Genomic DNA, 56135 nt, shown 5'->3' on the forward strand with positions numbered 1-56135 from the left:
AACAGCCGGATCGCGGCCCGGGAGATCTCCAGGCGCTGCAGGGTGCGGCGGCGGTCGCTCATCGGCCGCCGCCCGCGCCGGACCGCCGTCCCCTCCGTCACACCGCACCCCCGAGTGCTCGCCGGGCGGTCAGCCTAGTCGGCGCGCGTTGGCACGCACCCGGGTGCGGATCGGCTCCAGCGCACGCCCGAGGGTCGCCGGTCCCGGCGGCGAGGTGGCCAGGACGACGGCGGCCCGGGAGAACCCGTCGACCTTCTCCGCCCACATCCGGTGGAACTCCCGGACCTCGCGTGCCGGGCGCGGGAAGCCCGAGGTGAGCATCCGGGCGGTGCGGCGTGCGACGACCAGCGGCGCGAACACCGCGATCTCGGTGAGCGAACGGAGGGCACGAGTGGTGGCGGGCACGAGACGGACGGTAGCCCCCACCTCCGACACCGGCCCCCGCCTCCGACACCGAGAGTCCGCGCGCCGGTCACCGAGGGCTCGCCGCCGGTCACCGCCGGTTCGGTGGCGACACCCCCTCCCGCGTTAACGATGGAGTACGGGGCCACGACAGGTAACCGAACGCGACCCCGGGGAGGGCTCACACGCATGGCCGTCGAGACGTTCTGGGACGGGCTGGAACGGCGCATCGCCGCCGGCGAACCGCCGTACGGGGAGCACCCGGGCGTCGCGCCGGACGGGGTGACACCCGAGGCGCGGCGCCGCGTCCTGGACCTCGAGGCGCACCACCTGCGCCGCTCCGGCACCGCACCGGTCGCCCAACACCTGCTCGCCGGGGCCGTCCTGGCCGGGGAGGCCGCACTGGCCGGGGCGGCCCGGGCCCGGCTCGCCGCCCAGGGTGTCCCCGCGCTGACCACCCGCTGGCGCACCCGGCCGCCGTCGGCGGCACTGAGAGCGTGTTTGGAAATTCTAGTGGGTTGAGGGTGTCGTGTGTTTCTGCTGGCGGGTGGCGGGGTATCCACGGGCGATGCGGCGGGTGATGGTGTTGATCGCGGCCCAGCGGATCATGGCTTCGGATGTGGTGGGGTGGCGTTCGTAGTCTCGGGCCAGGCGTCGGTGTGCGGTGAGCCAGGCCAGGGTCCGTTCGACCACCCACCTTCGTGGGAGGACGGTGAATCCGCGCTGCTCGGGTGGCTTGCGGATGATCTCGATCGTTGTCTGCAGGATCGTGGCGGCCCAGTCGAGCAGTCGCCCGGCGAAGCCGGCGTCGGCGTAGACGAACCGCACCCTGGTGCGCAGGTAGAGGTTGAGCAGGATCGGCTTGGCGCCGTCGCGGTCCTGTACCGAGGCCGAGCACACCATCGTGGTCAGCAGCAGACCGAGGGTGTCGGTCACGATGAACCGTTTCCGTCCGCCTGTCTTCTTCCCGGCGTCGTAGCCGCGGGAGTCCTGGCCGACGGTGTCGGCGCCCTTGACCGACTGGGAATCGATGATCCCCGCACTCGGCTCCGGATCACGGCCCTCGGCGATACGTAACTGCCCCCGCACGACCGGGAGGATCTTCTCGGTGACCTTCTGCTGTTCCCACTGGTTGAAGTACCAGTAGACGGTCTGCCAGGGCGGGAAGTCCACCGGCAACGCCCGCCAGGCACACCCGGTCCGCACGACATACAAGATCGCGTCCAGCACGTCCCGACGAGCATGAGCAACAGGCCGCCCCCGCCGCGCGAGCGGCGGTAACAACGGCTCGATCACCACCCACTGGGCATCACTGGTGTCCGAGGGGTACCGGCGCGGTCGTTCCTGCATGCCGACCACGATGGAGCACCCCAGCCGTGTCGACCATCCCGACACACCCACCATTTCCAAACACGCTCTGAGCCGGGTCCTGGAGGGCCACGGCGACGCGGTCGTCGCGCTGCTCGCCGGGCCGGACGGCCTGCTGCTGTCGCTCGACGCCTCCGGCGAGAGCGGCGCCTGGGACACCGCGACCGGACACGCGGCCCCGGACCCGCTCGCCGGGCCCGACGGTCCGCGGCCGCCGACCTCCGCGGCCCGCGCCCGGACGGTCGCCCTGTCCCCCGACGGCGGTCTGCTCGCCCTCGCCGGGGACACCCCCGGCGTGCGGGTGCTGGCCACCGACGGCCCGGCCCGCGGCGCCGAGGTCACGGCCCTGGCCGGGCCGTCCGGCCCGGTGACCGCGCTCGCGGTGACCGGGGCCTCCCCGACCCGGGTGCTCGCGGGCGGCGCCGACGGCGCGGTGCGGGTGTGGGACGTGACCAGCGGCGCGGCCGTCTCGGTCGCCCACGGCCACGTCGGCCCGGTCACCGCGCTGACCGCGACCGGCCAGGGCACCGTCGTGTCCGGCGGGGTGGACGGCACGCTCCGGTCCTGGGACCCGGCCAGCGGGGCCCCGCTGGGGCTGCTGGAGGGCGGGCCCGCCGTGGTCGCCGTGGTCGTGCCGACGGCGGGACAGCTGCTCGCGGCCACCGCCGACGGCGCCCTGCACGTGTTCGCGCTGGTCGACGGGGTGCCGCGGGACGCGGTGCGGCTCGACGTCCCCGGCGACGAGGTCGCGGTCACCGCGGCCGCGCGCGCCGGCGAGGGCCGGGTCGTCGTCGGACGGGTGGACGGGACCGTGCAGCTCGTCCCGACCACCGGCTCCGGCCCGGTCACCGAGCTCGCCGGGCACGGTGCCGCGGTCCGCGCGGTCGTCGCCGACCCGGCGGGCACCGTCGTCGCGTCCGGGGACGACCACGGCCGCGTCCTGATCTGGGACCCCGCACGGGCCCGGCCGGGCACCGGCGGGCCCGCCGGGGTCTCCCCCGCGGTCGGCGCGGTCGCCGCGACCGGGAGCCTGGTCGTCTCGGCCGGCCGCCGCTCCGACGGGGTGCTCGCCCACGACCCGGCCACCGGCACGCGCCGCTGGAGCGTCCCGGCCGGCGCGGGCCCGCTGTGGTTCGACCCCTCCGGCACCCGGCTGTTCGCCGTCACCGGGGCCTCGACCGTCGAGGAGCGCTACGCGACGACCGGGGTGCGGGCCGGGGCGGTGTCGCTGCCCGGCCGTGTGCTGGCCGGGCGGGGCGCGCTGGTGGTGACCGGTGAGCCGGACGGCACGGTCGCCGTGCGCGACGCGCGCACCGGGCGTGCCTTCCGCACCACCCAACTGCCGTCGGCACCGCGGGTGGCCGCGCCGACCCCCGGCGGGGCGACCGTGCTGCTCGCCGCGGACGGTCTGCTGGTCTGCTGGCGGCCCGCCTCCGCGAAGGTGTCCATCGTGGCGCTGCCGGCCGGGCTGGTCACGGCCGTGGCCGTCGACGACGACGGCTGCCACGGCGTCGTCTGCGACGCCGACGGCCGGGTGCACGTCTGGCGGGCCGGGTCGGCCACGGTGACCACGGTGCGTGCCGACGCGGCGCACCTGACCGCGGCCGCCGGTGCGGGCCGGTGCCGCGCGGTGACCGCAGGCTCGGACGGCTCCGCGGTGCTGTGGGACCTGACCTCGGCGACCGCGCTCGGCCGGGTTCCGCTCGACGCGCCGCTGACCGCGGTCGCGGTCGGGGGCGGGACGGTGGTCGTCGGCGACGGGTGCGGCGAGGTGCACTGCCTCGACCTGCTCGCCGGGGCCACCGCGGCCGTCCCGGACGGAGTCATCCCCGAGCAGGGCGGCTCGGCCGTGGTCCCGGCGCCGCGCACCGGGACCACGGACCGCGAGACGGCCGGTCAGGTCAGCGAGTAGCCCTCGAACTTCTCGCGCAGTGTCTTCTTCGAGAACTTCCCGACGCTCGTCTTGGGCACCTCGTCGATGAACTCGACGGCGTCGGGGAGCCACCACTTGGCCACCCGGTCGGTGAGGAACGCGATGAGCTCGTCGGCGGTGAGGGTCTCGCCGGCCTTCACCACGACGCACGCCATCGGGCGCTCCACCCAGCGCTCGTGCGGGATCGCGATGACCGCGGCCTCGGCGACCTTCGGGTGCGCCATGATCTCGTTCTCCAGCTCCACCGAGCTGATCCACTCGCCACCGGACTTGACCAGGTCCTTGGTGCGGTCGACGAGCTTGACGTAGCCCAGGCCGTCGACGACGGCGACGTCACCGGTGCGCAGCCAGCCGTCGGCGGTGAACTGAGTGCCGCCACCCTCGCCGCGGTAGTACTCCGAGGCGATCCACGGGCCCGCCACCTGCACCTCACCGGTGCTGGTGCCGTCCCAGGGCTGCTCGGCGCCGGTCTCGGGGTCGGCGATCCGCAGGTCGACGAGCGGGACCGGGGCCCCTGCAGGGCGCGCACGGTGGCCTTCTCGTCGTCGGAGAGGTCGTCGTGCTGGGAGCGCAGCACACCCAGGGTCGCCACCGGCGAGGTCTCGGTCATCCCCCAGCCCTGCAGGACCGGCAATCCGATTGCGGCACGGAAGCCCTCGGACAGGGACTTCGGCACCGCCGAGCCGCCGCAGAGCAGGACCCGCAGCGACGAGCAGTCGTAGTCGCCGAGCTTGGGCAGCAGGCCCATCCAGATCGTCGGGACGCCCGCCGCGACGGTGACCCGGTGGTCCTGGATCAGTGACAGCAGCGCGTCCGGGGTCATCCCGGGGCCGGGCAGCACGAGCGAGGTACCGGCCAGCAGGCAGCCGTAGGGCAGGCCCCAGGCGTTGGCGTGGAACATCGGGACGACCGGCAGGACCACGTCGCGCTCGCGGAGCCCGACACCGTCGGCGAACAACGTCGCGAGCGAGTGCAGCAGCGTCGAGCGGTGCGAGTAGACGACGCCCTTGGGGTTGCCGGTGGTGCCCGAGGTGTAGCACATCGCGGCGGCGGTGTTCTCGTCGTCGACGACGAACCGGCCCGCGAAGGGCTCGGCCGCGGCCAGGAGCTCCTCGTAGAGCCGGATCCGCGGGTCGTCGGGGATCTCGGTCGGCGCGCCGTCGTCGATGACGACGACGTGGCGCACCGTGGTCATCCGGTCCACGTGCGGCCAGAACAGGCCGAGCAGGGAGCGCTCGACGAACACGACCTCGTCCTCGGCGTGGTCGGCCACGTAGACGAGCTGGTCGGGGAACAACCGCAGGTTGAGCGTGTGCAGGACCCGGCCGGTGCACGGCACCGCCAGGTACAGCTCCAGGTGCCGGTCGGTGTTCCAGCAGAACGTCCCGACCCGGCCGTCGGCGGAGACGCCGAGGGTGTCGAGCACGGTGGCCAGCCGCCGGGTCCGTACGGCCCACTCGGCGACCGTGGTGGTGCGGACCGTCCCCGCCGGGGTGGCGGTGACGATCTCCTTGTGCCCGAAGTACTGCTCGGCACGGTGGAACACGTGCGGCAGCGTCAGCGGACGGTCCTGCATCAGACCGAGCATCGTTGCTCCTGGAAAGCGGTCGGGTGGGGTCGGCGCGAGCCTACCGTAATCTCGTATATGGAATGGACTATCCGGTCACGGCATCCGGACGCAGTGAACGCGGCGTCCGGCGTAATCGGACACCCGCTGTCAGCACACGTGACGCACTGTCTTAACGTTCTCGCCGACGTCCGCGAACCGTCAGGTTCCGGGCGCACGCACGCAGGGTCAAGCAACCGGCCCGGCATCCCGGGTCTCCCCCGGGAACCGTTCCCGCGCAGACACCATCTGCCGGTCGCGCCGGGCCTGGCCTCCGGTGCCGCTCGCTGCGGCATCCGCCGAACCGTCGCGTTCCGGCGCGGCGGAGGTCGAGATGTTTTCCGGGTCCTCGGACGCGCTGATCCTGCGCGCCTGCTGCGACGATCCCGCGTTCCGTGCCACGCGCTCCCCCTACGCGATCCTCGACCGCGAGCTCACGATCGTGGGGGCGAACGGCGCCTTCTGCGCCGCGACCCTGCGCGCGCCCGACGAGCTGGCCAGCCGGCCGCTCGCGGAGGCGCTGCCGGACGACCCGCGACGGCCCGGCGCCGACGGCGTCGCGATGCTGACGGCGTCGTTGTCGCGGGTGCTGCGCCTCGGGCAGCGCGACCACCTGCCGGTCCGGCGCCACGACGTGCCCGCGGCGACCGGCACGCCCGGTTTCGTCGAACGGCTGTGGGTCACGGTGAACTCCCCGCTGGCGGCCCCGGACGGACGAGTGGTCGGGGTGCTGCACCACGTCGAGGACGTGACCGGCCTGCTCGGCCCCGGCCCCGACGGCCGCGACCTCGCCGCTGCGGCGCTGGCCCGCGCGCTGGACACCGAGAACACGCATCTGCGGGCCCGTTTCGCCCGGCACGTCAGCATCGAGCAGGCCAAGGGGGCACTCATGGCCCGGCGCGGCTGCTCCGCCGACGAGGCGTTCACGCTGCTGCGCCGGCTCTCGCACGAGACGAACCGGAAGCTGCACGTGGTCGCCGAGGCGCTGCTGGCGGACACCGTCGAGCCGAGATCCTGACCGGACGCGCCGGGGCGGCCGCAGACCGTGCCGGAGCGCGGTCGCTGCGGCACGATGGGTGACCGAGACGTCGATCGACGGAGGCGACATGGTGGATCCGCACGCGGCCGTTCCGGGCCGGGCCGCAGGCACGCTGACCGGCCGGTACCTGCTGGTGCTCAGCGACGACCTGCTGACCGACCACGACACCACCCGCTCGGCGGTGGCGGAGCTGACCGGGCTGTCCGAGGTGACCAGCAGCCGCGACGACACCCCGGTGGCCCACCCGACCCTGTTCGCCCGGCTCGGCGTCGCCGTCGCCGAGCTGGACCCGGCGCGGCTGCGCACGGTGCGGGCCGACAGCCGGGTGCTGTCCGTGGAGCCCGAACGCGTGCTGCGCGCCCTGTCCGGGCCCAGCGCCGACTACCTGCGCGGGTTCGCCGACGCGGCGGGCTTCCTGGCCGAGCGCGCCGCCGCGACGGAGGCCGCCGACGCGCCCGGCGCGACCCGGTTCGCCGACAACGACCAGGTCACGTGGGGTCTGCAGGCCACCGGCGCGGACGTCGCCGTCGAGACCGGCGCCGGGATCACCGTCGCCGTCCTCGACACCGGCCTCGACCTCGGCCACCCCGACTTCGCCGGCCGGCAGATCGAGTCGCGCTCGTTCGTCGACGGCCAGGAGGTCGCCGACGTACAGGGACACGGCACGCACTGCACCGGCACCTCCTGCGGGCCGCTCGCGCCGGGCTCGGGACGCCGCTACGGCATCGCCCACGAGGCGAGGATCCTGGTCGGGAAGGTGCTCGGCGACGACGGCTCCGGCACCGACGACGGCATCCTCGAGGGCATCGAGTGGGCGATCTCCTCCGGCGCGCACATCGTGTCGATGTCGCTGGGCGCGGACCTGAACGAGGTCTCCCCCGCCTACGAGAACGCCGGACGTCGCGCCCTCGACGCGGGCACCCTGATCGTCGCCGCGGCCGGCAACAACGCCGAGCGCTCGACCGGCAACGTCGGTTTCGTCGGCGTCCCGGCGAACAGCCCGTCGATCATGGCGGTCGGCGCGGTGGACGCCGCGCTGGCCATCGCCGACTTCTCCGCGGCCAGCTCCGCGATCGAGGGCGGGCAGGTCGACATCGCCGGGCCCGGCGTGGACGTCTACTCGTCGTGGCCGATGCCCCAGCGCACCAACACGATCTCGGGCACCTCGATGGCCACCCCGCACGTCTCCGGGATCGCGGCGCTGTGGTCGCAGCGCACCGGCGCCCGCGGGCGGGACCTGTGGACCCAGCTCACCCAGGCCGCCCAGCGGCTGCCGCTGCCCTCGGGCGACGTCGGCGCGGGCCTCGTCCGGGCCCCGGGCCGATGACCACGACCGGGAGGCTGCTGGTGTCGGTGGCCGACGGGCACGTCGCCGACGACGTCGCGCGGGCCTGTGCGGCCGTCGGATTGCAGGTGGAGAAGGTGCTCTCGGGGGTCGGCGTGGTCGTCGGCACCTCCGCCGACCCGGACGCCCTGCGCGCGGTCACCGGGGTCGCCGCGGTGGAGCCGGACCGCGAGGTCCACCTGGACCGCGATCAGCAGGGGCCGGCGTAATCGGTCGACGCGCGAGGAGGATGTCCGATATGGTGGTGCACGTCGACCGCGCCCGGTAACACTCCGGCCGCGGCGGCCGACGAACCGCCCGGACCGTCCCCGGGAGGCGCCGACCCGGCGCCCCGGCCACGGCCGGTGCCACGACCCCGTACCGGCACCGCGCGATCCCGCGCGGCGCGGCACTCCGCCGCGTACCGGACACCACCTCAACCGAATCGACCATTCCTGTGCAGGCCTCCGTCCACCCACCCGTCACCGACCCCACCGTCCGGGGCGCCGTCGACCGGCTCACCGCCGAGTTCGCCGGCCGATTCCCCCAGGACCTCGTCGACCACGTCGTACGCGGCTCGCACCGCGACCTCGACGTCGTCTCCGCCGCCGCGCTCCCCGAGATGGTCGAGCGCCTGGCCCGTCAGCGGCTGATCGACCACCTCTGAGCCGTCCGGCCGCGCACGCCCGGGCAGGATGGTCGACATGTCGCGCCCGCTCTCCGGTCTGCACGTCGTCGAGTGCGCGAGTTTTCGTCGCCGGTCCCACCGGTGGCATGACGCTCGCGCAGCTCGGTGCCTCGGTCGTCCGCGTCGACCCGCTCGGCGGCGGCCCCGACCACGGTCGCTGGCCCGCCGCCGGGAACGGCACCGGCGACTCCTACTACTGGGCCTCGCTGAACAAGGGCAAGCGCTCGATCAGCATCGACATGCGCTCCGACGAGGGCCGCGAGCTCGTCCTGGCTCTGGCGACGGCGCCGGGCCCGGACCGCGGCGTCCTCGTCGACAACGTCGTGGGCCGCCGCTGGATGGCCAACGACGCGCTCGTCGCACGTCGCCCGGACCTGGTGCACGTGCGCGTGCAGGGCTACCCCGACGGCCGTCCCGCCGTCGACTACACCGTCAACGCCGAGGCCGGGATCCCGCAGATCACCGGCAGCGAGGAGGGCGCGGCCCCGGTCAACCACGTGCTGCCGGCGTGGGACCTGGTCACCGGCATGTCGGTCGCGACGGCCGTGCTCGCCGGGGTGTACCAGCGTTCCCGCACCGGCGCCGGGGTGTACTCCGAGATCGCGCTGTCCGACGTGGCGCTGGCCGGGGTCGCGAACCTGGGCTGGCTCTCCGAGGCCGCCGAGCGCGGGCACGAGCGGCCGCGGCACGGCAACCACGTCTACGGCAGCTTCGGCGTCGACTTCGCCTGTTCCGACGGGAACCGGGTGATGGTCGTCGCGCTGACCCCGGCGCAGTGGAACGCGCTGGTGTCGGTCACCGGGACCGGCGACGTGTTCGCCGCCCTGGAGCCCGCGCTCGACGCCGACCTGTCCTCGGAGACCGAGCGCTACCGGCTGCGCGAGACGATCGCGGCGGTGCTGCGGCCGTGGTTCGCCGCGCGCGACTCGGCGACCGTCGAGTCCGAGCTCAACACCGCGCGGGTGCTGTGGGGCCGCTACCAGGGCATGACGCACGTGGTCGCCGAGCACCGCGCAGGTGGGCACCCGCTGCTCGCGGACCTGGCGCTGCCCGGCGGCGCCACCGGGATCACCGCACGCTCGCCGATCCGGTGGGACGCCGACCACGGCGACGCCGGCGCCGCCCCCGAGCTGGGCCGGGAGACCGACGAGGTGCTCGCCGACGTCCTCGGCCTCGACGAGCGCACCATCGGCGGGCTGCACGACCGCGGCGTCGTCGGGTAGAGAATCCCCGTGACCGACGCACAGCTGACCGAGGCGCGGTGGACCCACGTCGCGCTGCCGACCGGCGACCTCGACGCCGCCATCGACTTCTACACGACGATGACACCCCTCACGGTCGTCGAGCGCTTCTCCGACGACGCCGGGCGGAGCGCCTGGCTGTCCAACGCCGGTCAGGTCGAGACGCCGATGGTGCTGGTCCTGGTGTCGTTCGACGCCGACAAGGGCGGCGAGCTGGGCCTGCTGCGTCCCTTCGCCCACCTGGGGATCGAGGTGCCGACCCGCGCCGACGTCGACGCCGCCGCCGACCGCGCCCGGGACGCGGGGTGCCTGCACTGGGAACCCCGGCAGATGCCGGGGCCCGTGGGGTACATCTGCGCGCTGACCGATCCGGACGGGAACGTCGTGGAGTTCTCCCACGGGCAGAAGGTGTTCACCTCGGTGCGGGAGAAGTGGGGCTGAGGCCGCTCCCCCGTGCCCGCCCCGGTCGCGGCTCGCGACTGTCCTGAGAGCGTGTTTGGAAATGGTGGGTGTGTCGGGATGGTCGACACGGCTGGGGTGCTCCATCGTGGTCGGCATGCAGGAACGACCGCGCCGGTACCCCTCGGACACCAGTGATGCCCAGTGGGTGGTGATCGAGCCGTTGTTACCGCCGCTCGCGCGGCGGGGGCGGCCTGTTGCTCATGCTCGTCGGGACGTGCTGGACGCGATCTTGTATGTCGTGCGGACCGGGTGTGCCTGGCGGGCGTTGCCGGTGGACTTCCCGCCCTGGCAGACCGTCTACTGGTACTTCAACCAGTGGGAACAGCAGAAGGTCACCGAGAAGATCCTCCCGGTCGTGCGGGGGCAGTTACGTATCGCCGAGGGCCGTGATCCGGAGCCGAGTGCGGGGATCATCGATTCCCAGTCGGTCAAGGGCGCCGACACCGTCGGCCAGGACTCCCGCGGCTACGACGCCGGGAAGAAGACAGGCGGACGGAAACGGTTCATCGTGACCGACACCCTCGGTCTGCTGCTGACCACGATGGTGTGCTCGGCCTCGGTACAGGACCGCGACGGCGCCAAGCCGATCCTGCTCAACCTCTACCTGCGCACCAGGGTGCGGTTCGTCTACGCCGACGCCGGCTTCGCCGGGCGACTGCTCGACTGGGCCGCCACGATCCTGCAGACAACGATCGAGATCATCCGCAAGCCACCCGAGCAGCGCGGATTCACCGTCCTCCCACGAAGGTGGGTGGTCGAACGGACCCTGGCCTGGCTCACCGCACACCGACGCCTGGCCCGAGACTACGAACGCCACCCCACCACATCCGAAGCCATGATCCGCTGGGCCGCGATCAACACCATCACCCGCCGCATCGCCCGTGGATACCCCGCCACCCGCCAGCAGAAACACACGACACCCTCAACCCACTAGAATTTCCAAACACGCTCTGAGACAGCACAGTCGCGGCTCGCGACCACGGACTAGCGGATCGAACGCATGTTCGAGTATCGTCGACGTCGTGACCGCCGTCCAGGAACCACCCACCCACTGCCCCGGTACGGGCGCGGGCGGGTTCCTGCGGGTCGACCTGCTGCTGGCCCAGATCGCCGTCGAGGACGCCGCGCACGAGGACCTGTCCGGGTGCACCGAGACCCAGCTGGTCGACCAGGTCCGCCAGATCGAGTCCCTCCAGGCCTCGCTCGCCGCGCTGCAGGCCACCCGGGTCCGGGCCTTCGCCCGCGCCCACGTCGAGAACCGCCTCGCCGACGCCGGTACCGCCGGGCACGGGGCCGACCCCGGGAAGCTCCACCGCAGTGTGGTCGCCCAGGTCCAGCTGGCCTGCCGGATCCCGACCGGCGAGGCACGGGCCCGGGTCGCGAACGCCCGTGACCTGCACGACGGGCTGGACCACGTCCGGGAGCTGCACGTGGTCGGCGAGCTCAGCGCCGCGAAGGTGGCCGCGGTCGCCGTCGAGTGCCGCGGCCTGACCGGTGCCCAGCGGGCCGCGGTGGACGCCCGACTCGCCGCGCACCGGGACCTCGCACGGCTCGGGATCGGCCGGCTGCGCGCGATGACCCGGCGGCTGGTCGCCGAGCTCGTCCCCGACCGGTTCCGCGCCCGCGTCCACGCCGCCAGAGCCGAACGACGGGTCACCCTCCGGCCGGCGCCGGACGCCATGAGCTACCTGACCGCCTACGTCCCCGTCGAGCAGGGCGCGGCCTGCCTCGCCGCCCTGCAGAGGGCCTTCACCGAACTCTCGGTGAGCCCCGAGCCGCTGACCCGCACCCGCGGACAGGTCGCCGCCGACACACTCGTCGAACGCGTCACCGGGCAGAGGTCCGCGACTGCGGTCGACCTGGAGGTCCAGGTGACCGTGCCGGTGCAGGCGCTCCTCGATCCCGGGTCGCCGCTCCCGGCGGAGATCCCCGGGCTGGGGCCCGTCCCGGTCGAGCTGCTCGCCACCTCCGACGGTGCCACGTCGGTTCGCCGGTTGCTCACCGACCAGGGCATCGTGATCGGCGGCGACTCCCGCAAGCGCACCTTCACCGGGCTGCTCGCCACCCTGGTCAGGGCCCGGGCCGGCCACCGCTGCACCGAACCGTACTGCGACGCCCCCGTCCGCCACCTCGACCACATCGAACGCGCCGCCGACGGTGGGCCCACCACGTTGGAGAACGGGCGCGGGGTGTGCGAGTTCCACAACCACGTACGCGAACAACCCGGCTGGCACGTCGCCCGCGCCCCGGACGGGACCGTGGCCACCACGACACCCACCGGGCACACCTACTACGGACCGGGCCCGCCGGCACCGGCCTGACCGAGCCGACCGACGCCGCCTACGGCGAGGGCTGAGCCCGCGCCCGTACCCCGGCCAGGACGGTGTCGACGACGGCAGCCGCGTAGCCGCGGCCGCCGTCGCGGGCGGCGAGGTGCGCGGGGGTGGTCGCGACGTGGTTGCGCACCGCCCCCGCAACCAGGTCCGCCACCAGCGCCACCGAGGTCCCGGCCGGGAGCTCGCCGCGGTCGATGCCGCGGCGCACCATCGTCCGGGCGCCGCGGACGTGCTCGGGGTAGGCGTCGTCGGCGAGCGCGGCCGCGATCTCCGGGACCCGGTGGGAGTCGACGAGCAGCCGCTCGACCAGGCGACCGTCGTCGCTGGTGGCGAACGCCGTCCACTGCTCGGCGAAGGTCACCAGGTCCTCGCGCAGGGAGCCGGTGTCGATGTCGGCGACGAACCGGGCCCGGTCGCGCACCGCGGCCACCAGCAGCGCGGCCCGGGTCGGCCAGCGCAGGTACAGCGACCCCTTCCCGATCGACGACCGGCGGGCCACCTCCTCCAGCGACAGCCCTGACCAGCCGCGTTCGCCGTAGACCTCGCGGGCGGCGGCGAGCGCGCGACGGTCGACGTCCGGGTCGCGCGGACGTCCGCTGCGGCGCGGCGACGGGGGCACGGCGGCGATCCTGCCAGACGTCGTTGTGACCACCGACCCACTTCTGGACGCTGGCCGTCCGTAATAGGCTCGGCGGTGTGATCAGGACAGCGCTGACCGATCTGCTGGGCGTCGAGCACCCGATCGTCGGGTTCAACCGGTCCCCCGCGGTGGTGACCGAGGTGAGCCGGGCCGGTGGGTTCGGGGTGCTCGCGGCCGTGTCGTACACCGCCGACGAGCTCGACGCGCAGCTGCACTGGATCGAGGAGCAGCTCGACGGGCGGCCCTACGGCGTCGACCTGCTCGTCCCGGAGAAGACCGCCGACCCCGGCGCCGACCGGGAGGACCTGGTCGCCGCACTGCGCGCACAGCTCCCGGCCGAACACCTCGCGTTCGTCGACGACCTGCTGGACCGCTACGGCATCCCACGGCTGCCGGCCGACCCCGGGCGGGACGCGATCGCGGCAGGGATGAGCCGGCGCGGCGCCGAGGCCCAGCTCGACGCCGTGTTCGCGCACCGGCCCGCGCTCGTCGCGAACGCGCTCGGCACCGCGCCACCGCACCTCGTGGAGCGCGCGCACGACGCCGGGATGGCCGTCGCCGCCCTGGTCGGGACCCGGCGGCACGCCGAACGGCAGCTGGCGGCCGGGGTCGACGTGCTCGTCGCGCAGGGCACCGAGGCCGGTGGGCACACCGGCACGATCGCGACGACCGTGCTCACCCCGGAGATCGTCGGCATCGCCGGGGACCGTCCGGTGCTGGCCGCCGGCGGCATCGCCTCGGGTGACCAGATGGCCGCCGCGCTCGCGCTCGGCGCGGCCGGGGTGTGGTGCGGCTCGGTGTGGCTGTCCAGTGTGGAGGACGTGGCGCCGGAGTCGGTGAAGCGCAAGTTCCTCGCCGCGGGCAGCGGCGACACCGTCCGCTCCCCCGCCCGTACCGGCAAGCCCGCCCGGCAGCTGCGCAGCGCCTACCACGACGCCTGGGAGGCACCCGGCGCGCCGGCGCCGCTGCCGATGCCGCTGCAGCCGCTGCTGACCCTGCAGGCCTGGTCGAGCATCGACGCCGCCGCCGACGCCGGGAACGCGGGCGCGCAGGAGCTGCAGTCGTTCTTCGTCGGGCAGGTCGTCGGCGCGTTCACCGAGCTGCGCGGCGCGGGCGAGATCACCCGGGAGATGGCGCGCGGGTGCGAGCAGCGCATCGCCGCGCTCGCGGGACTGGTCCGATGAGCCTCGACCCGCGCACACCCGTCGTCGTCGGGGTCGGGGAGGCCTCCGAGCGGATCGGCGAGCCCGGCTACGCCGCCCTGTCGCCGGTCGGGCTCGGGGCCGCCGCGGCCGCCGCGGCGCTCGCCGACACCGGCGCGGACCCGTCGGCGGTCGCGGCGGCGCTGACTGTCGTCGCCGGGGTGCGGCAGTTCGAGATGTCGCTCCCGGGCGCCGTCGCGCCGCTGGGCCGGGCGGACAACTACCCGCGCGCGGTCGCCCGCCGGGTCGGCGCCGACCCGGAGCGGGCGGTGCTCGACGTCGTCGGCGGGCAGTCCCCGCAACGGCTGGTCACCGAGTTCGCCGGCGCGATCGCCCGCGGCGAGGCCGGCGCGGTGCTTCTGGTCGGGGCCGAGGCGATGTCGACGGTGCGGCACATGATGTCGCGCCCCACCGACGAGCGGCCCGACCACGGCGAGCACGTCGGCGGCACGCTGGAGGACCGCGGGTACGGCTCCGAGCTGCGCAGCCCGGTCGCCGGGGAGCACAGCGTGCGCACCCCGGCCGGCTACTACGCGCTGTGCGAGAACGCCCGCCGGGCCCGGCTCGGGCTCGACCGGGACGCCTACGCCCGCGGGATGGGCGCGCTGTTCGCGCCGTTCACCCGGGTCGCCGCCGGGCACCCGCACGCCGCCGCACCGCGCGTCCGCACCGCCGAGGAACTCGTCACCGTCGACGACCGGAACCGGATGATCACCGACCCGTATCCGCGGTTCCTGGTCTCGCGCGACCAGGTCAACCAGGGTGCCGCGGTCGTCCTCACCTCGGTCGGCACCGCCCAGGACCTGGGAATCGCCCCGGAACGGTGGGTGTTCCTGCACGGCCACGCCGACCTCACCGAGAAGGCCGTGCTCGACCGCCCCGACCTGGGCGCCTACCCGGCAGCCGAGGCCGCCGTACGGCACGCCCTGGAGCTGGCCGGGACCGGTGTGGACGACCTGTCCGCGATCGACCTGTACTCCTGCTTCCCGATCGCGGTGTCCAGCGTCGCCGACCCGCTCGGTCTGGCCGCCGACGACCCGCGCGGGCTCACCGTCACCGGTGGGCTGCCGTTCTTCGGCGGGCCGGGGAACGACTACGCGATGCACGCGATCGCCGAGGTCGTGCGACGCCTGCGGGCCGACCCGGGCACCTACGGCCTGGTCGGGGCGAACGGCGGGTTCCTGTCGAAGTACTCCGCCGGGGTCTACTCCACGCGCCCCACCCCCTGGCGCGACGACGACAGCGCCGCGATCCAGGCCCGGCTCGACGCCGTCGCCACCGTCCCGACGACGACCGCGGCCGACGGGGCGGCGACCGTCGAGACCTGGACGGTGCGCCACCGCCGCGACGGCAGCCGGGACGCGGTCGTCGTCGGCCGGCTCGACGATGGTGGCGCGCGGTTCGTCGGGCGCGGCGACGACGACGAGCTGCTGGAGCTGCTCGACGGCGACCCGGCCGGGGCGGCGGTCCGGGCCCGGCCCGACGGTGACCGCACGCTCGTCACGGCCGGCTGACGGGCCCCCGGGTCACCCGCGTCGACCCGCCTCGCCCAGGGCCGTGCCCAGGATCTCCACACCGCGGCGGATCTCGTCCTCGGTCGCGGTCAGCGGCGGCGCGATCCGGAACGTCCCGCCCATGCCGGGCAGCTGCACGATGTTCATGTGCAGCCCCAGCTCGGCGCACCGCATGGTGACGGCCGCACCGAGCGCATCGGTGTCGGAGCCCGCCAGCTCCAGCCCGACCAGCAGGCCGCGGCCGCGGACGTCGCCGATCGTCCCGGACGTGCGGGCCAGGTCCCGCAGACCGTCCTGGAGCAGCGAGCCCAGCTCGTGGGCGCGCAGGTCGAGCCGGTCGCGGGTGAGCACGTCGAGCACGGTGAGCCCGACCGCGGCCGGGAGCGGGTCGTTGACGTGGGTGGTGAAGAACAGGAAGCCGCGCTCGTGCGCGACCTGTTCGATCGCGGCCGTGGTGAGGACGGCGGCCAGCGGCAGGCCCGCCCCGAGCGTCTTGGACAGGGTGAGGATGTCGGGGACCACGCCGTCGCGCTGGTGGGCGTACCAGTCGCCGGTGCGGCACAGACCGGTCTGGGCCTCGTCGAGGATCAGCAGCATCCCGCGCTCGTGGCACTTGTCGCGCAGCGCCGCCAGGTAGCCCGGCGGCAGGTCGACGACCCCGCCCGAGGACAGCACCGGCTCGACGATGCAGGCCGCGAGGCTGCCGACGGACTGGGCGTCGATCAGGGCGAACCCGAGGTCGAGCTGGCGGCGCCAGTCGAGCTCCCCGGCGTCGTCGACGAGGTCGGGGCGGTAGCGGTCGGGTACCGGCAGCGCGAAGTTGCCGGGAGCGGCGGGCCCGTAGCCGGCGCGGCCGGCGACGTAGGTCGCGTTCGCCGCGGCCTGGGTCATCCCGTGCCAGGACCGGGCGAAGGACACGATCTCGTGGCGGCCGGTGACGAGCTTGGCCATCCGGATCGCGGCCTCGTTGGACTCCGCGCCGGTCGTGAGCAGCATCGCCCGGTCCAGGCCGCCGCCGACCGAGGCGCACAGCCGTTCGCACAGCTCGATCACCGGCCGCGACAGCATGCCGCTGTAGAGGTGGTCGAGCCGGCCGACCTGCTCGCGGACGGTCGCGACGATCTCCGGGTGCGCGTGCCCGAGGATCGCGCTCATCTGACCGGAGGTGAAGTCGAGCAGCTCGCGGCCGTCCTCGAAGGTGACGGTGCTGCCGTGGGCCCGGGCGACGACGCCGGGGGTGAACCCGCCGCGGCCGGAGTAGCGGATGAGGTGCTCGGTCACAGCCAGGTCCTCTCGCGGGTACGGACGGTCCGGGCGACGGTGTCGTCGACCGGGGTCGGAGCGGGCCCGGCACGCCGACCTCCCCCGGCGCAGTCTGGCATCCCGGCCGGACCCGGGTCTGCCCGCCGACGGGACGACGGATGCGGCAAGGTGGAGGGCGGAGCAGGAACCGGACGAGGGGGACGTCGTGACCTGGAGCACCCGTGAGGTCGCCGAGCTGGCGGGGACCAGCCTGCGGGCGGTGCGGCACTGCCACGAGATCGGCCTGCTGGCCGAGCCCGATCGGCGCGCGAACGGCTACAAGCAGTACGGGGTGGCGCACCTGGTGCGGCTGCTGCGGATCAAGCGGCTCGTCGACCTCGGGTTCTCGCTGGCCCAGATCTCGGAGATGAACGATGTCGGGACGCATCCGGAGGAGGCCGCCCGCGCGCTGGACGCCGAGCTGGCCGCCACCATCGAGCGGCTGCAGCAGGCCCGCGCCGAGCTCGCGCTGATCCTGGACCGCGCCGCACCGACCGACCTGCCCGCCGAGTTCGCCGGGGCCGCGGACCAGCCGATGTCCGACGCCGACCGGTCGCTCACCCTCGTCCTGCCGCGGGTGCTGGGCTCGGAGCGGCTGCAGGCCGTCGCGGACATGCTGGCCGAGGCCCGACCCGACCCGGCGCAGGAGCGGTTCGACACGCTCCCCGCCGACGCCGACGAGGCCACCCGCCAGGAGCTCGCCGACCGGATGGTGCCGTACATGCGCGCGCTCTACGAGACCCATCCCGGTCTGGTCGCGCCGAACACCGACGCGCCGATCGGCGAGCAGCGGGCCGAGCAGACCCTCGGCCGTGCGATGCGCGAGCTGTACAACACCGCCCAGCTCGACGTGCTCGTCCGCGCAGGGAAGGCGCTCGCCGCGGAGCGCGACGGTGAGCCGGCCCCACCGACCTGAGCGCCCGTCCTCAGGCGTGACCGACGCACGCCCGCCCGACCGCCCGTGCCGGTCCGCGCAGCGGGAGCCTGCCCCCCGCGGGCACGGGCGCCGGCGCCGGACGGGTGAGGGGCGCGGCCAGCACCACGTCCGGCAGCACCGTCCCCGGCGCGAGGTGCACGTGCTCACCGTGCGGCACGGGCCCGGCGACGGCCGGGGCCGCGACGAGCAGGTGCGTCCCGGCCGGCACGCGGACGGCGAACCCGCCGTCGTCGCCGGTGGTGACACGGTCCAGCTGGCGGCCCGCCCCGTCGACGACGGTGACCGTCGCCGCGGCGGGGGCGCCGTCGGGGCCGCGGACCCGCCCGACCGTGGCCGGGACGGACCCGTCGTCGCCGGTCTCCAGCAGCGCCGGGAGCTCGGCGGCCAGCAGCCCCGCCTCACGGGCGAGCGCGGCACCGCGCCCGGTCCCGCCGGCCGGGCCGATCAGCAGGTCGAGCACGCCCGCGCAGCTGCCCGCGGGGACCGGTCGCCCGGCGACGGCGTCCGCGGTGAGCTGCGCGAGCCGGGCGCAGGCCGCGGTCAGTGCCGGGGTCCCGGACACCCCTTCGGCGGAGCGGGCCAGGCGCCGCGCGTGCTCGGCGACGGCGGTGCAGGCGGTCAGCTCGTGCACGACGTCGCGGTGGGTGGAGCCCAGCCAGGTCCGGGCCAGCGGGCGCCCCAGCAGCAGCGTCTGGTGCAGCGCGGCGTCGAGTGTGCGCGCCACGGCGCGTAGGTCCTCGCACGGGCCGGGTCGGCGCAGCGCACGGTCGACCGTGCCCAGCAGCTCGGCCAGCGCGTCGAGCAGTCCGCGCCGGGCCTCCTCCGCGGCGGACCGGGTCCGGGTGGGCAGCACGAGCACCGACACCGCGCAGCCGACGAGGCCGCCGGCCACGGTCTCCTCCAGCCGCAGCACCATCAGGTCCACCGTGAAGGTCCCGAGCAGCGCGTAGAGCTCGCCGAGCATCAGCGTGATGAAGAAGATCATCAGCGCGTAGGAGAGCCGGAACAGGTAGAGCGCGCCGAACATGCTGAGCAGGATCACCGGAAGCACCACGGCGACGTCGGGTCCCAGCACCGGCACGAGCGCGATCGCGCCGACCAGGCCGATCATGGTGCCGACGATGCGGTGTGCCGCCTTGCGCACCGTCTCGGCGACGGTCGCGGTGCCGGTGAACGCGATGAACGCCGCCAGCACCGCCCAGTAGTAGCGCTGCTCGGACAGCGCGTCGCCCACCGCGATCGCGAGGGCGGTGGCGACCGCGACCTGCACCGCCTGGCGGGTGGTCAGCGACAGCCGTGAGGCGGGGCGGCCGGGGTCCGGCGGGCGGTGCAACCGGGTCACCGTGCCCGCCGAGCCGGGCAGGTTGCCCCCGAACAGCTGAACGGCGGGGGCGAACGCGGTGTCGCGGGCGCCCTCCTCCCGCACCGCGTCGAGGGCGGCGGTCCACTCGGCGCGGGCGTCGGCGAGCACCGTCGCGTCGACGGCGAGCCGGCGCGGCGCCGGGGCCGCCACCCGGTCGGCGACCCGTCCGGCCCGTTCGCGCACCGCGTCCCAGCGGCCGCCGTGCAGGGCGGTGAGGACCGCACGGGCGTCGTCGCAGTCGAGGGCGTCGGGCCCGACCCGGGTCAGTGCGGTCACGGCCAGCTCGGCGTCGAACACCGCCCGGCGGACGATCCGGGCGGCGTCGTCGTCGGCGACGGCGGCCGGGGTCCCCAGCTGCCCGTCGATGACCAGCGCGGCCTCGTTCACGCGGACCAGCAGACTCGCCAGCCGGGCCTCGACGCGGGCCCGCCCGGCGGTACCCGGGGCGTGCTCGGCGAGGGCCAGCACGGTCCCGGCGAGACCGGCGAGCCGCGCCTCGAACGAGCGCAGCATCCGGCGGAGCACACGGTCGTTGCGGACCGGGAGCAGCACCAGCGTCAGCAGCATCACCCAGGCGATCGCGACCGCGACGACGAACGCCACCCCGGGCAGCATCTCCGGGCGCAGGCTCAGGAACAGGGCGAAGAAGTAGCCCATGAACCCGCCCATGCCGCAGACGAAGAACCGCAGCCCGAAGCGCCGCACCCAGACCGCGACGAACACGACCACGACGAACGCGGTCAGCGACGCGAGCCGGTTCCGGTCGACGAGCAGCGCCACGCCCATCCCGGCGAGCATCGACAGTCCCAGGAAGCACAGCGTCACCGCCTGCCCGGCGCGGGTGGCGTCGACGACCCCGAACGAGGACAGCATCGCCACCACCGCCCCGAGCATCATCGGCACCAGCGGCGGGGTGCCCGTCGCCGTCGCGACGAGGTACTCCACGCCCAGCGCGGTGGCGATGGCCAGCACGGCCCGGACCGCCGAGACGAGGCGGACGAGGCCGGGGTCGGAGGCGACGAACCGGTCACGGATCCGGAGGAGGCGTTCGGACGCGGTCGGCACAGTCCGTTGCATATGCTAACGATATACCGGATCGTGATCTTCGCACAGCCCGGGCCCGCCGGACGTAGCGTGGGACCCTAGGAACGATCACGGAGGTGGCGGGTGCGCGGGTACGGGTTCGTGGCGGCGGGTGGCCCGGAGCAGCAGGCGTTCGTCGAGGTCGAGGAGCCGCGACCCGGGCCGGGTGAGCTGCTCGTGCGGGTCCGGGCGGCCGGGGTCAACCCGGGCGACTGGCGGATGCGCGACGGTGACTACGGCGTCGCCGGGCCCGCCGTGCTCGGCCGCGAGGTCGCCGGGACCGTGCTGGAGGTCGGCGACGGCGTCACCGGGTTCGCCCCCGGCGACGAGGTGTTCGGCGGCTGCCCGGACATGCAGGGCGGGTGGGCGCCGCGGGCGCGGGTCATCGCCGGCTTCGCCGCGCACCGCCCACCCGGGGTCACCCCCGAACAGGCGGCGGTGCTGCCGGTCGCCGCGGGCACCGCCTGGGACACCCTCACCAACCTCGACCTCCCCGCCGGGGCGACGCTGCTGGTCAACGGGGCGGGCGGCGGGGTCGGTCTGCCGCTGGTGCAGCTGGCCCGCCGCCGCGGGCTGACCGTCGTCGGCACGGCGAGCGGGGCAAGCACGCCCTGCTCGCCGGGTTCGGCGCTGTGCCGGTGGCCTACGGCGACGGCGTCGCCGACCGGATCCGCGCGGCAGCACCGGGCGGGATCGACGGGGCCCTGGACCTCGTCGGCGGCGACGCGCTGCGTGCGGTGGCCGGGCTCGTCCCACCCGCGACGCTGTACTCGATCGCGGACAAGCCGCTGGTCGCGCAGCTGGGCGGGCGCGACGTCACCCGCGACCGCAGCACCGCCGTGCTCGACGCGCTGGCCCGGCTCGTCGCCGAGAACGAGCTCGACACGATGGTGCGCGAGGTCCGCCCGCTGGACGAGGCCGGGGCCGCGCTGGCGCTCGTCGAGGACGGCCACGTCACCGGCAAGGTCGTCCTCGTCCCCTAGGGAGTGGAGGTGCTCGGGAACGGCGACCACGCCGTGATCCATCCCGACACCCCGGTCGGGACGACCGTCACGGTGGCACCGCACGGGGAGGACCTTGACGTGACGTCGAGTTGAGGTCGGACCCTGCTCGCATGCGTGCGATCAGGGTGGACGAATTCGGTGGACCGTCGGTGCTGCGCCCCGTGGAGCTGCCGACGCCGGAGCCGGGGCCGGGCGAGGTGCTGGTGGGCATCGAGGTGGCCGGGGTGTTGTTCCTGGACACCCTGATCCGGCGAGGCGCCGCGCCGGCATTCGGCACCACCCCGCCCTACGTCCCCGGCCGCGGCGCCGCGGGCCGGGTCCTGGCGGTCGGGCCCGGGGTAGCGCCCTCGTGGGTCGGGCGACGGGTGCTCGTCGACGGGCCCGACACCTACGCCGCGGAAGTCGCGGCGCCGGTCCCGTCGCTGGTCCCGGTGCCCGACGGGCTCGACCTCGCCGACGCGATGGCCCTCCTGCACGACGGCGGCACGGCACTCGCACTCGTCGAGGCGGTGGGGGTGCGCCCGGGCGAAACCGTGCTGGTCCTGCCCGCCGCGGGCGGCGCCGGTTCGGTTCTCGTGCAGCTCGCGCACCGGGCGGGGGCGCGGGTGATCGGGGCCGCGCGCGGACCCAAGCTCGGCCTGGTCCGCTCCCTCGGGGCAGACCTGGCGGTCGACTACGGCGAGCCCGGCTGGGCGGACGCGCTCCGGCGCCGGGTCGGCCAGATCGACGTGGTGGTCGACGGTGTCGGCGGAACCCTGGGCGCCGAGGCGTTCGGGCTGGTCGCCGAGGGCGGCCGGTACTCCGGCTACGGCAACGCGGGCGGGACGCCCGTCACCCGCTCCGCCCCCGGCGTGGAGGTCCGCGGCGTGGCACAGCTCGCCGACTTCGCCGACGGCCGCCGCGCCCGCCAGGAACGCGTCCTCGCCGAGGCCGCCGCCGGGCACCTGCACCCGGTGGTGGGCAGGGAGTTCGCCCTCGACAAGGCCGCCGACGCCCACACCGCCCTGGAGAACCGCGAGATCGCAGGCAAAGCCCTGCTCCGTCCCTGAGAGCGTGTTTGGAAATTCTAGTGGGTTGAGGGTGTCGTGTGTTTCTGCTGGCGGGTGGCGGGGTATCCACGGGCGATGCGGCGGGTGATGGTGTTGATCGCGGCCCAGCGGATCATGGCTTCGGATGTGGTGGGGTGGCGTTCGTAGTCTCGGGCCAGGCGTCGGTGTGCGGTGAGCCAGGCCAGGGTCCGTTCGACCACCCACCTTCGTGGGAGGACGGTGAATCCGCGCTGCTCGGGTGGCTTGCGGATGATCTCGATCGTTGTCTGCAGGATCGTGGCGGCCCAGTCGAGCAGTCGCCCGGCGAAGCCGGCGTCGGCGTAGACGAACCGCACCCTGGTGCGCAGGTAGAGGTTGAGCAGGATCGGCTTGGCGCCGTCGCGGTCCTGTACCGAGGCCGAGCACACCATCGTGGTCAGCAGCAGACCGAGGGTGTCGGTCACGATGAACCGTTTCCGTCCGCCTGTCTTCTTCCCGGCGTCGTAGCCGCGGGAGTCCTGGCCGACGGTGTCGGCGCCCTTGACCGACTGGGAATCGATGATCCCCGCACTCGGCTCCGGATCACGGCCCTCGGCGATACGTAACTGCCCCCGCACGACCGGGAGGATCTTCTCGGTGACCTTCTGCTGTTCCCACTGGTTGAAGTACCAGTAGACGGTCTGCCAGGGCGGGAAGTCCACCGGCAACGCCCGCCAGGCACACCCGGTCCGCACGACATACAAGATCGCGTCCAGCACGTCCCGACGAGCATGAGCAACAGGCCGCCCCCGCCGCGCGAGCGGCGGTAACAACGGCTCGATCACCACCCACTGGGCATCACTGGTGTCCGAGGGGTACCGGCGCGGTCGTTCCTGCATGCCGACCACGATGGAGCACCCCAGCCGTGTCGACCATCCCGACACACCCACCATTTCCAAACACGCTCTGAGGGCCCACCACACCGAGCCCGCGGGTCGACCACCCCGAGCGGACGGGTCAGGTCCGGCTCGGGCGATGCGGACGTCCGGGAGACCGGCTCACCGCTCCCGGTCGGCCCCCAGGTGGGTGGCGAGGAACCGGTCGGCCGTCTCGAACATCGTCACCAGGTTCTCCGGGTTGACGATGGCGTGGCCCTCGTCGTCGAACACCAGGTACTCCACGTCCACCCCGCGTCCGCGCAGCGCCGCCCCGAGGTTGTCGGACTCGGCGCGCACCACGCGGACGTCGTTGGCGCCCTGCACCACCATCAGCGGGGTGCGGATGTCGTCGACCCGGGTGATCGGTGAGCGGGCCAGCATGTCCGCCTCCTGGGCGGGGTCGGCGGGGTCGCCGACGTAGCGGAACCAGTTGTTGACCAGGCCGGGGCGGGTGAACTCCGGGACGGTGCGCAGGAAGTTCGCCAGGTCGGAGATGCCGACGTACTCCACCGCCGCGGCGAAGCGGTCCGGGGTGAACGCGATCCCGACCAGGGTGGCGTAGCCGCCGTAGGAGCCGCCGAACATCGCGACCCGGTCCGGGTCGGCGTACCCGCGGGCGACGGCCCAGTCGACGGCGTCGATCAGGTCGTCGTGCATGGCGCCGGCGAACTCCCCGACCGCGGCCTCCATGTGGGCGCGGCCGAACCCGTAGGACCCCCGGAACTGCGGCTGCAGCACCGCGTAGCCGCGGTTGGCCCACAGCTGCACACTCGGGTCGAAGCCCCACCAGTCCCGCGCCCACGGTCCGCCGTGCGGCATCAGCACCAGTGGCAGCCGCTCGGGCGCCACACCGACCGGCAGCGTCAGGTAGGCGAGCATCTCCCGGCCGTCGCGGGCGGTGATCGGGACCGGCTCCACCGGCGCGAGCTGCCCTGGGTCGAGGTCGGCGCGCTGGCGGAACAGCAGCCGCGACTCGCCCGTGGCGCGGTCGTGGAACCAGGTCTGCGGGTCGCGGTCGTGGACGAACGTCGCCACCCACCGACGGCCCTCGACGTCGCCGGAGACCGCGCTCAGGTCGCCGTCGCACAGGTCGCGCAACGCGGCGAGCACCTCGGCGAAGTCAGGGTCGACGGCCCGGATCTCCTGCCGCGCACCGAGGTAGCGGACGCCGAGCAGCTCACCGGTGCCGCGGTGGCGGATCAGCGCCGACGGCAGGCTGGGGAAGATCTGGGCACGGATGTCGATGTCGTGCTCGGGGTGCCGGTCGACCACGGTGACCTCACCGGTGGTGGTGTCGAGCCGGCCGAGGTGCAGGCGGTCGCCGTCGCCGTACGTGCCGACCCAGATGCCGGTGCCGTCCGGGGTCGGTTCGTAGGGGTACACGCCGAGCGGGTGGGCGTCGCCGTCGAAGGTCGCGACCAGGTCGTCGCCGCGCCACACCCGTCCGACGCCGTCCGCGGTGAGGGTCTCGCGCAGCAGCTCGTCGCCGACGAGGGTCCAGCCGTCCCCGCCGCCCGGACTCTGCGCGAGCACCGTCATCTCCCCGGTCGCGACGTCGAGCTCGCACAGGTCGAACTCGACGGGGTTGCGGGCGTTGCTCTGCAACAGCAGCCTCCCGGGGCGTTCCGGGCGCTGCTCGACACCGAACGCCGTCGCGCCCTCGAACGGCGTGAGGTCGACCGCGGGCGCGTCCGGCGCGGTCAGGTCGACGCGGAACACGTGCCAGTTCTCGTCACCACCGGTGTCCTGCAGGTAGAGCAGGTAACGGGGGTCGTCGGTCCAGAAGTAGCGCAGCACGGTGCGGGTCTCGTCGGCGGTGACGCAGCGCTCGCCGCCACCGTCCACGTCGGACACCCACACGTTCAGGCGCCCCTTCCACGGGGCCAGGAAGGCGATGCGGGTGCCGTCCGGGGAGAGGGTCGCGGCGGTGCGGTCGGGCATCCGCAGCAGGTCACGGGCGGGGATCCGGTCGGGCAGGGCCATGGTGGTCTCCAGGGTCGGGTCGGCGGTCACAACGCAGTCCAGATCGTCTCGGCGTCGACGACGCGGTGGCGGCGCCAGGTCAGCGCGCGCTCGGCCGCGGCGACGACACCGGCGACCAAGAGGCCCGTGTTCAGCCAGCCGGGAAGGGTGATCGGCGAGGTGAAGGTCCCGAACCTGGCGGCGACGGCGTCGATGCCGGTGAGCAGCTCCAGCGCCACCGGGACGGCCAGGACGAGGTTGACCAGCAGTACGGCGACGGCGACCGCCGCGATCGTGCGGCTCACGGCGGGCGAGCGACGGGCGAGCTGCGCGCGGCGGTGCTCGAGCGTCCCGGGCACCGGGGGCAGCCGCCGCTCCCCGCCGTCGTCGGTGACCAGGTGCATCCGGGTGATGCCGTAGAGGCCGGCGTCGACCTCGATCCGGCCGCCCGGCACCGGCAGCGACGCCGGCATCCCGGCCCGCGCGACCTCCTCCCCGTCGCGGTAGAGGCGGGCATCCCAGTCGCGGGACATGTCGACCTCGACGGTCCACTGCGCACCGGGGCCGCCGGTCTCGGGGAGGTGGGTCGCGTACAGCGAGCGGTGCAGGATCTCGTGGCGACGCAGCGGCCGCAGCCGCCGGCTCACCGGACACCTGCCGTCACCGGCGGGGCGAGGGCGTCGGCCGCACCCGGCTCGCCGGGTTCTCCGGGCTCACCGAGGTCACGGAACGCGGGCGTCACCAGCGCGACGAGCGCGGTGCCGACCGCGACCGCGGCGAGTGCGATCCCGGCCGCGCCGAGGCCGGAGGTCGAGGCCAGCGCCGCGACCGGCGCCGCGGTCAGTGCCGGTGCGGCGAGCAGCAGGGTGTTCTGCGCGCCCAGGACCCGGCCACGCAGGGCGTCCGGGGTGGCCTCGATCGTGAGCACCCCGAGCACCGCGCCGACCGGGGCGTTGGTGAACCCGACGAGCGCGGCGGCACCGAGCACGAGCCACGGCGAGGCGAGGCTCCCGACCAGCGCGAACCCGGCTCCGAAGCCGAGCATCCCGAACACGAACCAGGTCCGGCGCCGCACCCGGTTCACCAGCGCCGCGTACAGCACTGAGCCGGCCAGGCCGCCCGCGGCGAGTGCGCTGAGCGTCAGCCCGGCGAGCGCGGGCAGCTCCAGAGCCGTGAAGTAGGCCGGCATCAGCGTCGTCTGCAGGGCCGCGATGACCGCGACCAGCACCGCCGACACCAGCGTCGCCCCGAGCACCAGCCGTTGCCCGGCCAGGAACACCCACGACTCCGCGAGATCCCGCACGGCCCTGCGCACCGCACCCCCCGGAGCGGTGCGCAGCACCCCCTCGACCCGACCGGCCCGCGGGTCGAGCAGTGCCGCGGTCAGCGCCGCGAGCAGGCTCGTCGCCGCGGTCACCACGAGCACCGCCGACGCCGGGCCGGCGAACGCGACCAGCAGGCCGCCGACGGCCGGACCGGCCAGCAGCAGGACGTTGGCCAGGTTCTCCCGCAGCGCGACGAGCCGGTCGAGACGGCCCGGGCGCGGGTCGAGCCGGACCAGTGCCGGGAGCAGGACCTCCTGCGCGGTCATCGCGGGCACCCGCACGACCGCGCCCAGCACACCGAGCACCAGGAAGGCGGTCATGCCCAGCCCCCACAACGCGTCGACGACCGGCAGCGCCGCGACCACCGCGGCCCCGAGCACCCCGGCGACGACGGTGACCGTCGTCGGTGCGCCACACCACGTGCAGGGTCAGCGTCGGGGTGGGCTCGGTGAGCGGAATGGCGACCATGCCCTGGGACGGGGCGCGCGCGGCCCGCGACCCGGACGCGAAACCGATCACCTGCCGGGCGGACACCAGGACCCCGGTCGCGACCGGGTCGTCGACCTCGGCGGTGACGGTGAGCTTGATCCCGGCCCGCTCGGCCGCGCCCATGATCGCGTCGTACATGGCGGGGCTCTGCTCACGGCGGAACAGCAGGCAGGGCTGACGCTCCAGCATCCGCATCGGAACGGTCCCCCGACCCGCCCACGGGTGACGTTCCCCGACCACCGCCACGATCGGCACCGTCATCAGCTCGGTCGAGGACAGCTGGGGACTGACCGGGCGACCGTAGACGAACGCGACGTCGAGCTCGCCCGCCAGCAGACCCTCCAGCTGCGGACCGGTGCGCCGCTCCCACAGCTGGGTCTGCACGCGCGGGTGCTCGGCGTTGAGCCGCGCGAGCGCGGCGGGCAGCACGTCCTGCCCCGCCGGGAAGTTGAACCCGATGTTGAGCGTCCCGGCCCGCCCGTGCGCGACGGCGTGGGCCGCGGCGACGGCGCGGTCGACCTGGTCGAGCAGCTTGCGGGCCTCCTCGCGGAAGGCCTCGCCCGCGGGGGTCAGCCGGACCTCGTGCGAGCTGCGCCGGACCAGCTCGACGCCGACGTCGCGCTCCAGCCGCTGGAGCTGCTGCGACAGCGACGGCTGGGCGAGGTGCAGGCGTTGCGCGGCTCGCCCGAAGTGGAGCTCCTCGGCGATCGCCAGGAAGGACCTCAGGTACCGGAATTCCACGAGCTGGGCTCCTCCCCTCGGCTGCGGTGGGACGGTAGGCGGCCCCGGGCCTCATTCGTCGACACCCAGACGCCGCGCAGACGAACGCTGCGTGACCAGATCCGTCACCCCCGGGGTTGCCGCTGCTCACGACCGATGGAGCCGCACTCTGCGGAACCGATCACACGATCGCCGTTCGCGTTCGCCGGTCCACCGCGGTGGACCGCGACCTACCGTCCCGACCCGTGGACCTGGAGATCACCGGCCGCCGCGCGGTCGCCGACGCCGTGCTGGAGCTGGAGCTGGGCGGTGCGGCGCTGCCCGCCTGGGAGCCCGGCGCACACGTGGACCTGCATCTCGCGCCCGGCCTCGTCCGCCAGTACTCGCTGTGCGGCGGCGACGCCGACCACTACCGCATCGCCGTACTGCGCGAACCCGACGGGCGCGGCGGTTCGGCGTTCGTGCACGACCGGCTGCGGGTCGGCGACCGGATCGAGGTCGGCGGCCCCCGCAACCACTTCCCGCTCGTTCCGGCGCCGGAGTACCTGTTCGTCGCGGGCGGGATCGGGATCACCCCGATCCTGTCCATGATCGACGCCGTCGACGCGCCGTGGCGGCTGCTCTACGGGGGCCGCGACCGCGGCTCCATGGCCTACCTGTCACGGCTGGCGGACGACCCGCGCGTCACCGTCGTCACGGGCGGGCTGCTCGACCTCGCCGGAGCCGTGGCCGCGGCGCCCGGCGCCACGGTGTACGGCTGCGGCCCCGCCCCGATGCTCGACGCCCTGCTCGAGGTCTGCCCCGGCGCACACGTCGAACGGTTCACGGCGGCCGTCGTCGACCTGCCCGAGCGCCCGTTCGAGGCCGTCCTGCGGCGCAGCGGGGTGACGGTCGCGGTGCCGGCCGGGACCAGCCTGCTCACCGCCGCCGAACGCGCCGGCGCCCCCGTGCTCCAGTCCTGCCGGGAGGGCACCTGCGGCACCTGCGAGACCGCGGTGCTCGACGGCGAGCCGGAGCACCGTGACTCCGTCCTCGACGAGACCGACCGCGCCGCCGGCGCGGTGATGATGATCTGCGTCTCGCGCGCCCGCGGCACCCGTCTCGTGCTGGACCTCTAGAACCGATCGCCGCCGGTCGATGTCCGATCGAGCCTGGTCGGACGGGGTACGGGACGCATCGACCCGGCCCCTGCGCCGTCCCGCGTTCACTCCGGGGCCACCCGGCCCTGCTGACATCTGCGCATCCCGCCATCCGAGGAGGACGACCCCGTGAGCCGCATCCAGATCGAGGGCCTGACCCGTCGTTTCGGCGACGTGGCGGCGGTCGACGGCATCTCGCTCGACGTGGCCGACGGCGAGTTCCTGGTACTGCTCGGCCCGTCCGGCTGCGGCAAGTCGACGCTGCTGCGCATGGTCGCCGGCCTGACCGCTCCGACCGGCGGGCGCATCCTGCTCGACGGCCGGGACATCACCGCCGTCCCGCCGCGCGAGCGCGACATCGCGATGGTCTTCCAGAGCTACGCGCTCTATCCGCACCTGACCGTCGCGCGGAACATCGGCTTCCCGCTCCGGACCCGCCGTCGCCGCGACGCCGACGCCCGGGTGGCGGAGGTCGCCGCCGTCCTGGGGCTGGAGGAGCTGCTCGACCGGCGGCCGCGCGACCTGTCCGGCGGGCAGCGTCAGCGGGTCGCACTGGGCCGGGCACTGGTCCGCGACCCCGGCGCCTTCCTGCTGGACGAGCCGCTGTCCAACCTGGACGCCACCCTGCGCACCGCGACCCGCGCGGAGCTGGGCGACCTGCACCGCCGTCTCGGCTCGACGTTCGTGTACGTGACCCACGACCAGGTCGAGGCGATGACGATGGCGACGCGGATCGCGGTCCTCGACCGCGGCCGGCTCGAACAGGTCGGCACACCCGAGGAGGTGTACGACGCCCCGGCGTCGGTCTTCGTCGCGGGGTTCCTCGGCTCCCCCGCGATCGGGCTGCTCCCGGCCACGCTCCGCCGCGAGGGCGGTCTGCTGTGGGCGAGCGGCGAGGACGTCGACGTCCCCCTCGGCCCGGGGGACGACCCGTCCGGGCGCGACCTGCGCGTCGGCGCCCGCCCCGAGCACCTGCGGATCGGGGACGCGTCCGGCGGCCCGCGGTGGCGCGGGACGGTCCGCCTCGTCGAGAACCTCGGCGGCGAGGAGGTCGCCCACGTGCAGGTCGGCGGCGGCCGGATCCCGATGCGCGGGCCACGCCCGCTCGGTCTCGCCGTCGGCGACCCGGTGGCCCTGACCTGCGACGCCGATCGGATCCACCTGTTCAGCGCCACCAGCGGCCGTCGCCTGGTGCGTGCGCCCCAGCCCACCCGCGCCGCGGCAGCGGCCGCGGTCTGACCACCGCTTCCCTGGAGGAACCCCGTGCGTCCCATCCGACTCGTCGTCGCCCTCGCGACGGCCTCCGTACTGCTGCTGGGCGGCTGCGGGGTGGGCGGCTCCGCCGGCCCCGCGACCGGGAACGCCGGGCCCGTCCCCGAGCTCGGCCCCGACCAGAAGGTGACCATCACCTTCGAGTCCTACAACTTCGGACAGGCCGGTCCCTGGACCGACACCTTCACCGCCCTGCTCGACCGCTTCCACGCCGAGCACCCGAACATCACCGTCGTCGCGCAGAAGCCCCAGGGGACCAGTCCCAACCCCGCCGCCGACACCGTGACCAGCATCCAGACCCAGGCCGCGACCGGGAACGCCCCCGACGTCGTCCAGCTCGGGTTCTCCGACCTCGGCTACGCCGTCGACCAGATCGGGGTCAAGCCGCTCGACGACCTGGTGGGCGCCGACGCCGTCGACGCCGCCCTGGGCGGGCCGCACCCGTTCGCCCCGTCGGCGGCGAAGCTCGCCACCCTCAACGGCACGACGTACGGCATCCCGTTCGTCCTGTCCACGCCGGTGCTGTTCTACAACGCCTCGCTGTTCACCGCCGCCGGCCTCGACCCGGCGAAGCCTCCGGCCACCTGGGACGAGGTCGCGACGGCGGCCGCGAAGATCAAGGCCGCCACGGGCAGGGAGGGCGCCTACGCGGACTGCGTGACCACCCAGGCCAAGGACTGGTGCCTGCAGAGCATCGTGCGCTCCCACGGCGGCCGGGTCCTCTCCGAGGACCGCTCGACGCTGGAGTACGCCGAACCGCAGGCCGTGCAGGCGGTCAGCACGCTCGCCGACATGGTCCGGTCCGGCGCCAGCCCCAAGTTCAGCCAGCAGCAGGCCGTGGAGGCCTTCGGCCGCGGCGAGCTCGGCATGATCCTGAAGTCGAGCGCGCTGCAGGGCACCTTCACCAAGGGCGCGAAGGGTGCGGGCTGGGAGCTGCGCGGAGCGGCCACCCCGTCGTTCGGTGCGATCCCCGCGGTCCCGACCAACTCCGGTGCCGCGCTCTTCGTGCTGTCCGACGCCCCCGCCGAACAGCGGGCCGCCTGGGAACTGATCACGTTCCTGACCAGCGACGACTCCTTCGCCGAGATCGCCAGGAAGATCGGGTACCTGCCGCTGCGCACTGGCCTGACCGACGGTGTGCTCAAGGACTGGGCCGCGGCGAACCCGACCGCCCGGATCAACATCGCCCAGCTCGACCGGATGGAGCCGTGGGTCTCCTTCCCCGGCCCGGACTACCTCCAGATCCGCGACGGGATGATGGGTGCCGTCGAGAAGGTCGTGCTGCAGGGCGCCGACCCGCAGGCCACCCTCACCGAGGCCCAGACCCGTGGCCAGGCCCTCATCCCGACCGGCGGCCGGTGACGAGGTGACGACGCTCGCCGTGGTCTCCGACACCCACCTGTCGGCCGACCCCGTCTCCGCCTCGGCGCTGCGCCACGCCCTGGCGCGCATCGAGGCGGGGACGCGCCCGGACGCCCTGTTGCTGCCCGGCGACCTCACCGCCGACGGCGACCCCGCCGCCTACCGGCTGCTCCGAGAGACGCTGGACCCGGTCGCCGCGCGGCTGGGGGTCCCGGTCGTCACGGTGATGGGGAACCACGACGAGGGCGGCGCGTTCCGTGCCGCCCTCGGCGCCCCGGAGTCGACCACCCGGGTCGGCGGGCTGCGGGTCATCGCCCTGGACAGCACCGTGCCGGGGCACCATCACGGGCTGCTCGGCCCGGCCCGGCTCGCCGCCCTCGCGGCCGAGCTGGACACACCGGCCCCCGCGGGCACCGTGCTGGTCCTGCACCATCCGCCGCTGCCCTCGGCCGTCCCGTCGGTGGACCTGCTCCGGCTGCGGGACGCCGACCGGCTCGCCGAGGTGGTCGCCGGCAGCGACGTCAGGATGATCGTGTCCGGGCACGCCCACCACGCCGGTGCCGGGGCCCTCGCGGGGATCCCGGTCTGGATCGCGCCCGCGCTGGTCTACCAGGTCGACGTGTTCCCCCCGGCAGGACGGCTGCGGGGCGTCGCCGGCGCCGGGATCAGCCGGATCGACCTGATCGACGGCGCCACGGTGGCCAGTGCGGTCCCGCTCGACGGCGACCCCGTCTACGACGTCGATGCGGCCGAGCGGATCGCCTGGATGCGCGCCCGGATCCCCGGATGACCGCGTTCGTCGACGTCCCGGCCCCGCCGCGCACCGTGGTCGCCGCCACGAGGCCGCCGTGGTGGCGGCGGGCGGCCCGGGCCGCACCGCCGTACCTGTTCCTGCTGCCAGGTCTTGTCCTGCTCGTGGTGTGGGTCTACCGGCCGCTCGCGGTGACCGCGCAGCTGTCGTTCCACTCGTGGAACCTGCTGCCCACCGTCGCGGCCCGGCCGGTGGGCCTCGACAACTACGTGCGGCTGTTCGCGCTGCCCGACTTCCCGGCCTCGGTGGGGCGCACGGCCGTACTGATCCTCGGTCTGCTGCCGTTCACGCTGGTCGTCCCGGTCGTGGTCGGCCTGCTCGCGGCTCGGGTACGCGGCCGGGCCGCGACCGTCTACCAGGCGCTGGTGTTCGCTCCGATGCTCGTCGCCCCGGTCGCCGGGGCGGCGGTGTGGCAGTGGATGCTCGACCCGCGGGCGGGGCTGGTGAACCGGCTGCTCGGCACCGACCTGAACTGGTTGCAGGAACCGTCGCTGGCCCCGCTGGTCATCATCGTCGTGACCGGCTGGCACGTTCTGGGGTTCGCGACGCTCGTCGTCGCCGCCGGGCTCGCCGGGATCGACTCCGAGTACTCCGCGGCGGCGGCGCTGGACGGGGCCACCCGCTGGCAGACCACCCGCTGGATCACGCTCCCCCTGCTGTCGCCGACGCTGTCGTTCCTGCTGCTCATGACGCTGCTGCTGGCCGCCCAGTGGAGCTTCCCGCTGGTCAACACCCTGACCCAGGGCGGGCCGTCGGACTCGACGACCAACGTCTACTACCTGCTGTGGGACTACGCGTTCGGATCGTTCGACGCGGGGCTGGGCGCCGCCGCCGGAATGATCTTCTTCGTCGGGTTCGGGCTCATCGCCCTCGGCCTGGTGCGGCTCACCGAGCGGCTGACCTTCCATGACTCCTAGGGAGCTGTGAGATGACCCTGTTGGAGACGCCCGCGCCGGTGCACGCGCCGTCCGACGGTGCACCCACGGTGCGCGGGTCCCTGCTCCGGACGGCCGTGGGGCACGGCGTGCTCGGGCTGCTCGGGCTGGCCTGCATCCTGCCCGTGTACTGGCTTGTACGCGACCTCGCTGCGCCGGCCCGAGGACGTCTACTCGGCCTCGCCGTTCCCGTGGCCGCTGTCGTCGGACAACTACGCCTACGCGTGGGAGGCGGCGGACCTGCCGCGGCTGCTGGTCAACACCACCGTCATGGCGGTCATGATCGCGCTCGGTCAGCTGGTCACCGGGCTGCTGGCCGGGTACGCCTTCGCGGCCTGGGACTTCCGCTTCCGCAACGCGCTCTACCTGGCGTTCGTCGCGACCTGGCTGGTGCCCTTCCAGGCGACGATGGTGCCCAACTACGTGCTGCTCAACCAGCTCGGCACCCTGAACACCATCGCCGGGGTCATCGTCCCGAACCTCTGTTCCGCACTCGCGGTGATCATGCTGCGGGCGCACGTGCGCTCGGTGCCGCGCGAGCTGCTCGAGGCCGCCCGGATGGACGGTCGCGGCGCGTGGTCGATCCTGTGGACGGTCGTCGTCCCCAACCTGGGGCCGGCGCTCGCCGCGCTCGGGGTGCTGCTGTTCGTCAACGCCTGGAACGAGTACTTCTGGCCCGCTCTGGTGCTGCAGCGGACGAATGCCGTGCTGCAGCTCGGGTTGCGCAGCTTCATGGGCACCGAGGGGAACGACTGGGGTCCGTTGATGGCGACGGCGGGGCGCGCTCAGGCGGTGGAAGCACTTGCCTCGATGAGTTCGCTGAATACCTCGGAGGGTTTCTTCCAGTCGAAGATTTTACGTGGTCGGTCGTTGATGTCGGCGGCGATCATGGACAGGTAGGTGGGGTCGGAGGGGATCTCCACGCCTTTGGGGAGGTACTCGCGCACGATGCGGTTGAGGTTCTCGTTGCTGCCGCGCTGCCAGGGAGAGCGCGGGCGAGCGAAGTAGACCGGCATCGAGCCCTTGGACACCACGTGGTGGGCGGCCATCTCGGCCCCGCAGTCCCAGGTCAGCGAGCGGCGCATCACCTCGGGGAGCCCAGCGGTCGCAGCGACCACCGCCCGGGTCACAGTGTGGGAGTCACGCCCGTGCAGCGGGACCAGGACCAGGAACCGCGAAGTGCGCTCCACCAGCGTCGCTACCGCGGTCTTACCTGCTTTACCGATGACCAGGTCGCCCTCCCAGTGCCCGGGCACCGCCCGCCCCTCAGCCTCAGTAGGTCGTTCATCGATGTAGGTCGGTTCGACGATCCGGGGAGCAGATGGAGGCCTACCGCCGCCACGACGGGCGGTCCGGCGGGTCCGTAACGCGATCAACTCGCGAGCCAGGGTGGACACCGGGGTGGCATAGACCCACTGGTAGATCGCCTCGTGAGACACCCGGTAAGTCTCGTCGGTCGGATAGAGCCGGGGCAGACGGCCCGCGATCGAGGCCGGGGACCAGCCGATCTGCAACAACCCGGTCACTACTTCCCGCAGCCGCGGTGACCGGTCCACCGCGAACATCTTCGGCCGGGACCGCCCGACCCGCGCCGCTTCCTCAGCCGGCCCCGCCCGGTAGCCGGCCCGGCCGCCGTGACGGGCGACCTCACGAGAGATCACCGACCGATCCCGCCCCACCACCGCAGCGATGTCGCACAACCGCCGGCCAGCGGCCAACCCCCGGGAGATCTCCTCCCGATCAGCCAAAGTCAACAGTTTCCGCACGTCATGATCCTGTTCCTCGCCGAACAACAAGATCAAGTGCTACGACCGCCTGAGCGCGCCCGGGGCTGGCCTGTCTGCCGGTCCTCGTCCTCTATCTCGTACTGCAACGTCGAATCGTCGACGGATTCGTGCGATCCGGCCTGAAATAGCCCGTCCCAACGATCGCGACCATTTCCGAGAATCGGAGGAGCAATGAGGCTCGTGTCTCCCGCCCTGTCCGGCACCGACGACCACGCGCTGCTGGCCGAGTACTTCGATCCGGCCTGCCGTGCCGACCCCTACCCGGTGCTGGCCCGCATCCGCGAGGCCTCGCCACTGGTGCTGCACGGCGGCGACCTCGTCGTCGTCGCCCGCTACGACCACTGCCGTCAGATGCTGCGGGATCCGTCGACCAGCAACGACCCGCGCAACACCCGGATCGGTGCCGACATCCCGCCGCGCCAGGAGTCGCTGCTGTTCCTCGACCCGCCGGTGCACACCCGGGTCCGGCGCCTGGTGTCCAAGGCCTTCACCCCGCGGGTGGTCGCCGCGCTGGAGCCGCGGATCGTCGAGCTGGTCGGCGCCCTGTTCGACCGGATCGGCGACGCCGAGGAGTTCGACGTCGTCCGGGACTTCGCGGTGCCGCTGCCGATGCAGATCATCTGCGAGCTGCTGGGCATTCCGCTGGAGGAGTACCGGGACTTCGAGAACGTCGCCCACCTGTTCGGGCGGGTCCTGGACTTCCACCACATCATGCCCAACCCCGAGATCGGCGAGGCGGAGGCGGCCCGCGGGACCCTCATCGCCTACCTGCGCGAGCTCATCCAGCGCCACCGCAGCCGGCCCGACGGCAGCCTGCTGTCCCACCTCGTCGCCGTCGAGGAGCAGGGCGACACCCTGTCCGAGGTCGAGCTGCTGGCGACCTGCGCACTGCTCATGGGCGCCGGCTTCGACACCACGGTCAACCTGGTCTCGAGCACCCTGGGCTCCCTGATCTCCGACCCCGCCGCCTACCGCCGGTTGCGCGACCGGCCGGACCTGGTGCCCTCGGCCGTCGAGGAGGGACTGCGGCACGAGTCCCCGGTCCAGTTCGCCCTGCGGTCGGTGATGCAGCCGACCACTCTCGGCGGCCTGGACGTCACGCCGGGCACGGCGGTGCTGGTCCTGTTCGCCGCGGCCAACCGGGACCCGGAGCACTTCCCCGAGCCCGACCGGTTCGTGGTCGACAGGGCCCCGTCGGACCACGTGGCGCTGTCCGCGGGCATCCACTACTGCCTCGGGGCCGCGCTCGGGCGCGTCGAGGCGGCCGTCGCGGTCCGTGAGTTCGTCCGCCGGGTACAGGACCCGGTCCTCGTGCCGGGCGCCACGGCCTTCCGGGAGAACGTGAACCTGCGCGGGCGCGACACCATGCCGGTGCGGCACCGGGGCATCCTGCCCGCCTGAGCGACGCACTCCCCCGACGACACCGGCCGGCGGCGGGGCTCCGATCCGACACCACCTCGGAACGGAACCCGCCGCCGGCCCCTGCGTCGTGGCCCCTGCGTCGTGGCCCCTGCGTCGTGGCCACGGCACGGTGGGCGCGACACGGTGAGCGCGACGGCTCAGCGGCGGTCGGGCCGGCCCGACAGGGTGTGCACCAGGAGCGCGAACGCCCCGCACCCGGCGGCGACCATCCACAGCGAGCCCGCTCCGACGGTGGCCACCACGACTCCGCCCAGGGCGGCGCCCGAGGCGATCCCGACGTAGACGGCCGAGGCGTTCAGCGAGATCACCAGCGGTGCCTGGCCGGCCATGAGCCCGACGAGCTTGTGCTGCTGCGCCGGGAGGAAGGCCCATCCGGTGATCCCCCAGGCGACCAGGAACGCCAGGGCGCTCGGCAGCGTCGTCGCGGTGAGCGGGGACAGCACGAAGTTGAGCGTCATGAGCCCGAGCGAGACCGAGATCGCCCGCTGCGCGCCCCAGCGGTCGGCGAGGCTACCGCCGCACCACGCCCCCAGCACCCCGCCGAGGCCGAACGCGGCGACGAGCAGGCTCAGCCACCGCTCGCCGATGTCGGGATCGGGCCCGAACAGCGGCCCCAGATAGGTGTAGGGGGCGTACCCACCCGTCATCCCGACGGTGGTCACCACCAGCGACAGCAGCAGCTCCGGGGACCGCAGCGGGGCGAGGCGCTCCCGCAGCGGGAGGGGATCGGCGGTCCCGACCGCCGGGCCCCGCAGGGCGAGCCCGACCACCGCGACGAGAGCCAGTCCCGCGACCAGCACGAACGTGCCACGCCACGAGAGCTGCTGCTCCACGACGATGCCCAGCGGCGCCCCGAGGACCGTGCCCGCGGACTGGCCGCCGAGGACCACGGCCAGTGCTCGTCCGCGGTACCGGTCGGGCACCAGCCGCGAGGCCGCGCCGGCCGCGGCGGGCAGGTACAGCCCGGCGGCCCCGGCGCACAGCGCACGCCAGAGGTCGAGCATCCAGATGGAGGTCGCCGCGGCGGCGAGCAGGTTGAACACCGCGAACAACGCCATCGACGTGACGAGCACGCGCCGCAGCCGGACACCGGACGTCAGCCCGGTGAGCAGCGGGGCACCGACCGCGTAGGCGACGGCGAACACCGTCACGGTCTGACCTGCGACGGCGACGGGCACGTCGAGATCCCGGGCGATCCCGCCGAGGATCCCGGCCACGACGAACCCCTCGGTCCCGATGGCGAACCCGCCGAGAGCGAGTATCGACAACGTCGGCCAGGGCATTCTGCCGGAGGCCTGCAGGACCGGCGGAGCGTCGCTCATCCTGAAACCGCGATTCTCATGGAACCAGCGTCGTCCATTCCTCCTCGCGCATTCCGTCGACACCGCGTGAACGGGCGATGAATTGTCACGCCGAATCGGACGTCGATTCGGCAGGACAATTGTTCGATGCATTCTGCGGACGACCACGCGTCCCACCGGGGACGGCGCCCCGGGTGGCCACCGGGTGGCCGGGCCTCACGGCAGTGCCGCGTCAGCCCGCGTCGAGGGCCGCGGTGAGCCGGGCCAGCACCGGGGCGGCGACGGCGAGCGCCGCACGGTCGGCCGGGGCGAGCCGGTCCAGCGCCACACCGAGCAGGGTCTCGGCCGCCGCGTCGTAGCGGCCCAGTGCCTCGGTCGCCCGCGGCGCGACGGCGACGAGCACGGTGCGCCGGTCGGCACCGTCGCGTCGCTGCACGAACTCGTCGGCGGTGAGCGTGCGCAACAGGTTGCTGACGGTGGAGCGGGCCAGGCGCAGCCTCGCGGCCAGCTCGCTCGGGGCGAGCGGCCCGGCCGCGGCCAGCGTGCGGAGCAGCTCGATCTGCGCTTCGGAGAGATCCGGCAGGTCGGCGGCGGTCCTGGCGCGGCGCAGCAGGGTCCGCCGCAGCGGACCGAGCTCACGGACGAGCAGCGCGGCGGTCGTCGTCACCGGCACAGTGTCGCACATCGCATTGCCACAAAACAGTTTTGTTGCAAAACTATGGGCATGGACGAAAACGATCTGACCGCCGTCGTCGGCCACCGGTTCATCTACACCTACGACAACGGCTGGCAGTACGAGATGTACGTGAAGAACGACCACACCATCGACTACCGGATCCACAGCGGCCACGTCGGCGGGCGCTGGGTGAAGGACCAGGAGGTGGACCTGGTCCGGCTCGACGAGGGCGCCTACAAGGTGTCCTGGAACGAGCCGACCGGCACCTCGGTCGTCGTCTGCGTGATGCCGGTCCGCCGGCGTCTGCACGGCACCATCTTCTTCCCGCGCTGGGTCGCCGACGACGGCAAGGAGACCGTCTGCTTCCAGAACGCGCACCTCGACCGCATGCGCGAGCTGCGCGACGCCGGGCCGACCTACCCCATCGAGACGATCCCGGAGTTCGCCGAGATCACGCTGTTCGAGCACGTCGGCGTCGACGACGAGTCGGTCATCGCCGTCGGCCCGGAAGAGCTGCCCGCCGGCTTCGCCGACCGGAGGAACTAGCCTGCGCTCCGTGCAGTTCGCCGAGGCCGAGGCCACCTACCGCGCCCTCGTCGAGGACCTGCTGGCCGGCCGGGCCACCGTCGCCGACGCCGTCGCCCGGTTCGCCGGGCCGCTGAGGGCGGCATGGGTCGACGACCGCGCCGACGACGAGGTCGAGGGCCTGGCCTGGGCCGCGGGCGGTGCGGTGGCCACCGCCGCGACCGACCCGGCGCACCACGAGCTGCTCGCCGAGCTGCTCGCCGAGCTGCTCGCCGCGGTCCGGGCGCTCGGACCGCTCGTCCGCGCACCCGGTGGCCAGGCCTGCACGGTGTGGGGGCTGACGGTGTTCACCGACCTGCCCTGCGTCGGCGCGCAGCTGCGTGAGGCCCTCGACGTCCACCCGACCGCGGCACCGGCGCTGTTCGCGTTCGCCGATCGGCTCGACCGAGCCGGGACCCTGGACTTCTCCGGCTGGGCCGGCTGGGCCGACGGGGTCACCGACGGCCGAGGACCCTGAGCGCGGCCGGGCCGAGCGGGCACCACCCGGCGCCGACGGGCACCGCCGAGCGCGCCACGCGGTCCCGGCCCCTCCGCAGGGTGCGCCCCGACGGGCGAGCGTGTATGCCCTTGTCCTGACGCCAACGCATCGGAGGAGCCCGTGGAGTTCGACATGCTGGTCGAGGTGCCGAAGGGCAGCCGCAACAAGTACGAGGTGGACCACGAGTCCGGGCGCATCCGGCTCGACCGCACCCTGTTCACCGCCACCCAGTACCCGGGCGACTACGGCTTCGTCGAGGAGACGCTCGGGGAGGACGGCGACCCCCTCGACGCGCTCCTCGTCACCACCGGCGAGCCGTTGTTCCCCGGCGTCCTCGTGCTCGTGCGCACCATCGGCATGTTCCGGATGACCGACGAGGCGGGTGGCGACGACAAGCTCCTCTGCGTCCCGGCCCACGACCCGCGGCTGGAGAACCTGCGCGACATCCACCACCTGCCCGAGTTCCACCGCCGGGAGATCCAGCACTTCTTCGAGATCTACAAGGACCTGGAGCCGGGCAAGAGCGTGGAGGGCGCCGACTGGGCGAACCGGGCGGCAGCCGAGGCCGAACTGGAGGAGTCACGGAAGCGGTTCCGGGAGGCCGGACACTGACCGCGGCACCACCCGCCGGGGTCGCCGGTCAACGCCGGGCGACGCAGGACACCGCGGAGTAGCCGCTCCCGGCCGTCTCCTCGGAGATGACGGCACCGTCGACGAGGATCCGGCACGAGATCTCGCCGTCCCCGCCGGAGGCGATCACCGAGTACTCGGCGGGCTCGTCCGAGGCCGTGACGGCCCGCCGCCAGGGCAGCGGGACCTCGGAGCCCTGGCCGACCGACGACCCACCGCCGAAGGTGATCATCCGTGACGTGCCGGAGCCGTTCACCTCGAAGGTGACCTGACCCGGCGCGCCACCGGCGGCGTCGGGAGCCGGCGCGCCGTTGGGTGCGGTGTCCGCCGCCGGGGTGTCGACGGCCGGGACGACGCCGGGCTGGCCGCCGCCGGTCGACGTCCCGAACGCGACCGAACCCTCCCGCACGCGGCCGGGGTCTGGTCCCGGTGCCGCCGAACACGGCGAACCCGATCGGCACGGCCGCGGCAGCCGCCGCGGCGACGCCGACGACCCACGGCCATCGGCGTCGACGGGGCTCCGCCCGCACCGCCCGTCGGCGTCCGCGCCGCGGCGGGTCCTCCGGGCGGTCGTCGGGCCCCACCCCGATGTCATCGGTGTCGGCGTCGGTCTCCGTGTCGCGGTCGGTGGCGAGGTCGAGGTCGCGCGGGTCGTACCCGAGGTCGTGCGGGTCGGCCGGCCGGGCCTCGACGAGCGGCAGTCCGCGCGCGTCCCACGCCGTCTCCGGGGCCCGGTCGACGGGCCGGGGGCGGGCTGCACGGAGGTCGGGTCCCGGTCCGGTCTCCGGGCCGCCCCACGGGTCCGGGTCGTCCCCGGGGCCGGCGGTCGCGAACCCGCCGAGGGCCGTACCGACTCCCGTCGCGGTCCTCGGCCCGCCGGCGGCCGCCGTGGCGGGGACGACCGCTGTGGTCGTGCCCGGGCGGGGACACGACCGCCGGCGCCCGACGCACCGGGTGCGGCCGGGGCCGCACCGTCGCGCTCGGACGCGCTCCTTCGGCGTACGGGTCCTCGGCGTACTGGTCCTCGGGGTAGGGCTCCTCGGCCGGTGATCCCCCGGGAGTCCGGTCGGACGAGGGCGCGCCCGGTCCGGCGCTCTCCGGTGCACGGCGACGCCCGCGCCGGGAGCCGTGGTCGATCCGACCCGCTGTTCGCCGGGCGAGATCGTCACGCTCCGTCATCGGCCGGGGACGGTCCCGCGTCGCGGCCACTCGGCGCCCGGGCTCCCGTGCGGTCGGGAAGACGATGCCGGCGACGAGGTCCTCGGGCGAGAGATCCCGGGCCGGAAGCTCGGGATCGCCGTCCGACCGGTGCATCACCTCGACCGACCGGCGTCGTCCGCGGCGGGCCACCGGGGACGACTCGTCCCCGAGCACCCAGCGACCCGAGTCCGGGTCCCATCTCGGTCCTGACACGACGCCCCCCTGCGGTAGCCGTGTCGATTCAACGAATCGGAGGCGCACCGGTTACGGACCGCGGTCGCCATCACCCCGTTCGGCCCCACCACCGCGGGGGTCCTCCCGGTCGGCGAGCCGGACGAGCGTGGCCCAGAACTCGTCGCCCCTCGGGCTGGAGGTGGGGGCGAGCAACACCCGGCGGACGGCGTCGGCGTGCGCGGGCCGGGCCGCCCGCAGCGACCGCAGTCCCGGTTCGGTGACGACGACCCGACGCCGCCGGTCGGCGTCGGTGTCACGGTCGACCAGCCCCCGTTCGGCCATCCGTCCCAGGTGGCGCGACAGCCGCGCCCGCTGCCATCCGAGCATGTCCCCGAGATCCTGCTGGGCCATCCGTCCGCCCCCATTCTCGACGACCCGCGACAGCACCGAGAAGTCCGCGACCGACAGCCCCGACGCGTCGGCGATCGCGGTGGCGACCGCAGCGTTCACGGCATCGTTGGCGCGCTTCCACGCGACCCACCGGGCGGTCTCGGCCTCGTCCAGGGGCGGTGTCATGCAGATCATCCTACCGGCCGGTTATCATGTAAAGTCAGCAGGTCCACCATTGTTTACATGACAACACCTGAGACGCGCTCGGTCCTGATCACCGGAGGCAGCGCGGGCATCGGCCTCGGGCTCGCGAGGCGTTACCGGCGAGCGGGACACCGGGTCCTGGTCACCGGGCGGGACCCCGGGCGGCTCGCCGCGGTCGCCGCCGGCGAACCGGGTGTCGAGACCTTCGCCGGCGACCTGGCCGATCCCACGGAGCGTGAACGGCTGGCCGAGCACGTCCGCCGGGTGCTGCCCGCGCTCGACGTCCTGGTCAACAACGCGGGCGTCCAACGGCGGGTGGGGATCGCCGCGGACGCCGCCCCGTGGTCGGAGGTCCAGAACGAGATCGACGTGCTCCTGTCCGCTCCGCTGCACCTGACCCGGCTGCTCGTCCCGATGATGCTGGACCGGGGCGGGCCTGCTCTCGTGGTCAACGTCAGCTCGGGTGGCGCCTTCGTCCCGCAGACGTTCGCCCCCGTCTACAGTGCGGCGAAGGCGGCGGTGCACAGCTACACCGTGACCCTCCGGGAGGCGCTGGACGGAACCCGCTGCCAGGTCGTCGAGCTGATCCCGCCCGCCGTGGCGACGGGCCTCGCCGGACCGGGCGCGGCCCACGGCGCCGACCCGGACGAGTTCTGCGACGCCGTGTTCCCCCTGTTGGACGGGTCCCGGCCGGAGGTCGGGTTCGGCCCGACCGCCGAGCCCGGCATCACCGCACGGATCGATGCGGAGCGCCGGGCGTTCCTCGGGTCGGCCGCGCGGGCGGGCGTTCCCGGGTTCGCACCGGCGTCGCGGCACTGACCGGCTCGACGGTCACCGAGACACCGGAGTCGACCGGTCGCCCGCGCGGCGGGGCGCCTCCGGGCGCTCAGGGCGCGAGCGCCCGGCACGCGCGCCGCACGACGGCATCGCCGTAGGCGTGGTCGAGCACCCCGGTCCGCAGCTGCCACCGGTGGAAGACCGGCGCGATGACCAGCTCGAACGCTTCGACGTCGCCCACTGAGCCGTCGATCTGACCAGCGGCCCTCGCCGTCGCGAACCGGTCGGCGAACAGGGCGATCTGCGGGGCGAAGACCTGTTCCAGCACCTGCGCCCCGATGCCGGTGTCGACGAGCGCCTCGACGCACAGCGCCCGCAGGAGCGCGTCCCATCCGGGGTCCGCGAGCTCGTCGACGACCGACCGCAGCACCGCGGTCAGGTCGGCGACCAGGTCGCCGGTGTCCGGTATCCCGCTGCCGGCGGCCGCTGCGTTGCGGTGGGCCACGGCGTCGACCAGCAGGGCACCCCGGTGCGGCCACCGCCGGTAGAGGGTCGCCTTGCCGACACCGGCACGCGCGGCGATCGCCTCCATCGTCACCTGCGGATACGGCAGCTCCGCCGCCAGGGCCAGCGCCGCGGAGAGCGCGGCCGTCCGTGCCCGTTCGGAGCGACCGACCGGTGCCGACGGGCGGTCACGGCTGTCGTCGTCCACCCGGCCACGATAGCAATCGATACGGAACGTTCCGTATCGTTGTGGGCATGAGCGTCCGCCCCGCCGAGGAGAGCCCCGTGACCGAACGACCTGTCTGGTTCGTGACCGGCGCCGGCCGCGGCCTCGGCCGGGCGCTGACCCGGGCCGCGCTCGACGCCGGGGAACGGGTGGTGGCCACCGTCCGCCGCGCCGACGCACTCGCCGACCTGGACCGCGAGTTCCCGTCGACGCTGCACGTGGCGGTCGCCGACGTCCGCGAGCGGGACGCGGTCCGAGCCGCGGTCGCCTCCGGCATCGCGCGTTTCGGCCGGCTCGACGTCGTGGTCAACAACGCCGGGTACGGCCTCGTCGGCGCGATCGAGGAGGTCGACGAGACCGAGGCGCGCGGCATCGTGGACACGAACCTGCTCGGCCCGCTGTGGGTCGCGCAGGCGGTGCTCCCCCACCTGCGCGCCCGGGGCGCCGGGCACATCGTCCAGATCTCGACGACCGGCGCGGTCGGCGCCATGCCCACCCTCGGTCTCTACAACGCGGGCAAGTGGGGCCTGGAGGGCTTCTCCCAGGCGCTCGCCGGTGAGGTGTCGCGCTCCGGCGTCCGCGTCACCGTGGCCCAGCTCGGCGGGTTCGACACGGACTGGGCGGGCTCGGGGATGCACTTCGCGAGCCCGTCGGCGGACTACGACGACCTGCGGCGCGAGCTGTTCGGCACGGCCGAGGTGCCGTGGCGGACCGAAGGCCCGCTCGGTGCGCCCGTGGCGGAGGCGGTCGAGGCCCTGCGCCGGCACGTCCACGCACCCGACGGCCCGTTCCGCCTCCTGGTCGGGGCGGACGCCCCCGACCAGGTCACCGCAGCGCTGCAGGCCCGGTGCGAGGACTACGCCGCGGACGACCGCTTCGTCTGGCCGGCTCCGGCCGCCACGACCTGACCCACCGGGACCGGCCTCATGCCGTCCCGGCCCGCACTGCGCAGCTCGCGATGCCCGACGAACGGCCGGGCCATCCCGATCAGCGGGACCTCCCGGGCCGCCGGATCGTGCTCGACCGCGCGCTGGCGCACCGCCGCGCCGATCCGGTACCCGTGCTCGTCCGGGCCCGCCGAGGTCAGCTCGGGCACGGCCGGGAGGAGTGGGCCGAGCCGCGCATGATCACCATCGAACTGGGCCCGGAGATGGAGCACGCGGCCCTGCGGTTCTGGAACGCGCTGGCCACCGACGACCTCGACCGACTCCGTCGCGAGCGGGCCGAACGCGACCCGCGCGACTGACCGGCCCGCCACGCCACGGGCCCGACGGCGCCCGGTGCGCGCCACGACGGGTCAGCACCGGAGCCCGGGCCACCGAGGCTCAGTCCGGTTCGACGACGTGGAACTGGACGCTGTGCACGGACCGGACGTGGTCCCGGGGCACCGCGAGATGGGCCGGGTGGGCGAGGTAGGTCCGGAAGTCCTCGACGCTCGCGAACTCGGAGACGACCGCGTAGTCGGCGTTCGTCGGACGCTCACCGAGGTCGGGACCCTGCCGGGTGCGCAGGGGGACGCCGACCTGGCCGGGCAGCCGCGCGATCGCGTCCCGGAACGCCTCGACGTCGGCCGTGGTCGCGGACTCCGTGAACGTGAGCGTCAGGCAGTGCACCAGCATGTCGACCTCCATGTCGTACCAGTGAGCAGTGATGGACATTCAGACGTTCACAACTGCTGATGGACCTACCCGGCCATGCTATCCAGTTATCGACGATTGACAAGCTATGTCCATGGCCCCTAACTTCCGACTCCCGACCCCTTCGACCGGGAGACCCGACAATGAAGCTGGGATGCTCGTTCGCCACGTCGCTGGAGACTCCGGAGCACATCCGCATCGCGGAGGAGCTCGGCTACGAGAGGGCGCTGTGCTACGACTCGCCCGCGCTGTACCCGGACGTCTGGATGGTGCTGAACCAGGCCGCTGAGCGGACCGACCGGATCGTGCTGGGGCCGGGGGTGCTGATCCCGAGTCTGCGCCACCCGATGGTCACCGCCTCGGCGATCACCACGCTGGTGCACACGGCCGGGCCGGACCGCGTCCTCATCGGGATCGGGAGCGGCTTCACCGGCCGCCTCGCCATGGGCAGACCACCGGTGCCGTGGGCGCGGGTCGAGCACTACACCGAGGTCGTGCGGGCCCTGCTGCGCGGCGAGCAGGTGGAGTGGGAGGGCGCGACCATGCAGCTCATCCAGCCCGACGCCCGCTTCGGCCCGGCCCTGCCGATCTCGGTCCCCTGGGGGGTCGCGGGCGAGGGCCCGAAGGGCACGGGGGTCGCCCGGTCCCTCGGCGCGGAGCTGTTCCGGATCACCGCACCCGAGCCGGACTTCGGGCCGCAGATGATGATGCTCATCGGCACCGTGCTCGACGAGGGCGAGGACCCGGGCTCCGAGCGCGTGATCGACGCCGCGGGCCACGGCGCGGGGCTGTTCCTGCACTGGGCCGTCGAGCACGGGGTGATCGACGAGCTGCTCGGCGAGAGCGGCCACGCGTGGGCCGCGGCCTACGACCACATCCCCGAGGGCGTCCGTCACATCGCCCTGCACGACCGGCACGTGGTCGGGGTCAACGAGATCGACCGGCCCTTCGTGACCGGCGAGGTGATCACCGCGGCCGGGCTCGCGCTGACCCGTGACCAGTGGCGGGACCGGTTCGCCGAGCTGGAGAAGGCCGGCTGCGACTGGCTCCACTTCCAGCCCGCGGGCAGCGACGTCCCGCGCGAGCTCGAGGCGTTCGCCGCCGCCTACCACCGTTGAGGAGAGGACACCCCGTGAGCGATCTGCAGTTCCTGAAGTGGGAGACCGAGGGCCCGGTGGCCACCGTGTGGCTCGACCGCCCGCCCGTGAACGCGGTCGACCAGCAGTTCTACCGTGAGATCCGCGCGTTCTTCGGCGACGTCGAGCGTCACCTCCCCGAAGCACGCGTCGTCGTGCTCGCCGGGCGGGGGAAGCACTTCTGCGCGGGCAACGACCTCGACGCGTTCCGGACCCTGGACCCCGACAACGCCCCGGAGCAGCTCGAGCAGGCCCGGGAGGCGTTCTGGGCGATCTACGACTCCGCCTACCCGGTGATCGCGGCGGTCCACGGGGCCGCCGTGGGGACGGGTCTGGCGATCGCGGCATCGTGCGACCTCGTCGTCGCGGCGGAGGGTGCCCGGTTCGCCACCCCCGAGGTCACCGTCGGGGTGCTGGGCGGCGCGAAGCACCTGTCCCGGCTCGTGCCGCAGGGCGTGGTCCGGCTGATGCACTACACCGGCGACCTCTACCCCGCCGAGACGCTGCTGCCCTACGGCGGCATCGTCGAGATCGTCCCGGAGGAGCAGCTCCTCGCGAAGGCCCGGGAGCTGGCGCGGTCCATCGCCCGGCACAGCCCCGTCACGCTGCGGCTGGCCAAGCGCAGCCTCAACGGCATCGAGTACCGCGACCTCAGGTCCGGCTACGAGTTCGAGCAGGACCGGACCCGTGAGCTGTCCGGCTACGAGGACTCCAAGGAGGCCGTGAACGCGTTCCTCGAACGCCGCGAACCGGTCTACACGGGACGGTGACCATGGAATCCCTGGAGGACTTCCGGGCCCGGGCCCGGGCCTGGCTCGCCGCGACCGGGGCCCCCGAGGTCCCGTCGGACCCCGACGCCCGGTTCGCGGTGCTGCGTCGCTGGCAGAAGACCCTGTCCGACGCCGGCTGGCTGGGCCTCGCCTGGTCGCGGGAGGCGGGCGGTGGCGGGCTCACCCACGCCCACCAGCTGGTGTTCGTCGAGGAGCTCGTGCGGGCCCGTGCCCCCCAGCCCGTCGGCCTGATCGGTCTGGAGGTCGTCGGGCCGTCCATCGACCGCTACGGCACCGACCGGCAGCGTCGCGAGCTGCTGCCCCGCATGCTGTCCGGCGAGGACATCTGGTGCCAGGGCTTCTCCGAGCCCGACGCCGGGTCCGACCTCGCCTCCCTGCGCACCCGCGCGATCGCCGACGGCGACGACTACGTGGTCAGCGGCCAGAAGATCTGGACCAGCTGGGCGCACAAGGCGCAGTGGTGTGCGCTGCTGGTCCGTACCGACCCGACCGTGCGCAAGCAGGCGGGCATCAGCTACCTGCTCGTCGACATGACGAGCCCCGGCATCACCGCCCGGCCCATCCGGCAGATGACCGGCGACCGGGAGTTCTGCGAGGTCTTCCTGGACGAGGTCCGGGTACCGCGGCGGAACCTGCTCGGGGACGAGAACGACGGCTGGACGATCGCCACCCACACGCTGGGCAGCGAGCGCGGGGCGGCCACCCTGCGCCGCCGGGTGGAGCTCGAGGTCGCGCTGGAGGACGCCGTCGGCGAGCTCCGCGCGCACGGTGTCGCCGGGGCCCGGGCCCGGGCCGCCGTCGGGCGGGCACAGGTCGCCATGCGGGTCCTCGACGCGCAGACCCGGCAGACCACCGCCCGGCTCGTCGCCGACGCCGGCCCGACACCGCTGGACTCCGTCGACAAGCTCGTGCTCAACGACGTCGAGCAGACCGTGTTCGCCGAGATCGCGGGGCTGCTGGGCGCACTGCGCGCGGTGCCCGGCGCCCGGCCCGGCGGCCTGCGGTCCGACCGCTGGGCCCGTGAGCACCTCTACTCGCGGGCCGCGTCCATCTACGGCGGCTCCGCCCAGATCCAGCGCACCATCGTGGCCGAACGACTCCTGGGGCTGCCCCGTGGCTGATCACGACGACTTCGCGTCCGCCGTGGACGACTACCTCACCCGGTCCCACACCGGTGAACGGCGGCGTGCGCTCCTGGACGGCGGGGGCTGGGACGCGGGCCTGGCATCCGAGCTCGCCGGACTGGGCTGGTACTCCCTGGCCGTGCCGCAGGACCGGGGCGGAATCGGCGCCCCACTGGCCGCTCTCGGCCATGTGTTCCTGGAGTACGGACGGCACCTGCTTCCCGGGCCGCTGCTGGAGAACAGTCTGCTGCCGGCGCTGGTCGAACAGATCGTCCCGGCCGCCGACGGGACACCGCCCGCGCTCGTCGACCCCGGGGCGTCGGTCCCGGGCGACCTCGGGTCGGTCGCGGTCACCGGGCGGGAGGTCGTCGGGTCCGTCGCCGCCGTCCGGTTCGCCGCGCAGGCGGGGGTGCTCGTCGTCGTCGCCGGTACGACGGTCTGCCTGGTCGACCCGGACGCTCCCGGGGTGCGCGTCGAGCCCCTGGTCAGCGCCGATCCGGGGGTCGCGTTCGCGTCCGTCTCCTTCGACGGCGCGGTGGCCCACACCCTGGTCACCGACGACGGGCTCGGGGACCGGATCCGGTCGTGGGCCCGGTTGCTGCTCGCCTGCGAGCTCGGCGGTCTCGCCCGCGGCGCACTGGACCGCACCGTGGCCCACGTCGGGCAGCGCGAGCAGTTCGGCCGGCCGATCGGCGGCTTCCAGGCCGTCAAGCACCTCGTCGCCGACATGTCCGCGCGGTCGACCGGCCTGCACAACCTCTGCCTGGCCGCCCTCGCCGACGCCGGCGGGGCGTCGCCTCCGGAGCTGGACCTGATCGCCTCGACGGCCAAGGCACACGCGGCGGACGCCGCCGTCCGGGTCTGCGAGGACGCGATCCAGCTGCACGGCGGCATGGGCTTCACCACCGAGACCGACGTCAGCTGGTACTACCGGCGCACCCTGGCGCTGCGCGGCTGGTACGGCGACGAGACCGAGCTGCGGCACCACGTCGGCGCGGCGCTCCTGGACCCCGAGAGGCAGTCATGAGAGCGACCAGGCTCGACGACGAGCAGGCCCGGCGCAACGTCGAGGCCGGTCACTGGGCGGGGAACCTCGTCGACGGCCACCTGGCCACGGCCGCGGCGCGCAGCCCCGAGGCGACCGCCGTCGTCGACCGGGGGCGGCGCTGGACCTACCGCGCCCTCGACGAGGCGGTGAACCGGTTCGCCTCGGCGCTGCACGGGCGCGGGGTCGGCCCCGGCGACGTCGTGTCCTGGCTGCTCCCCAACCGGGCCGAGGCGGTCGTCGTGCACCTCGGGGCGATCCGGCTCGGCGCGGTCAGCAACCCGATCATCCCGATCTACCGACACCGCGAGACGGCGTTCATCCTGCGCCAGGCCGGCTCGAAGGTCGCCGTGGTCCCGCAGCTGTTCCGCGACTTCGACTACCCGGCCATGCTCGACGAGATCCGCGACGAGGTCCCCGAGCTGGAGACCGTCGTCGTGGTCGACGGCGGGGACGGCACGCTGAGCTTCGACGCTCTCCTCGGCGAGGGCCGGGCGGACGGCGTCCGGACGCCCCGGGCCCCGGACGACATCGCCCTGCTGCTCTACACCTCCGGTACGACCTCGGCGCCCAAGGGCGCGTTGCACAGCCACGACACCCTCGACCACGAGAACCGCAGCATCATCGACTTCTTCGGGCTCTCCGCGACCGACGTCGTCTTCATGCCCTCGCCGGTCGGCCACATCATCGGTGTCCTCTACGGACTGCAGCTGCCGTTCATGCTGGGCAGTGCGGTCGTCCTGCTCGACGTGTGGGAACCCGGTCGGGGTCTGGAGCTCATCGAGGAGCACCGGTGCACGTTCACGGTCGCGGCCACGCCGTTCCTGCACGGGCTCGTCCACCACCCCTCGCTGGCCGAACGCGACGTGAGCTCGCTGCGTGTCTTCGCGTGCGGCGGCGCCGACGTGCCGCCGGAGCTGGTCCGGGCCGCGACCACGGCGCTGGGCTGCACCGTCAGCCGGGGCTACGGGTCCACCGAGTACCCGACTGCCACGGCCTGCAACAGCGACGACCCCGTGGACAAGCGGGCCCGGACCGACGGCAGGCCGATCGGCCCCACCGAGGTACGGCTCGCCGCGGACGGTGAGCTGCAGGTGCGCGGGCCCGAGCTGTTCCTCGGCTACCTCGACGCCTCGCTCAACGCCGCGGCCTTCACCGACGACGGCTGGCTGCGTACCGGCGACCTCGCCCACATCGACGACGACGGCTACGTCGAGATCACCGGACGGCAGAAGGACATCATCATCCGCGGCGGGGAGAACATCAGCGCCAAGGAGATCGAGGACCACCTCTTCGAACACCCCGCGGTCGCCGACGTCGCCGTCGTCTCCTCCCCCGACCCGGTGCTCGGGGAACGGGTCTGCGCCGTCGTCGTCGCGCAGACCGGTCGCGAGGTGACCCTGCCGGCGCTCGTCGAGTGGCTGACCGCGCGGCGGATGGCCCGCCAGAAGCTCCCCGAGCGCCTGCTCCTGGTCGACGACCTGCCCCGCAACCCCAGCGGCAAGATCCAGAAGTACCGGCTCCGCGAGCTGGCGCGCGAGCACACGACCCTCGAATCGACACGGAAGTGACGCGATGAAGCTCCACACCCCGACCGGGTTCTCCACCGGACACCAGTTCCTCGAAGGCCTGCGCTGGCACGACGGCGCGCTCTGGGCCAGCGACTTCTTCGCCGGCACGGTGCTGACCTTCGCCCCCGACGGGGACGCCGCCACGGTCGCCCGGGTTCCGGGCGCACCGTCGGGCCTGGGGTTCCTGCCGGACGGCACCCCCCTGGTGGTCTCCCAGACCGACGCGACGATCCAGCGGATCGGGACGGACGGCGCGCTGAGCACCTACGCCGACTTCAGCGACATCGCCGGTGGCCCCGGGAACGACATGCTCGTGACGTCCGACGGGCACGCCTACGCCGGCAACTTCGGGTTCGCCGTCGGAACCGAGGACCCGCGGCCGACGGCGTTGGCGCACGTCGATCCCCACGGCACCGTCCGGCGTGTCGAGGGCGACGTGCTGTTCCCCAACGGCATGGCGCTCACGTCCGACGGGCGCCTCCTGCTCGCGGAGACCTTCCTGCACCGGATCACCGCCTACCACCGCGCGCCCGACGGGACCCTGTCGGACCCGCACGTCTGGGCACAGCTGCCCGAGACGTTCATGCCGGACGGCATCGCCCTCGACACCGACGGAGGGGTGTGGTTCGGCAATGCGCTCACCACCGGGGACGACGCCGGCTTCTACCGGGTGGTCGAGGGCGGTGAGCTGACCGACAAGGTCCCCGTGACCGGAGCGCAGGCGGTCGCGTGCGCGTTCGGCGGCGAGGACCTCGCCACGCTGTACATGAGCTGTAACGCCACCACGGTCGAGGAGTTCGTCCGGGGGCGGTCGACGGGTGCCGTCGCCACCGCGTCGGTGGGGCGGCGGGGCACGCCCACCTGAGATCGGGCCGTGGTCTCTCTCGCTAGGATCGGGACGGCGAGAGGAGACCACGGCATGGACGCGGCGAGCGCGCCACCGCGGTCCCGGCCCCGCAACCGGCGGGCCGAGATCGCCCGCAACGCAGGGGAGCTCTTCGGCCTCCGCGGGTTCCACGCCGTCCGGATGGACGACATCGCCGAGGCCAGCGGGATCACCGCGCGGGCCCTCTACCGCCACTACGCCAACAAGCGGGCCCTGCTCTCGCACGTCGTGCTCGAGGACCAGCAGCACGTCGTCGACACGATCACGACGCTGGCCGCGCTGCCGCCCGGTGAGCGCGACCTCGACACCACGCTCGGCGCGCTCACCGAAGCCGCGCTGGACAGCCGCCGGCTCTCCCTGCTGTGGCAGCGCGAGGCCCGCCACCTCGACGCCCAGGACTTCCAGCTGGTCCGCGACAGGACCCGGTGGATCGGCAGGAAGCTCGACGAGCTCCTCCTCTCCCCCTCCCGCGGCGACCTGTCCCCCGAGGTGACCGACCTCCGCAGCTGGGTCATCGTCAGCATCATCTCCGGAGCGGGCTTCTACGACACCCCGCTCCCCCGCGCCCGGCTCGCCCACCAGCTGGCCGAGGCGAGCAGGCGGGTGATCGCCGCCCCCGCGGCCGCCGTCGCGGACGGCTCGGTGGGGACCTCCGACCGGGCGCCGTCCTCCCGCCGTGAGCAGCTCGTCGGGGCGGCTGCGCAGGAGTTCCGCGCGAAGGGCTTCGCCGGGGTGAGCATCGACGACATCGGCGGCCGGGTCGGCGTCGTCGGGCCCGCCCTCTACCGGTACTTCGACACCAAGGCCGACATCCTGGTGGCCGCCGTCACCCGGCTGCACGAGTGGCTCGCGCTGGAGACGACGCGCGCACTGCGCACCCCCGGCCCGGACGAAGCGGTCCTCGGCCTGCTCGTCGCGGGCTACGTGCGCGGCGCGCTCGAGGCGACCGACCTGCTCGCCGTCCGGCTGACCGAACGGCTCTACCTCCCCGACGCCGCCCGCGAGCGCATCGACCGCATCCAGGCCGACGAGGTGGCGGAGTGGCAGCGATGGCTCTCGGCGGCCCGCCCCGACCTGCCCGACGCCGACGCCGCGACGCTGGTCAGGACCGCGAGGACGATCGTCGACGACTGCGCACGGATCCCCCACCTCCGGCGCTACCCGGTAGTGGCGGGCGAGCTGACGGGCGCCGCCCTCGCCGCGCTCGGCCTTCCCCCTCCCGCGGAGCACCAGGCCTAGGCGTGTCTCCTCACCCGTCCGGTCGCTGATCACCGTCGGGTGGTCGAGGTCCCCTGGCACACCGACCTCGCCGGAGCCGCGACAGGGCCCGCGGCGATCGTGCCCCTCCCCCGCGGCCGGCCCCGCCGTGCGCATCTCGCCGACGGGCCGGCTGCGCGCGAGGTGAACGCACGCCGTGGACCGGGCGGCGCTATCGGCGACCGGGTGCCGGTGTGGACGCCGCGGCGGGTGTGGAGGCGGCGGCCGACAGCGCCGCGGTGGCCGCCGTCGCGTAGGCCGCGGCAGCCGGGATCTGGTCCACGCCGAACACGACGTGCCCGACGGCTGCGCGCTCGCCGACGGCGGCGGCGACCGCGGCCACGTCACCGCTGCCGAAGCCGCCGCACAGCTCGATCAGCGTGACCTGTTCGTCGCGGACGAGGCCGGCGGCGACGGCGGGGGCGTCCGCCGTCGAGGCGACGGCGACGATCAGCGAGCGCTGCCCCCCGGAGTCGAGGACGAGGCGGTCACGCGCGGGATCGGCGCCGGGGTGCTCGAACAGGTAGGCCCAACAGGCCGTCGAGGTGCTCATGCGGTGAGCTTCGGGGCTGAACCCGGCTTCAGGTCAAGACCTGGTCGGAATCCCCCGCTGACACGGGGTCCGCGCTCGCCGGAGAACCGCTCCCGAGCGGCCGTAGCAGTCCGGTAGTTGTGCGGCATGAGTCTCGACGAACAGTGGCCCACACCGGAGCTGATCCAGGCGGCGGTGGACCGGTTCACCGCCCGGATGCCCGGCTGGACCCCGACGGCCGCCTACGGGGTCGCGTTCGTCCCGACGGACGACGGCACCGGGTGGTCGTTCCCGGTGGTCAACGTCGGCTGGCTGCACCGCCTCCCCGCGCTGGTCCTCGGGCTCGTCACCGGCCGACGGACGGGCACGGGAACCTACGACCTGACGCCCGCCGCTCTGCAGAGCGCGGTGGATCTCCTGGCCCCGGCCGAGGCCGCGCGCATGTACCGACACCCGAACCTCGCCGCGTGGCGAGCGATGCTCGGGCGCATCGCGGCAGGTCAGGACGGGCGGATAGTGGTGGTGTTCGTCGATTCGCTCGACGACGAGCCGAGCAGCCCGTTCGACGCCGTGTTCCGCGCGCAGATCGCCCGGGGCGAGTGCTCGGAGCTGCACGTGTGACCGGTCGGCCACTCGCACCGGGGCTCCCGTAGCGTCGCCGCAGTGCCTCGTTCCGAGCCGTCGGGTCGTCCGCGGGAGGATGGGTCGAGCGACTCGCTGGCCCTGACGTTGACCTCGGTGTTCAACTCCGTCGCCGGTCTGCTGGGGTTCCTGATCGCGGCATGGGTGATGCCGCAGGAGGAGGTCGGGCGGGCGACGGAGTTCGTCTCGGCCATGCAGCTGATCGGCGGCGCGGCCCAGCTCAACCTCGGCATCGGCATCATGAGGTGGCTGCCGGGGGCGGGTCGGAGGTCCGTACGGCTGGTGTTCGGCAGCCTGTTGCTGATCATGCCGTTGTCCGGTCTGGCCGGTCTGGTCTACGGGCTGCTCGTCCCACGAGTGGCGTCGGTCGCCGCCGGCGAGGGTCCCTTCGGGTTCGGCTTGTTGCTGCTGGTGCTCGGCTGCGCCGGGTGGGGCGTGTTCGTGGTGCATGACTTCGTCATGGTCGCGGTCGGCCGGCCCTGGCTGGCGGTGTGGCGCAGCGGGACCTTCGCCGTCGCCCGGATCGGCCTGCTCGCCGCGCTCGGGGCGGGCCTGGCGTCGCAGGGCATGGTGTTGTCGTGGGTGATCCCGGTCGTGGTGTGGATCGGGGCCGGCACGATCGTGCTGTGGTTCCTGGTCCGCCGGTTCGCCGCCACGGGCGGACCCGGCACTCTCCCCAGCCGGGCCACCATGGCGGGGTTCCTCGCTCCGACCGCGGTCGCCCAGCTCGGGGCGGTGCTGCTCTACAACCAGATCCCGCTGCTGGCGAACTTCCGGATGGGCAACACCATCGGCGCGGTCTTCTTCATCGCCTGGCAGGCCACCGTCGTCGTCGACACCGCCGCGGTGTTCTTCACCAACTCCCTCGCCGTGCAGACCGCGCGCGAACCCCACCGCGCCGCCGAGCTCGCCCGCCACACGCGACGCCGCATGCTGGTGCTGTTCATTCCGCTCCTCGTCCTGGGTGCGGCCCTGGGCTGGCCGGTGCTGCGGGTCCTGGGACCCGGCTACACCGTCGGCGCTCCGATCATCGCCGCGCTCATGGTCGGTGTGCTGTTCCGGCTCGTCGTGGTGTTCGAGCTGGCCCGCCGCCAGGCCGACGGCGACGGCGTCGGCTACGCCCGCCTGTCACTGCTCAACTGCGGTCTGGTCGTCGCGATCGCCGCGCTCACCCCGTTGCCCGACCCGACGACGACACATCCCGCGTTGGTCATGCTGCCGTTCGTGCTCGGCTACGTCGCCGTCCAGGCCGTCTTCGCCGCCGTCCTGACCGTCGCCGACCGGCGAGCGCGGAGACGCGCGCAGGCTCACGGCCCCGCGGGGTCGCCGCGGCGCGCCGCGTCTACGCAGCCGGTCACTGGACCGAGGACAACCGGGAGACGACCCCCTCCCGGCGCCGCTGCACAATGACGATTCGGTACGCCGCAGCTGTGGCAGCAACAGCACCACCGAAGAACAACCAGAACCACCACGACCCGATGTCGTCGCGGGCCGCGTTGAGCGAACCGGCCCAGAAGATGAAGGTCATTCCGGGGGTCGAGGCGACTTCGCGCCCGCCATGCGCGGTCCTGGCGCGCGCATAGGGGAAGTGAGCAGGGGCAATGTCGCCAGCTCGCCCCTGACGCAACGCTCGATCCACGAGTTTGCGCTGCGTGGCGGTGAGCGTGCGGGACAGAATCAGCATGGATCGGTCGTGTGGATAGGGCTGTACAGCCCGGCTCCATGCCGATACGACGAGCGGAACCTGACTCACGAG

Annotated in this window: 55 protein-coding genes and 5 pseudogenes (2 of these 60 cut by a window edge); 38 read left to right on the forward strand and 22 right to left on the reverse strand. The window is 73.9% G+C overall.

Going from position 1 to position 56135, the window contains the following annotated elements:
• Positions 1 to 101, reverse strand: the 5' end (the start) of a protein-coding gene (locus KPL57_RS12365; protein WP_226351702.1) for a TetR/AcrR family transcriptional regulator. The gene continues 568 nt to the left of window position 1, outside the view; only the first 101 of its 669 coding nucleotides appear in the window; its start codon is at positions 99 to 101; its stop codon lies beyond the left edge, outside the window.
• Positions 102 to 129: 28 nt separating this feature from the next.
• Positions 130 to 405, reverse strand: a complete 276-nt coding sequence (locus tag KPL57_RS12370; protein ID WP_226351703.1) for a hypothetical protein — start codon at positions 403 to 405, stop codon at positions 130 to 132.
• Positions 406 to 591: 186 nt separating this feature from the next.
• Here KPL57_RS12370 and KPL57_RS12375 point away from each other — a divergent pair, with 186 nt between their 5' ends.
• Positions 592 to 924, forward strand: a complete 333-nt coding sequence (locus KPL57_RS12375; RefSeq protein WP_226351704.1) for a hypothetical protein — start codon at positions 592 to 594, stop codon at positions 922 to 924.
• Here the strand turns inward: KPL57_RS12375 and KPL57_RS12380 are convergent.
• A pseudogene (locus tag KPL57_RS12380) lies at positions 897 to 1806 on the reverse strand (IS5 family transposase); the annotation flags it as partial. The gene KPL57_RS12375 and the pseudogene KPL57_RS12380 overlap by 28 nt on opposite strands.
• Here KPL57_RS12380 and KPL57_RS12385 point away from each other — a divergent pair.
• Complete coding sequence (locus tag KPL57_RS12385) at positions 1751 to 3682, forward strand: WD40 repeat domain-containing protein (RefSeq protein ID WP_226351705.1); 1932 nt, start codon at positions 1751 to 1753, stop codon at positions 3680 to 3682. The pseudogene KPL57_RS12380 and the gene KPL57_RS12385 overlap by 56 nt on opposite strands.
• Here KPL57_RS12385 and KPL57_RS72050 read toward each other — a convergent pair.
• Both KPL57_RS72050 and KPL57_RS12395 read right to left on the reverse strand, forming a co-directional pair.
• Positions 3667 to 3927, reverse strand: coding sequence for a hypothetical protein (locus KPL57_RS72050; protein ID WP_374203702.1), 261 nt, complete (start codon positions 3925 to 3927; stop codon positions 3667 to 3669). The two genes, KPL57_RS12385 and KPL57_RS72050, sit on opposite strands and share 16 nt — an antisense overlap.
• Positions 3840 to 5291: an AMP-binding protein gene (locus KPL57_RS12395; RefSeq protein ID WP_374203703.1), complete on the reverse strand. Its 1452-nt coding sequence runs from the start codon at positions 5289 to 5291 to the stop codon at positions 3840 to 3842. The genes KPL57_RS72050 and KPL57_RS12395 overlap by 88 nt, the downstream gene beginning before the upstream one ends.
• Positions 5292 to 5643: 352 nt before the next feature.
• Between KPL57_RS12395 and KPL57_RS12400 the strand changes: the two genes are divergently transcribed.
• The 8 genes and pseudogenes from KPL57_RS12400 to KPL57_RS12435 all read left to right on the forward strand — a co-directional run bounded on the left by KPL57_RS12400 (position 5644) and on the right by KPL57_RS12435 (position 12384).
• The gene (locus tag KPL57_RS12400; RefSeq protein WP_226351706.1) at positions 5644 to 6327 is read left to right on the forward strand and encodes an ANTAR domain-containing protein; all 684 of its coding nucleotides are present in this window, start codon (positions 5644 to 5646) and stop codon (positions 6325 to 6327) included.
• Between the two features lie 88 nt (positions 6328 to 6415).
• Positions 6416 to 7675, forward strand: a complete 1260-nt coding sequence (locus KPL57_RS12405) for a S8 family serine peptidase (RefSeq protein ID WP_226351707.1) — start codon at positions 6416 to 6418, stop codon at positions 7673 to 7675.
• Positions 7672 to 7902 (forward strand): hypothetical protein, encoded by a 231-nt coding sequence (locus KPL57_RS12410; RefSeq protein WP_226351708.1) that lies wholly within the window; start codon positions 7672 to 7674, stop codon positions 7900 to 7902. The genes KPL57_RS12405 and KPL57_RS12410 overlap by 4 nt, the downstream gene beginning before the upstream one ends.
• Positions 7903 to 8129: 227 nt before the next feature.
• Positions 8130 to 8339 (forward strand): hypothetical protein, encoded by a 210-nt coding sequence (locus tag KPL57_RS12415; protein WP_020622443.1) that lies wholly within the window; start codon positions 8130 to 8132, stop codon positions 8337 to 8339.
• 107 nt (positions 8340 to 8446) lie between these two features.
• Entirely contained in the window at positions 8447 to 9583 is a 1137-nt protein-coding gene (locus KPL57_RS12420) for a CoA transferase (protein ID WP_264198019.1), read from the forward strand.
• A gap of 9 nt (positions 9584 to 9592) precedes the next feature.
• On the forward strand, positions 9593 to 10042 hold the full coding sequence (locus KPL57_RS12425) for a VOC family protein (protein WP_226351709.1): 450 nt from the start codon (positions 9593 to 9595) through the stop codon (positions 10040 to 10042).
• A 61-nt stretch (positions 10043 to 10103) separates the two neighbouring features.
• Positions 10104 to 11013: pseudogene (locus KPL57_RS12430) on the forward strand (IS5 family transposase); the annotation flags it as partial.
• A gap of 72 nt (positions 11014 to 11085) precedes the next feature.
• On the forward strand, positions 11086 to 12384 hold the full coding sequence (locus KPL57_RS12435; RefSeq protein WP_226351710.1) for a DUF222 domain-containing protein: 1299 nt from the start codon (positions 11086 to 11088) through the stop codon (positions 12382 to 12384).
• A 19-nt stretch (positions 12385 to 12403) separates the two neighbouring features.
• Here KPL57_RS12435 and KPL57_RS12440 read toward each other — a convergent pair whose 3' ends face one another.
• Positions 12404 to 13018 (reverse strand): TetR/AcrR family transcriptional regulator, encoded by a 615-nt coding sequence (locus KPL57_RS12440; protein WP_020622439.1) that lies wholly within the window; start codon positions 13016 to 13018, stop codon positions 12404 to 12406.
• Between the two features lie 77 nt (positions 13019 to 13095).
• On the opposite strand from KPL57_RS12440, the gene KPL57_RS12445 reads away from it, so the two are divergent.
• The gene (locus KPL57_RS12445; protein WP_226351711.1) at positions 13096 to 14223 is read left to right on the forward strand and encodes a nitronate monooxygenase family protein; all 1128 of its coding nucleotides are present in this window, start codon (positions 13096 to 13098) and stop codon (positions 14221 to 14223) included.
• Positions 14220 to 15755 carry an acetyl-CoA acetyltransferase gene (locus KPL57_RS12450; protein WP_226351712.1) on the forward strand — a complete coding sequence of 512 codons (1536 nt, stop codon included), beginning with the start codon at positions 14220 to 14222 and terminating at the stop codon, positions 15753 to 15755. Before KPL57_RS12445 ends, KPL57_RS12450 begins: the two co-directional genes overlap by 4 nt.
• Before the next feature lie 12 nt (positions 15756 to 15767).
• Here the strand turns inward: KPL57_RS12450 and KPL57_RS12455 are convergent, their stop codons facing one another.
• Positions 15768 to 17036, reverse strand: coding sequence for an aspartate aminotransferase family protein (locus KPL57_RS12455; protein WP_374111603.1), 1269 nt, complete (start codon positions 17034 to 17036; stop codon positions 15768 to 15770).
• Between the two features lie 187 nt (positions 17037 to 17223).
• Here KPL57_RS12455 and KPL57_RS12460 point away from each other — a divergent pair, with 187 nt between their 5' ends.
• Positions 17224 to 17973, forward strand: a complete 750-nt coding sequence (locus KPL57_RS12460) for a MerR family transcriptional regulator (RefSeq protein WP_226351713.1) — start codon at positions 17224 to 17226, stop codon at positions 17971 to 17973.
• Positions 17974 to 17983: 10 nt separating this feature from the next.
• Here KPL57_RS12460 and KPL57_RS12465 read toward each other — a convergent pair whose 3' ends face one another.
• On the reverse strand, positions 17984 to 20434 hold the full coding sequence (locus KPL57_RS12465; protein WP_226351714.1) for an FUSC family protein: 2451 nt from the start codon (positions 20432 to 20434) through the stop codon (positions 17984 to 17986).
• Positions 20435 to 20659: 225 nt separating this feature from the next.
• On the opposite strand from KPL57_RS12465, the pseudogene KPL57_RS72055 reads away from it, so the two are divergent.
• From KPL57_RS72055 to KPL57_RS12480, 3 genes and pseudogenes are all read left to right on the forward strand, one after another.
• Positions 20660 to 20776: pseudogene (locus KPL57_RS72055) on the forward strand (alcohol dehydrogenase catalytic domain-containing protein); the annotation flags it as partial.
• 296 nt (positions 20777 to 21072) lie between these two features.
• Positions 21073 to 21423, forward strand: a complete 351-nt coding sequence (locus KPL57_RS12475; protein WP_226351715.1) for a zinc-binding dehydrogenase — start codon at positions 21073 to 21075, stop codon at positions 21421 to 21423.
• Positions 21424 to 21554: 131 nt separating this feature from the next.
• A complete protein-coding gene (locus KPL57_RS12480) occupies positions 21555 to 22493 on the forward strand; it encodes a zinc-binding dehydrogenase (protein WP_226351716.1) in 939 nt (312 codons plus the stop codon).
• Between the two features lies 1 nt (position 22494).
• Here KPL57_RS12480 and KPL57_RS12485 read toward each other — a convergent pair.
• From KPL57_RS12485 to KPL57_RS12505, 5 genes and pseudogenes are all read right to left on the reverse strand, one after another.
• Positions 22495 to 23404, reverse strand: a pseudogene (locus KPL57_RS12485) (IS5 family transposase); the annotation flags it as partial.
• Between the two features lie 105 nt (positions 23405 to 23509).
• Positions 23510 to 25402, reverse strand: coding sequence for a S9 family peptidase (locus tag KPL57_RS12490; RefSeq protein WP_226351717.1), 1893 nt, complete (start codon positions 25400 to 25402; stop codon positions 23510 to 23512).
• The gene (locus KPL57_RS12495) at positions 25399 to 25998 is read right to left on the reverse strand and encodes a hypothetical protein (RefSeq protein ID WP_226351718.1); all 600 of its coding nucleotides are present in this window, start codon (positions 25996 to 25998) and stop codon (positions 25399 to 25401) included. Before KPL57_RS12495 ends, KPL57_RS12490 begins: the two co-directional genes overlap by 4 nt.
• A complete protein-coding gene (locus KPL57_RS69620) occupies positions 25995 to 27056 on the reverse strand; it encodes an MFS transporter (protein WP_226351719.1) in 1062 nt (353 codons plus the stop codon). Before KPL57_RS69620 ends, KPL57_RS12495 begins: the two co-directional genes overlap by 4 nt.
• 73 nt (positions 27057 to 27129) lie before the next feature.
• Positions 27130 to 27906, reverse strand: a pseudogene (locus tag KPL57_RS12505) (LysR family transcriptional regulator); the annotation flags it as partial.
• Positions 27907 to 28130: 224 nt separating this feature from the next.
• Between KPL57_RS12505 and KPL57_RS12510 the strand changes: the two are divergent.
• The 6 genes from KPL57_RS12510 (at position 28131) to KPL57_RS12535 (ending at position 34304) form a co-directional block, all read left to right on the forward strand.
• Entirely contained in the window at positions 28131 to 29003 is an 873-nt protein-coding gene (locus KPL57_RS12510; RefSeq protein WP_226351720.1) for a PDR/VanB family oxidoreductase, read from the forward strand.
• A 150-nt stretch (positions 29004 to 29153) separates the two neighbouring features.
• The gene (locus KPL57_RS12515) at positions 29154 to 30263 is read left to right on the forward strand and encodes an ABC transporter ATP-binding protein (RefSeq protein ID WP_226351721.1); all 1110 of its coding nucleotides are present in this window, start codon (positions 29154 to 29156) and stop codon (positions 30261 to 30263) included.
• Between the two features lie 24 nt (positions 30264 to 30287).
• Positions 30288 to 31658 carry an ABC transporter substrate-binding protein gene (locus KPL57_RS12520; RefSeq protein WP_226351722.1) on the forward strand — a complete coding sequence of 457 codons (1371 nt, stop codon included), beginning with the start codon at positions 30288 to 30290 and terminating at the stop codon, positions 31656 to 31658.
• A gap of 4 nt (positions 31659 to 31662) precedes the next feature.
• On the forward strand, positions 31663 to 32448 hold the full coding sequence (locus KPL57_RS12525; protein ID WP_226351723.1) for a metallophosphoesterase: 786 nt from the start codon (positions 31663 to 31665) through the stop codon (positions 32446 to 32448).
• On the forward strand, positions 32445 to 33386 hold the full coding sequence (locus tag KPL57_RS12530; RefSeq protein WP_226351724.1) for a carbohydrate ABC transporter permease: 942 nt from the start codon (positions 32445 to 32447) through the stop codon (positions 33384 to 33386). The genes KPL57_RS12525 and KPL57_RS12530 overlap by 4 nt, the downstream gene beginning before the upstream one ends.
• A gap of 153 nt (positions 33387 to 33539) precedes the next feature.
• Positions 33540 to 34304 (forward strand): carbohydrate ABC transporter permease, encoded by a 765-nt coding sequence (locus KPL57_RS12535; RefSeq protein ID WP_226351725.1) that lies wholly within the window; start codon positions 33540 to 33542, stop codon positions 34302 to 34304.
• Here KPL57_RS12535 and KPL57_RS12540 read toward each other — a convergent pair.
• The gene (locus KPL57_RS12540) at positions 34190 to 35200 is read right to left on the reverse strand and encodes an IS30 family transposase (RefSeq protein WP_226351167.1); all 1011 of its coding nucleotides are present in this window, start codon (positions 35198 to 35200) and stop codon (positions 34190 to 34192) included. The genes KPL57_RS12535 and KPL57_RS12540 overlap by 115 nt on opposite strands.
• 162 nt (positions 35201 to 35362) lie before the next feature.
• On the opposite strand from KPL57_RS12540, the gene KPL57_RS12545 reads away from it, so the two are divergent.
• Positions 35363 to 36592 carry a cytochrome P450 gene (locus KPL57_RS12545; protein ID WP_226351726.1) on the forward strand — a complete coding sequence of 410 codons (1230 nt, stop codon included), beginning with the start codon at positions 35363 to 35365 and terminating at the stop codon, positions 36590 to 36592.
• 158 nt (positions 36593 to 36750) lie between these two features.
• Here the strand turns inward: KPL57_RS12545 and KPL57_RS12550 are convergent, their stop codons facing one another.
• Together KPL57_RS12550 and KPL57_RS12555 are read right to left on the reverse strand one after the other, a co-directional pair.
• Positions 36751 to 37935, reverse strand: coding sequence for an MFS transporter (locus tag KPL57_RS12550; RefSeq protein ID WP_226351727.1), 1185 nt, complete (start codon positions 37933 to 37935; stop codon positions 36751 to 36753).
• Between the two features lie 211 nt (positions 37936 to 38146).
• Positions 38147 to 38581: a MarR family transcriptional regulator gene (locus KPL57_RS12555; protein ID WP_170917091.1), complete on the reverse strand. Its 435-nt coding sequence runs from the start codon at positions 38579 to 38581 to the stop codon at positions 38147 to 38149.
• Positions 38582 to 38638: 57 nt separating this feature from the next.
• On the opposite strand from KPL57_RS12555, the gene KPL57_RS12560 reads away from it, so the two are divergent.
• The 3 genes from KPL57_RS12560 to KPL57_RS12570 all read left to right on the forward strand — a co-directional run bounded on the left by KPL57_RS12560 (position 38639) and on the right by KPL57_RS12570 (position 40265).
• On the forward strand, positions 38639 to 39136 hold the full coding sequence (locus tag KPL57_RS12560) for a phenolic acid decarboxylase (RefSeq protein ID WP_226351728.1): 498 nt from the start codon (positions 38639 to 38641) through the stop codon (positions 39134 to 39136).
• A 10-nt stretch (positions 39137 to 39146) separates the two neighbouring features.
• Entirely contained in the window at positions 39147 to 39632 is a 486-nt protein-coding gene (locus KPL57_RS12565; RefSeq protein ID WP_226351729.1) for a hypothetical protein, read from the forward strand.
• A 141-nt stretch (positions 39633 to 39773) separates the two neighbouring features.
• Positions 39774 to 40265: an inorganic diphosphatase gene (locus KPL57_RS12570; RefSeq protein WP_020622612.1), complete on the forward strand. Its 492-nt coding sequence runs from the start codon at positions 39774 to 39776 to the stop codon at positions 40263 to 40265.
• A 28-nt stretch (positions 40266 to 40293) separates the two neighbouring features.
• Here the strand turns inward: KPL57_RS12570 and KPL57_RS12575 are convergent, their stop codons facing one another.
• Together KPL57_RS12575 and KPL57_RS12580 are read right to left on the reverse strand one after the other, a co-directional pair.
• Positions 40294 to 40692, reverse strand: a complete 399-nt coding sequence (locus KPL57_RS12575) for an MmpS family transport accessory protein (protein WP_226351730.1) — start codon at positions 40690 to 40692, stop codon at positions 40294 to 40296.
• Between the two features lie 1055 nt (positions 40693 to 41747).
• Positions 41748 to 42233: a MarR family winged helix-turn-helix transcriptional regulator gene (locus KPL57_RS12580; RefSeq protein WP_226351731.1), complete on the reverse strand. Its 486-nt coding sequence runs from the start codon at positions 42231 to 42233 to the stop codon at positions 41748 to 41750.
• Positions 42234 to 42290: 57 nt separating this feature from the next.
• On the opposite strand from KPL57_RS12580, the gene KPL57_RS12585 reads away from it, so the two are divergent.
• Positions 42291 to 43070, forward strand: a complete 780-nt coding sequence (locus KPL57_RS12585) for an SDR family oxidoreductase (protein WP_226351732.1) — start codon at positions 42291 to 42293, stop codon at positions 43068 to 43070.
• Between the two features lie 67 nt (positions 43071 to 43137).
• Here the strand turns inward: KPL57_RS12585 and KPL57_RS12590 are convergent, their stop codons facing one another.
• Positions 43138 to 43740, reverse strand: coding sequence for a TetR/AcrR family transcriptional regulator (locus tag KPL57_RS12590; protein WP_226351733.1), 603 nt, complete (start codon positions 43738 to 43740; stop codon positions 43138 to 43140).
• A gap of 47 nt (positions 43741 to 43787) precedes the next feature.
• Here KPL57_RS12590 and KPL57_RS12595 point away from each other — a divergent pair, with 47 nt between their 5' ends.
• Together KPL57_RS12595 and KPL57_RS12600 are read left to right on the forward strand one after the other, a co-directional pair.
• Entirely contained in the window at positions 43788 to 44666 is an 879-nt protein-coding gene (locus KPL57_RS12595) for an SDR family NAD(P)-dependent oxidoreductase (RefSeq protein WP_226351734.1), read from the forward strand.
• A 50-nt stretch (positions 44667 to 44716) separates the two neighbouring features.
• Positions 44717 to 45004: a hypothetical protein gene (locus tag KPL57_RS12600; RefSeq protein ID WP_226351735.1), complete on the forward strand. Its 288-nt coding sequence runs from the start codon at positions 44717 to 44719 to the stop codon at positions 45002 to 45004.
• Positions 45005 to 45083: 79 nt separating this feature from the next.
• Here the strand turns inward: KPL57_RS12600 and KPL57_RS12605 are convergent, their stop codons facing one another.
• Complete coding sequence (locus KPL57_RS12605; protein WP_226351736.1) at positions 45084 to 45416, reverse strand: Dabb family protein; 333 nt, start codon at positions 45414 to 45416, stop codon at positions 45084 to 45086.
• Between the two features lie 122 nt (positions 45417 to 45538).
• Here KPL57_RS12605 and KPL57_RS12610 point away from each other — a divergent pair, with 122 nt between their 5' ends.
• The 7 genes from KPL57_RS12610 to KPL57_RS12640 are packed head-to-tail and all read left to right on the forward strand — an operon-like array spanning position 45539 to position 53187.
• On the forward strand, positions 45539 to 46513 hold the full coding sequence (locus KPL57_RS12610) for an LLM class flavin-dependent oxidoreductase (protein WP_020622619.1): 975 nt from the start codon (positions 45539 to 45541) through the stop codon (positions 46511 to 46513).
• Positions 46514 to 46527: 14 nt separating this feature from the next.
• Positions 46528 to 47301 (forward strand): enoyl-CoA hydratase-related protein, encoded by a 774-nt coding sequence (locus KPL57_RS12615; RefSeq protein ID WP_075311194.1) that lies wholly within the window; start codon positions 46528 to 46530, stop codon positions 47299 to 47301.
• Positions 47302 to 47303: 2 nt separating this feature from the next.
• On the forward strand, positions 47304 to 48443 hold the full coding sequence (locus tag KPL57_RS12620; RefSeq protein WP_226351737.1) for an acyl-CoA dehydrogenase family protein: 1140 nt from the start codon (positions 47304 to 47306) through the stop codon (positions 48441 to 48443).
• A complete protein-coding gene (locus KPL57_RS69625; protein ID WP_226351738.1) occupies positions 48436 to 49473 on the forward strand; it encodes an acyl-CoA dehydrogenase family protein in 1038 nt (345 codons plus the stop codon). The genes KPL57_RS12620 and KPL57_RS69625 overlap by 8 nt, the downstream gene beginning before the upstream one ends.
• Positions 49470 to 51062, forward strand: a complete 1593-nt coding sequence (locus KPL57_RS12630; protein ID WP_226351739.1) for an AMP-binding protein — start codon at positions 49470 to 49472, stop codon at positions 51060 to 51062. Before KPL57_RS69625 ends, KPL57_RS12630 begins: the two co-directional genes overlap by 4 nt.
• A gap of 4 nt (positions 51063 to 51066) precedes the next feature.
• Positions 51067 to 51927, forward strand: coding sequence for an SMP-30/gluconolactonase/LRE family protein (locus KPL57_RS12635; RefSeq protein ID WP_226351740.1), 861 nt, complete (start codon positions 51067 to 51069; stop codon positions 51925 to 51927).
• Between the two features lie 54 nt (positions 51928 to 51981).
• Entirely contained in the window at positions 51982 to 53187 is a 1206-nt protein-coding gene (locus tag KPL57_RS12640) for a TetR/AcrR family transcriptional regulator (protein WP_226351741.1), read from the forward strand.
• A gap of 190 nt (positions 53188 to 53377) precedes the next feature.
• Here KPL57_RS12640 and KPL57_RS12645 read toward each other — a convergent pair whose 3' ends face one another.
• Positions 53378 to 53758 (reverse strand): DUF6506 family protein, encoded by a 381-nt coding sequence (locus KPL57_RS12645; protein ID WP_226351742.1) that lies wholly within the window; start codon positions 53756 to 53758, stop codon positions 53378 to 53380.
• A gap of 126 nt (positions 53759 to 53884) precedes the next feature.
• Here KPL57_RS12645 and KPL57_RS12650 point away from each other — a divergent pair, with 126 nt between their 5' ends.
• Both KPL57_RS12650 and KPL57_RS12655 read left to right on the forward strand, forming a co-directional pair.
• Complete coding sequence (locus tag KPL57_RS12650; protein WP_226351743.1) at positions 53885 to 54358, forward strand: hypothetical protein; 474 nt, start codon at positions 53885 to 53887, stop codon at positions 54356 to 54358.
• Positions 54359 to 54400: 42 nt separating this feature from the next.
• Positions 54401 to 55789 carry a lipopolysaccharide biosynthesis protein gene (locus KPL57_RS12655; RefSeq protein WP_226351744.1) on the forward strand — a complete coding sequence of 463 codons (1389 nt, stop codon included), beginning with the start codon at positions 54401 to 54403 and terminating at the stop codon, positions 55787 to 55789.
• Here the strand turns inward: KPL57_RS12655 and KPL57_RS12660 are convergent.
• On the reverse strand, positions 55734 to 56135 hold the 3' portion of the coding sequence (locus tag KPL57_RS12660; RefSeq protein ID WP_226351745.1) for a hypothetical protein. It continues 84 nt past the right edge of the window; only the last 402 of its 486 coding nucleotides appear in the window; its start codon lies off the right edge, out of view; its stop codon occupies positions 55734 to 55736. The two genes, KPL57_RS12655 and KPL57_RS12660, sit on opposite strands and share 56 nt — an antisense overlap.

The organism is Pseudonocardia sp. ICBG601, assembly GCF_020496245.1.

Bases quoted from the DNA above. Each gene is read 5' to 3' on its own strand.
- KPL57_RS12375 (WP_226351704.1), top strand. From the start codon at position 592: ATGGCCGTCGAGACGTTCTGGGACGGGCTGGAACGGCGCATCGCCGCC.
- KPL57_RS12385 (WP_226351705.1), top strand. From the start codon at position 1,751: ATGCCGACCACGATGGAGCACCCCAGCCGTGTCGACCATCCCGACACA.
- KPL57_RS72050 (WP_374203702.1), bottom strand. From the start codon at position 3,927: ATGGCGCACCCGAAGGTCGCCGAGGCCGCGGTCATCGCGATCCCGCAC.
- KPL57_RS12395 (WP_374203703.1), bottom strand. From the start codon at position 5,291: ATGCTCGGTCTGATGCAGGACCGTCCGCTGACGCTGCCGCACGTGTTC.
- KPL57_RS12400 (WP_226351706.1), top strand. From the start codon at position 5,644: ATGTTTTCCGGGTCCTCGGACGCGCTGATCCTGCGCGCCTGCTGCGAC.
- KPL57_RS12405 (WP_226351707.1), top strand. From the start codon at position 6,416: ATGGTGGATCCGCACGCGGCCGTTCCGGGCCGGGCCGCAGGCACGCTG.
- KPL57_RS12410 (WP_226351708.1), top strand. From the start codon at position 7,672: ATGACCACGACCGGGAGGCTGCTGGTGTCGGTGGCCGACGGGCACGTC.
- KPL57_RS12420 (WP_264198019.1), top strand. From the start codon at position 8,447: ATGACGCTCGCGCAGCTCGGTGCCTCGGTCGTCCGCGTCGACCCGCTC.
- KPL57_RS12450 (WP_226351712.1), top strand. From the start codon at position 14,220: ATGAGCCTCGACCCGCGCACACCCGTCGTCGTCGGGGTCGGGGAGGCC.
- KPL57_RS12465 (WP_226351714.1), bottom strand. From the start codon at position 20,434: ATGCAACGGACTGTGCCGACCGCGTCCGAACGCCTCCTCCGGATCCGT.
- KPL57_RS12480 (WP_226351716.1), top strand. From the start codon at position 21,555: ATGCGTGCGATCAGGGTGGACGAATTCGGTGGACCGTCGGTGCTGCGC.
- KPL57_RS12530 (WP_226351724.1), top strand. From the start codon at position 32,445: ATGACCGCGTTCGTCGACGTCCCGGCCCCGCCGCGCACCGTGGTCGCC.
- KPL57_RS12545 (WP_226351726.1), top strand. From the start codon at position 35,363: ATGAGGCTCGTGTCTCCCGCCCTGTCCGGCACCGACGACCACGCGCTG.
- KPL57_RS12550 (WP_226351727.1), bottom strand. From the start codon at position 37,935: ATGAGCGACGCTCCGCCGGTCCTGCAGGCCTCCGGCAGAATGCCCTGG.
- KPL57_RS12560 (WP_226351728.1), top strand. From the start codon at position 38,639: ATGGACGAAAACGATCTGACCGCCGTCGTCGGCCACCGGTTCATCTAC.
- KPL57_RS12580 (WP_226351731.1), bottom strand. From the start codon at position 42,233: ATGACACCGCCCCTGGACGAGGCCGAGACCGCCCGGTGGGTCGCGTGG.
- KPL57_RS12585 (WP_226351732.1), top strand. From the start codon at position 42,291: ATGACAACACCTGAGACGCGCTCGGTCCTGATCACCGGAGGCAGCGCG.
- KPL57_RS12595 (WP_226351734.1), top strand. From the start codon at position 43,788: ATGAGCGTCCGCCCCGCCGAGGAGAGCCCCGTGACCGAACGACCTGTC.
- KPL57_RS12600 (WP_226351735.1), top strand. From the start codon at position 44,717: ATGCCCGACGAACGGCCGGGCCATCCCGATCAGCGGGACCTCCCGGGC.
- KPL57_RS12605 (WP_226351736.1), bottom strand. From the start codon at position 45,416: ATGTCCATCACTGCTCACTGGTACGACATGGAGGTCGACATGCTGGTG.
- KPL57_RS12610 (WP_020622619.1), top strand. From the start codon at position 45,539: ATGAAGCTGGGATGCTCGTTCGCCACGTCGCTGGAGACTCCGGAGCAC.
- KPL57_RS12620 (WP_226351737.1), top strand. From the start codon at position 47,304: ATGGAATCCCTGGAGGACTTCCGGGCCCGGGCCCGGGCCTGGCTCGCC.
- KPL57_RS12630 (WP_226351739.1), top strand. From the start codon at position 49,470: ATGAGAGCGACCAGGCTCGACGACGAGCAGGCCCGGCGCAACGTCGAG.
- KPL57_RS12635 (WP_226351740.1), top strand. From the start codon at position 51,067: ATGAAGCTCCACACCCCGACCGGGTTCTCCACCGGACACCAGTTCCTC.
- KPL57_RS12640 (WP_226351741.1), top strand. From the start codon at position 51,982: ATGGACGCGGCGAGCGCGCCACCGCGGTCCCGGCCCCGCAACCGGCGG.
- KPL57_RS12645 (WP_226351742.1), bottom strand. From the start codon at position 53,758: ATGAGCACCTCGACGGCCTGTTGGGCCTACCTGTTCGAGCACCCCGGC.
- KPL57_RS12650 (WP_226351743.1), top strand. From the start codon at position 53,885: ATGAGTCTCGACGAACAGTGGCCCACACCGGAGCTGATCCAGGCGGCG.